The 56,750-nt window shown below is 43.5% G+C and carries 59 protein-coding genes and 1 tRNA gene (2 of these 60 cut by a window edge); 28 read left to right on the forward strand and 32 right to left on the reverse strand.

Features of this window, described 5'->3' with window-relative positions; genetic code table 11:
* The 5 genes from ACKWCC_RS06915 to ACKWCC_RS06935 form a co-directional block, all read left to right on the forward strand.
* Positions 1-570 carry the 3' portion of a hypothetical protein gene (locus tag ACKWCC_RS06915; protein ID WP_413995182.1) on the forward strand. It extends 417 nt beyond the left edge of the window, so 570 of the gene's 987 nt are visible here — the last part of the coding sequence; the start codon falls outside the window, past its left edge; it ends in the stop codon at positions 568-570.
* Positions 563-1,237: a hypothetical protein gene (locus ACKWCC_RS06920; RefSeq protein WP_413995183.1), complete on the forward strand. Its 675-nt coding sequence runs from the start codon at positions 563-565 to the stop codon at positions 1,235-1,237. The genes ACKWCC_RS06915 and ACKWCC_RS06920 overlap by 8 nt, the downstream gene beginning before the upstream one ends.
* Positions 1,238-1,691: 454 nt before the next feature.
* Positions 1,692-2,915: a tyrosine-type recombinase/integrase gene (locus ACKWCC_RS06925; RefSeq protein WP_413995184.1), complete on the forward strand. Its 1,224-nt coding sequence runs from the start codon at positions 1,692-1,694 to the stop codon at positions 2,913-2,915.
* A 136-nt stretch (positions 2,916-3,051) separates the two neighbouring features.
* Complete coding sequence (locus tag ACKWCC_RS06930) at positions 3,052-4,053, forward strand: type IV toxin-antitoxin system AbiEi family antitoxin (RefSeq protein ID WP_413995185.1); 1,002 nt, start codon at positions 3,052-3,054, stop codon at positions 4,051-4,053.
* Positions 4,028-4,885, forward strand: coding sequence for a hypothetical protein (locus ACKWCC_RS06935; RefSeq protein WP_413995186.1), 858 nt, complete (start codon positions 4,028-4,030; stop codon positions 4,883-4,885). Before ACKWCC_RS06930 ends, ACKWCC_RS06935 begins: the two co-directional genes overlap by 26 nt.
* 212 nt (positions 4,886-5,097) lie before the next feature.
* Here ACKWCC_RS06935 and ACKWCC_RS06940 read toward each other — a convergent pair whose 3' ends face one another.
* From ACKWCC_RS06940 to ACKWCC_RS06960, 5 genes are all read right to left on the reverse strand, one after another.
* A complete protein-coding gene (locus ACKWCC_RS06940; RefSeq protein ID WP_413995187.1) occupies positions 5,098-7,383 on the reverse strand; it encodes a relaxase/mobilization nuclease domain-containing protein in 2,286 nt (761 codons plus the stop codon).
* Positions 7,380-7,769: a plasmid mobilization relaxosome protein MobC gene (mobC, locus tag ACKWCC_RS06945; RefSeq protein ID WP_413995188.1), complete on the reverse strand. Its 390-nt coding sequence runs from the start codon at positions 7,767-7,769 to the stop codon at positions 7,380-7,382. Before mobC ends, ACKWCC_RS06940 begins: the two co-directional genes overlap by 4 nt.
* A gap of 452 nt (positions 7,770-8,221) precedes the next feature.
* Entirely contained in the window at positions 8,222-8,809 is a 588-nt protein-coding gene (locus ACKWCC_RS06950) for an HD domain-containing protein (RefSeq protein ID WP_413995189.1), read from the reverse strand.
* Between the two features lie 77 nt (positions 8,810-8,886).
* On the reverse strand, positions 8,887-9,180 hold the full coding sequence (locus tag ACKWCC_RS06955) for a hypothetical protein (protein WP_413995190.1): 294 nt from the start codon (positions 9,178-9,180) through the stop codon (positions 8,887-8,889).
* An 11-nt stretch (positions 9,181-9,191) separates the two neighbouring features.
* Complete coding sequence (locus tag ACKWCC_RS06960; RefSeq protein WP_413995191.1) at positions 9,192-10,067, reverse strand: universal stress protein; 876 nt, start codon at positions 10,065-10,067, stop codon at positions 9,192-9,194.
* A gap of 157 nt (positions 10,068-10,224) precedes the next feature.
* On the opposite strand from ACKWCC_RS06960, the gene ACKWCC_RS06965 reads away from it, so the two are divergent.
* The 13 genes from ACKWCC_RS06965 to ACKWCC_RS07025 all read left to right on the forward strand — a co-directional run bounded on the left by ACKWCC_RS06965 (position 10,225) and on the right by ACKWCC_RS07025 (position 21,355).
* Positions 10,225-10,761, forward strand: coding sequence for a DUF4136 domain-containing protein (locus ACKWCC_RS06965; protein ID WP_413995192.1), 537 nt, complete (start codon positions 10,225-10,227; stop codon positions 10,759-10,761).
* Positions 10,762-11,026: 265 nt separating this feature from the next.
* Positions 11,027-11,380 carry a carboxymuconolactone decarboxylase family protein gene (locus ACKWCC_RS06970; protein WP_413995193.1) on the forward strand — a complete coding sequence of 118 codons (354 nt, stop codon included), beginning with the start codon at positions 11,027-11,029 and terminating at the stop codon, positions 11,378-11,380.
* A gap of 25 nt (positions 11,381-11,405) precedes the next feature.
* Positions 11,406-11,789, forward strand: coding sequence for a hypothetical protein (locus ACKWCC_RS06975; protein ID WP_413995194.1), 384 nt, complete (start codon positions 11,406-11,408; stop codon positions 11,787-11,789).
* A gap of 14 nt (positions 11,790-11,803) precedes the next feature.
* Positions 11,804-13,486 (forward strand): ABC1 kinase family protein, encoded by a 1,683-nt coding sequence (locus tag ACKWCC_RS06980; RefSeq protein WP_413995195.1) that lies wholly within the window; start codon positions 11,804-11,806, stop codon positions 13,484-13,486.
* Positions 13,487-13,506: 20 nt separating this feature from the next.
* A complete protein-coding gene (locus tag ACKWCC_RS06985) occupies positions 13,507-14,781 on the forward strand; it encodes an MgtC/SapB family protein (protein WP_413995196.1) in 1,275 nt (424 codons plus the stop codon).
* Positions 14,782-15,032: 251 nt separating this feature from the next.
* The gene (locus ACKWCC_RS06990; protein ID WP_413995197.1) at positions 15,033-15,305 is read left to right on the forward strand and encodes a DUF5661 family protein; all 273 of its coding nucleotides are present in this window, start codon (positions 15,033-15,035) and stop codon (positions 15,303-15,305) included.
* A gap of 128 nt (positions 15,306-15,433) precedes the next feature.
* The gene (locus ACKWCC_RS06995) at positions 15,434-17,029 is read left to right on the forward strand and encodes an oleate hydratase (protein ID WP_413995198.1); all 1,596 of its coding nucleotides are present in this window, start codon (positions 15,434-15,436) and stop codon (positions 17,027-17,029) included.
* 79 nt (positions 17,030-17,108) lie between these two features.
* Positions 17,109-17,924 carry a DUF1269 domain-containing protein gene (locus tag ACKWCC_RS07000; RefSeq protein WP_413995199.1) on the forward strand — a complete coding sequence of 272 codons (816 nt, stop codon included), beginning with the start codon at positions 17,109-17,111 and terminating at the stop codon, positions 17,922-17,924.
* 74 nt (positions 17,925-17,998) lie between these two features.
* Entirely contained in the window at positions 17,999-18,499 is a 501-nt protein-coding gene (locus tag ACKWCC_RS07005) for a hypothetical protein (protein WP_413995200.1), read from the forward strand.
* A gap of 29 nt (positions 18,500-18,528) precedes the next feature.
* Positions 18,529-19,029, forward strand: coding sequence for a hypothetical protein (locus tag ACKWCC_RS07010; protein ID WP_413995201.1), 501 nt, complete (start codon positions 18,529-18,531; stop codon positions 19,027-19,029).
* Between the two features lie 20 nt (positions 19,030-19,049).
* Entirely contained in the window at positions 19,050-19,619 is a 570-nt protein-coding gene (locus ACKWCC_RS07015; protein ID WP_413995202.1) for an HdeD family acid-resistance protein, read from the forward strand.
* 22 nt (positions 19,620-19,641) lie between these two features.
* Entirely contained in the window at positions 19,642-20,292 is a 651-nt protein-coding gene (locus ACKWCC_RS07020; RefSeq protein WP_413995203.1) for a DUF2238 domain-containing protein, read from the forward strand.
* A 37-nt stretch (positions 20,293-20,329) separates the two neighbouring features.
* Entirely contained in the window at positions 20,330-21,355 is a 1,026-nt protein-coding gene (locus ACKWCC_RS07025; RefSeq protein ID WP_413995204.1) for a S1C family serine protease, read from the forward strand.
* A gap of 67 nt (positions 21,356-21,422) precedes the next feature.
* On the opposite strand, the gene ACKWCC_RS07030 is transcribed toward ACKWCC_RS07025, so the two are convergent.
* From ACKWCC_RS07030 to ACKWCC_RS07040, 3 genes are all read right to left on the reverse strand, one after another.
* Entirely contained in the window at positions 21,423-21,569 is a 147-nt protein-coding gene (locus tag ACKWCC_RS07030) for a hypothetical protein (RefSeq protein ID WP_413995205.1), read from the reverse strand.
* A 39-nt stretch (positions 21,570-21,608) separates the two neighbouring features.
* Positions 21,609-22,379, reverse strand: a complete 771-nt coding sequence (locus ACKWCC_RS07035) for a sigma-70 RNA polymerase sigma factor region 4 domain-containing protein (RefSeq protein ID WP_413995206.1) — start codon at positions 22,377-22,379, stop codon at positions 21,609-21,611.
* Between the two features lie 166 nt (positions 22,380-22,545).
* Positions 22,546-23,034 (reverse strand): hypothetical protein, encoded by a 489-nt coding sequence (locus ACKWCC_RS07040; protein ID WP_413995207.1) that lies wholly within the window; start codon positions 23,032-23,034, stop codon positions 22,546-22,548.
* A 167-nt stretch (positions 23,035-23,201) separates the two neighbouring features.
* On the opposite strand from ACKWCC_RS07040, the gene ACKWCC_RS07045 reads away from it, so the two are divergent.
* From ACKWCC_RS07045 to ACKWCC_RS07055, 3 genes are read left to right on the forward strand one after another with little or no spacing between them, the layout of a single operon-like run.
* Positions 23,202-23,519: a YtxH domain-containing protein gene (locus tag ACKWCC_RS07045; protein WP_413995208.1), complete on the forward strand. Its 318-nt coding sequence runs from the start codon at positions 23,202-23,204 to the stop codon at positions 23,517-23,519.
* Between the two features lie 18 nt (positions 23,520-23,537).
* Entirely contained in the window at positions 23,538-23,888 is a 351-nt protein-coding gene (locus tag ACKWCC_RS07050; protein ID WP_413995209.1) for a hypothetical protein, read from the forward strand.
* A complete protein-coding gene (locus ACKWCC_RS07055; RefSeq protein WP_413995210.1) occupies positions 23,885-24,124 on the forward strand; it encodes a DUF6327 family protein in 240 nt (79 codons plus the stop codon). The genes ACKWCC_RS07050 and ACKWCC_RS07055 overlap by 4 nt, the downstream gene beginning before the upstream one ends.
* Positions 24,125-24,159: 35 nt before the next feature.
* Here the strand turns inward: ACKWCC_RS07055 and ACKWCC_RS07060 are convergent, their stop codons facing one another.
* From ACKWCC_RS07060 to ACKWCC_RS07085, 6 genes are all read right to left on the reverse strand, one after another.
* On the reverse strand, positions 24,160-25,227 hold the full coding sequence (locus ACKWCC_RS07060) for a response regulator (protein WP_413995211.1): 1,068 nt from the start codon (positions 25,225-25,227) through the stop codon (positions 24,160-24,162).
* Positions 25,224-27,764: a PAS domain-containing sensor histidine kinase gene (locus ACKWCC_RS07065; protein ID WP_413995212.1), complete on the reverse strand. Its 2,541-nt coding sequence runs from the start codon at positions 27,762-27,764 to the stop codon at positions 25,224-25,226. Before ACKWCC_RS07065 ends, ACKWCC_RS07060 begins: the two co-directional genes overlap by 4 nt.
* A 23-nt stretch (positions 27,765-27,787) precedes the next feature.
* Positions 27,788-28,858 carry a mechanosensitive ion channel family protein gene (locus ACKWCC_RS07070; protein WP_413995213.1) on the reverse strand — a complete coding sequence of 357 codons (1,071 nt, stop codon included), beginning with the start codon at positions 28,856-28,858 and terminating at the stop codon, positions 27,788-27,790.
* Positions 28,859-28,947: 89 nt separating this feature from the next.
* Entirely contained in the window at positions 28,948-29,724 is a 777-nt protein-coding gene (locus ACKWCC_RS07075; protein ID WP_413995214.1) for a patatin-like phospholipase family protein, read from the reverse strand.
* 71 nt (positions 29,725-29,795) lie between these two features.
* On the reverse strand, positions 29,796-31,232 hold the full coding sequence (gene cls / locus ACKWCC_RS07080; protein WP_413995215.1) for a cardiolipin synthase: 1,437 nt from the start codon (positions 31,230-31,232) through the stop codon (positions 29,796-29,798).
* Between the two features lie 89 nt (positions 31,233-31,321).
* Positions 31,322-31,912 carry a DUF6134 family protein gene (locus tag ACKWCC_RS07085; protein WP_413995216.1) on the reverse strand — a complete coding sequence of 197 codons (591 nt, stop codon included), beginning with the start codon at positions 31,910-31,912 and terminating at the stop codon, positions 31,322-31,324.
* A 158-nt stretch (positions 31,913-32,070) separates the two neighbouring features.
* Here ACKWCC_RS07085 and ACKWCC_RS07090 point away from each other — a divergent pair, with 158 nt between their 5' ends.
* From ACKWCC_RS07090 to ACKWCC_RS07100, 3 genes are all read left to right on the forward strand, one after another.
* Positions 32,071-32,793, forward strand: a complete 723-nt coding sequence (locus ACKWCC_RS07090; protein WP_413995217.1) for a peroxiredoxin — start codon at positions 32,071-32,073, stop codon at positions 32,791-32,793.
* Positions 32,794-32,906: 113 nt separating this feature from the next.
* Complete coding sequence (locus ACKWCC_RS07095) at positions 32,907-33,554, forward strand: YceI family protein (protein ID WP_413995218.1); 648 nt, start codon at positions 32,907-32,909, stop codon at positions 33,552-33,554.
* A gap of 29 nt (positions 33,555-33,583) precedes the next feature.
* Positions 33,584-34,948 carry an aldehyde dehydrogenase family protein gene (locus ACKWCC_RS07100; RefSeq protein ID WP_413995219.1) on the forward strand — a complete coding sequence of 455 codons (1,365 nt, stop codon included), beginning with the start codon at positions 33,584-33,586 and terminating at the stop codon, positions 34,946-34,948.
* A 149-nt stretch (positions 34,949-35,097) separates the two neighbouring features.
* Here ACKWCC_RS07100 and ACKWCC_RS07105 read toward each other — a convergent pair whose 3' ends face one another.
* The 4 genes from ACKWCC_RS07105 to ACKWCC_RS07120 all read right to left on the reverse strand — a co-directional run bounded on the left by ACKWCC_RS07105 (position 35,098) and on the right by ACKWCC_RS07120 (position 36,824).
* Positions 35,098-35,532, reverse strand: a complete 435-nt coding sequence (locus ACKWCC_RS07105; protein WP_413995220.1) for an Hsp20/alpha crystallin family protein — start codon at positions 35,530-35,532, stop codon at positions 35,098-35,100.
* Positions 35,533-35,970: 438 nt separating this feature from the next.
* Positions 35,971-36,249 carry a hypothetical protein gene (locus ACKWCC_RS07110; RefSeq protein WP_413995221.1) on the reverse strand — a complete coding sequence of 93 codons (279 nt, stop codon included), beginning with the start codon at positions 36,247-36,249 and terminating at the stop codon, positions 35,971-35,973.
* A gap of 3 nt (positions 36,250-36,252) precedes the next feature.
* Positions 36,253-36,522 (reverse strand): hypothetical protein, encoded by a 270-nt coding sequence (locus ACKWCC_RS07115; RefSeq protein ID WP_413995222.1) that lies wholly within the window; start codon positions 36,520-36,522, stop codon positions 36,253-36,255.
* Between the two features lie 220 nt (positions 36,523-36,742).
* Positions 36,743-36,824: transfer RNA gene (locus tag ACKWCC_RS07120), tRNA-Leu, on the reverse strand.
* Positions 36,825-36,941: 117 nt separating this feature from the next.
* Here ACKWCC_RS07120 and ACKWCC_RS07125 point away from each other — a divergent pair.
* Positions 36,942-38,333, forward strand: coding sequence for a dipeptidase (locus ACKWCC_RS07125; protein ID WP_413995223.1), 1,392 nt, complete (start codon positions 36,942-36,944; stop codon positions 38,331-38,333).
* 73 nt (positions 38,334-38,406) lie between these two features.
* On the opposite strand, the gene ACKWCC_RS07130 is transcribed toward ACKWCC_RS07125, so the two are convergent.
* A complete protein-coding gene (locus ACKWCC_RS07130; RefSeq protein ID WP_413995224.1) occupies positions 38,407-38,781 on the reverse strand; it encodes a response regulator in 375 nt (124 codons plus the stop codon).
* Positions 38,782-38,997: 216 nt separating this feature from the next.
* Here ACKWCC_RS07130 and ACKWCC_RS07135 point away from each other — a divergent pair, with 216 nt between their 5' ends.
* Positions 38,998-39,363, forward strand: coding sequence for a BlaI/MecI/CopY family transcriptional regulator (locus ACKWCC_RS07135; protein ID WP_413995225.1), 366 nt, complete (start codon positions 38,998-39,000; stop codon positions 39,361-39,363).
* Positions 39,360-41,288 (forward strand): M56 family metallopeptidase, encoded by a 1,929-nt coding sequence (locus ACKWCC_RS07140; RefSeq protein WP_413995226.1) that lies wholly within the window; start codon positions 39,360-39,362, stop codon positions 41,286-41,288. The genes ACKWCC_RS07135 and ACKWCC_RS07140 overlap by 4 nt, the downstream gene beginning before the upstream one ends.
* Positions 41,289-41,339: 51 nt before the next feature.
* Here ACKWCC_RS07140 and galE read toward each other — a convergent pair whose 3' ends face one another.
* From galE to rfbB, 5 genes are all read right to left on the reverse strand, one after another.
* Complete coding sequence (gene galE / locus ACKWCC_RS07145; RefSeq protein ID WP_413995227.1) at positions 41,340-42,374, reverse strand: UDP-glucose 4-epimerase GalE; 1,035 nt, start codon at positions 42,372-42,374, stop codon at positions 41,340-41,342.
* A gap of 173 nt (positions 42,375-42,547) precedes the next feature.
* Positions 42,548-43,426 (reverse strand): dTDP-4-dehydrorhamnose reductase, encoded by an 879-nt coding sequence (gene rfbD / locus ACKWCC_RS07150; RefSeq protein WP_413995228.1) that lies wholly within the window; start codon positions 43,424-43,426, stop codon positions 42,548-42,550.
* Between the two features lie 10 nt (positions 43,427-43,436).
* A complete protein-coding gene (rfbC, locus tag ACKWCC_RS07155; RefSeq protein WP_413995229.1) occupies positions 43,437-43,985 on the reverse strand; it encodes a dTDP-4-dehydrorhamnose 3,5-epimerase in 549 nt (182 codons plus the stop codon).
* A gap of 7 nt (positions 43,986-43,992) precedes the next feature.
* Complete coding sequence (gene rfbA, locus ACKWCC_RS07160) at positions 43,993-44,850, reverse strand: glucose-1-phosphate thymidylyltransferase RfbA (RefSeq protein ID WP_413995230.1); 858 nt, start codon at positions 44,848-44,850, stop codon at positions 43,993-43,995.
* Positions 44,851-44,970: 120 nt separating this feature from the next.
* On the reverse strand, positions 44,971-46,017 hold the full coding sequence (rfbB, locus tag ACKWCC_RS07165) for a dTDP-glucose 4,6-dehydratase (protein ID WP_413995231.1): 1,047 nt from the start codon (positions 46,015-46,017) through the stop codon (positions 44,971-44,973).
* 412 nt (positions 46,018-46,429) lie between these two features.
* Here rfbB and ACKWCC_RS07170 point away from each other — a divergent pair, with 412 nt between their 5' ends.
* On the forward strand, positions 46,430-47,548 hold the full coding sequence (locus tag ACKWCC_RS07170) for a hybrid sensor histidine kinase/response regulator (RefSeq protein WP_413995232.1): 1,119 nt from the start codon (positions 46,430-46,432) through the stop codon (positions 47,546-47,548).
* On the opposite strand, the gene ACKWCC_RS07175 is transcribed toward ACKWCC_RS07170, so the two are convergent.
* The 8 genes from ACKWCC_RS07175 to ACKWCC_RS07210 form a co-directional block, all read right to left on the reverse strand.
* On the reverse strand, positions 47,545-48,756 hold the full coding sequence (locus ACKWCC_RS07175) for a glycosyltransferase family 2 protein (RefSeq protein WP_413995233.1): 1,212 nt from the start codon (positions 48,754-48,756) through the stop codon (positions 47,545-47,547). The genes ACKWCC_RS07170 and ACKWCC_RS07175 overlap by 4 nt on opposite strands.
* Positions 48,757-48,879: 123 nt before the next feature.
* A complete protein-coding gene (locus ACKWCC_RS07180; RefSeq protein ID WP_413995234.1) occupies positions 48,880-50,046 on the reverse strand; it encodes a glycosyltransferase family 4 protein in 1,167 nt (388 codons plus the stop codon).
* A 109-nt stretch (positions 50,047-50,155) separates the two neighbouring features.
* Entirely contained in the window at positions 50,156-51,124 is a 969-nt protein-coding gene (locus tag ACKWCC_RS07185) for a UDP-glucuronic acid decarboxylase family protein (RefSeq protein WP_413995235.1), read from the reverse strand.
* Between the two features lie 31 nt (positions 51,125-51,155).
* Entirely contained in the window at positions 51,156-52,517 is a 1,362-nt protein-coding gene (locus tag ACKWCC_RS07190) for a UDP-glucose dehydrogenase family protein (RefSeq protein ID WP_413995236.1), read from the reverse strand.
* A 715-nt stretch (positions 52,518-53,232) separates the two neighbouring features.
* On the reverse strand, positions 53,233-54,291 hold the full coding sequence (locus ACKWCC_RS07195; RefSeq protein ID WP_413995237.1) for an acyltransferase family protein: 1,059 nt from the start codon (positions 54,289-54,291) through the stop codon (positions 53,233-53,235).
* A 147-nt stretch (positions 54,292-54,438) separates the two neighbouring features.
* A complete protein-coding gene (locus ACKWCC_RS07200; protein ID WP_413995238.1) occupies positions 54,439-55,467 on the reverse strand; it encodes an acyltransferase family protein in 1,029 nt (342 codons plus the stop codon).
* A gap of 2 nt (positions 55,468-55,469) precedes the next feature.
* On the reverse strand, positions 55,470-56,651 hold the full coding sequence (locus ACKWCC_RS07205) for a glycosyltransferase family 2 protein (RefSeq protein WP_413995239.1): 1,182 nt from the start codon (positions 56,649-56,651) through the stop codon (positions 55,470-55,472).
* On the reverse strand, positions 56,648-56,750 hold the final stretch of the coding sequence (locus ACKWCC_RS07210; RefSeq protein ID WP_413995240.1) for a glycosyltransferase family 2 protein. It continues 809 nt past the right edge of the window; the window shows 103 of its 912 coding nt (coding positions 810-912); its start codon lies off the right edge, out of view — the gene reads right to left on this strand; it ends in the stop codon at positions 56,648-56,650. The genes ACKWCC_RS07205 and ACKWCC_RS07210 overlap by 4 nt, the downstream gene beginning before the upstream one ends.

The following is a 56,750-nucleotide window of genomic DNA, read 5'->3' on the forward strand; positions in this document are numbered from 1 at the left end:
CGCATACAAGGTGATGGCCTAATGGTGTATTTTGGCGGAAAGAATATCGAAAAACTTAAAGCAGTTGAAGATGCACTAAAATCCTTTTCGATGATATCTTACTTCGTCAAAAATGACTTAAAGGACTTTTTTGAGGAAAATGGCATACAAGATATTCATACCCGAGCTGGGCTGGATTTAGGTCATTCGAAACAAGTAGATTGGTTCTATTCTGGCATTGGGGAATCAGGTGAAGTTACCACGTGTAGCCTTCACACAAGCCTTGCACCTAAAATGCAGAGCAATGCCAAAAACAGCGGAATAGTTGTCGGACACAACATAACCACTCAGCTGAGAAAAGATAAGTATTTTGAGCAACGAAGTAAGGAAATACACGATTATGAGGATGGACGAAAGCACTATCAATACAATTTTGATTGGGAAAGATATCTAGTTGATAATAACCTAGCCGTTCAAAACGATATGGGTGTTTTAGTGCTTACCATTAACGTTACAGCTGACCCCAGTAGAAATAGCAGGGATTTATACCCAATAGCCTCAAAAAGCAAACCCTACTTTAATTATGGCTAAAAATGCATTAGTGAAAGATATTGATGGCTTTTTAAACAAATATTTTGCATTTGAGAAAGTTGAAAGTCCTAAAACCGGATATTTAGCTCTTGAGGGTAAAATAAGTGTACTTGACAGAAATGATAAACTCTGGGGACAGTTTGAAATACTCATTTTAGTCAATGAGAAAAACTACCCGCACACTATACCAATCGTAATTGAGAAGACAAAAATAATCAAAAGGGATTGGGATTTCCATATTTCAAAAGAAGGTGAATGCTGTCTGGATATACCCCACAAGCTTCTGAAAATGAAAAAGCGGGGAATTGTTCTCGAAGAGTTTTACAGAGAAGTCATATATCCCTTTTTCGCTAATTATCACTACAAAGTAGCAACTGACAATTATGCCAATGGCGAGTACGAACATCACTTTAAAGGCATTGCTCAATTTTATCGGGAAGAATATGGTCTTAAAGATTATGAAGACATTATTGCGCTGCTTGAAACAACCATTTCTGGAATCAAGCATCAACCGAATAATCAATGTCCGCTATGTGGTGGTCAAAAATACAAGAAGTGTTGCCGTAAAAAAGTTTATAGTTTGCGCGCATACGGTCCATACCGGTTAGAAGGTGATTTAGCTTTATTTAGGGAAAATAGCCTTAAAGCTGAAAATATCTCGGCATAAAATCTAGGTACAAATAGGGTTTGGCATCAAGTGACATCAATTTACCAACGGATGGTTACACCAAAATTAAAACCCAAGATTTAAGGGTGGGCTTTCCGGTCTCCCACAATCCGTGCAGTGGTAATTTACCATCGGAGGGAGGCACCCCGGTTTCGCTCATTGCCATGGTCCCATCTCACTTTCGTTTTGCCCTCAGTGGTCAAAATGGCAAAAAAAAAGACCTCTCGTTGCCAAGAGGTCTTCTGTTGTACAGGCGGAGAGACTCGAACTCTCACACCTTTCGGCACTAGATCCTAAGTTTTTTCCGATTTGTACCTATAAATACTAAAATACCTTATTATCAATTACTTACGAAAATGTACAAATCAAATAACATCATAAAAAGCCATATAAAACCATCATTTGTTGTACCTATGTTGTACCCAGATTTTGTATCTTTATTTAAAATAAGGCAATGGCTACGATTCAAGCGACACTAAGAAGAAAGAAAAATAACGCAGGGCTTTATCCTATTTCTATCCGTATTACCAAAAATAGGAAATCCACCTATATGTATACAGGACAATATGTTGATGAAAAGTATTGGGACTCTGTAAAGAACAAAGTCAAAAAAAATCATCCTAATGCTACACGACTGAACAATCTGATTTCGGCCAAGTTGGCGGAAATCAATAAATCACTTTTGGATATCGAGAGCGATTCCAAACCGATCGCCCGAATAGAGGAAATTAAGAATACGATTAAAAACAAGCATAAGAATCATTCCTTTTACACATTTGCCGAAGCTTATTTTGAGGAATTGGAAAAGAACAAGAAGTATTCTCGTATCGATTGTGAACGCCCCTTATTGAATAGGATTAAAGGGTATCCAAGGGCAAAAACGTTGACCTTCGAGGCTATTACTCCTCTTTTCTTAAGAGGTTTTATCTCCTATTTAAGGAGTACAAAAGATTCCGTTGGGGAAAGAAGCATTGTAAACACCTTGATTTTCATACGTACATTGCACAACAGGGCTTCACAACAAGGCATTGTCTCTAGGGACAATTATCCTTTTGGGAATACCGATGGAAAGATTAAAATAAGAATTCCAAAATCTATCAAAATCGGTCTTACTTCAGAGGAAATCAGAATTATCGAAGATATAGACCTTTCTGACAATCCAAAGCAGCACCACACTCGCAATGTATTTCTTTTTAGTTTCTACCTCGCCGGAATGAGGGTTTCCGATGTAGTTCAAATGACGTGGGCAAACGTGCAAGGAGAAAGAATATATTATACCATGAACAAGAATCAAAAAAACCTTTCACTCAAAATACATGGTAAACTTCAAAAAATATTGGATGAGTACCTCCCGACGAAAACCGCACACACCGATTATATCTTCCCTGAATTAAAAGAAGCCGCCAATAATCCGAAAGATATTTTAAGGGTTAGCAAAACGGCAAACAAAAGACTTAATAGATATTTGGCGCAAATTGCCGAAAGAGCGGAAATAACAAAGAAAATCACGATGCACGTTTCCCGTCATTCCTTTGGGAATATATCTGGTGACCGAATTCCGTTACAAGTTTTGCAAAAGCTTTATAATCATTCTGACATTAAGACTACAATTGATTACCAGCAAAACTTCGTAAATAAAGATTTAGACGATGCTCTTGATAGTGTCATCGGTTTCTGATCTATTCGCACATTATGTTTGATTTCACTAAATACGTTATCAGCCTGATAAATAGTTTCATTTGAAAATAATTATGTACTTTTGTTCATAATATTTATTTGTTCACGTTTTCGTGAACGATAAAATAAAGTGAACAATGAACGATCAAGGAATTGTGCAATATGCATTGGCCAACCTTCAGAAAACAGCTAAAATCGAAGCAAAATGGCTTGATAACGCCCCCAATGAAGTCTTAGATGGTACGATAGCCCTTACGCTGAACGACCGGACTATCAAGCTTGGTATAGAAATTAAGAAAGAGCTGAGAAATATCCATCTACCAAAATTAGAGGCATTCGCCAAGGAGTATCATCCTTTTATGATCGTTGCACAAACCATATTTCCCAAAATAAAACAAGAGCTTCGCAATAGGAACATCGCCTATCTAGAGGCTAACGGTAATATTTACCTCAACGAAAAAGGAACCTTCCTTTGGCTGGATGTCAACGAACCCATCGCAATAAAGCAAAAGACCACAAATAGGGCATTTACCAAAACCGGCCTAAAGGTCGTTTACCAGTTCCTATTGGACCATACATGGGTCAACAAAACCTATCGTGAGATAGCCGATAAAACGGATACAGGTATCGGCAATATTACGAACATCTTCAATGGCCTAAAGGATGATGGTTTCCTCATTCCACTTACCAAGGATACCTATATCCTAGAGGGCAATAAAAAGTTACTCGAAAAATGGATTATGGCCTATGAAAAAAAGTTGAAACCAAATCTGGCCATTGGAACATATCGATTTGTTGATAATGATACTTTTTTCAATTGGAAGGACATTAAATTAAAACAGGGGCAAACGTTCTGGGGAGGAGAACCCGCCGGAGACATCTATACCAATTACCTTCGACCGGAGGAGTTGACGCTGTACACCGCCGAACCGAGAAACGAACTGATGAAGAACTATAGACTTGTTCCCGATGAAGGCGGTAATATCAAGATCTACGAAAAATTCTGGAAGGACAATACCGAGGAAAAAAATGCCGTCCATCCGTTGCTAGCTTACGCTGATCTGATAATGAAAGGGGATAGACGGTGTACCGAGACCGCAGAAAAAATATATAATGAGTACTTACAAGATAAATTTTAAACAACTCCGCCAAAGACCCGATTTTTTAGAAATGTTGGCAGCTTTGGAACGAGGTTTTGCAGCATTCCATGTCGATTTTTATTTGGTCGGTGCGGTCGCCCGTGATGTATGGATGACGGCAATTAATGAAATCCCGCCAAGCAGAATTACAAGGGACATTGATTTTGCCGTTTTTATCGAAGACAAGGGAATCTATGAAAAACTAAAACGACACCTTATTAAAATAGAACACTTTCAACCTTCCAAAGAGAATAACTTCGTGTTATTTTGGCAAGGAAGAATGCAAGTTGACCTCCTTCCTTTCGGAAACATTGAAGATGAAAATGCCAAGGTAAGTTTGGAAGGTACTGGCCTTACCAGTTTGAACATGCCTGGCTTCAAAGAAATTTATGAAAGCGGATTGCCCGAAGTAGAATTGGAAGGGGAACATCGATTCAAGTTCTGTACCTTGCCCGGAATCGTTATTCTAAAGCTCATCGCTTGGGAAGACCGTCCTGAAATCCGAAGGGATGACCTAAAGGACATTCTGACAATACTGACTCATTTTTTTGAAATGTACACCGACCAAATTTACGAGCATCATTCAGATTTATTTGGCGACAATGATTTTGGACTTAATCTCATTGCCGCACGGGTTATGGGTCGGGAGATGAAGAAAATAGCGATCAGGAATGAAAAACTCTATGAAAGACTGACCAATCTTTTGGAAAAAAATACCATGGATGTCAATACAAGCGAAATTAGCAAGATTATGGCAAATTGGGCCAATACTACTGTTGAGGAAAGTCTAAAACCATTAGTTGAAATTCAGCTTGGTTTCCGAGGCGATTGAAAAATATTTTTCCGTCCAACCCCAAATCTTACCATAACTAACCTGCGCGTGGATCCTATGGAGTTTCTTTAGCGTTCCGATAGATAAGCGTAAAGAAGAAACTCCATAGGGCGCAAACCGACCTTGGCTCGGCACACCATTCCTCTTCTCTCCCTATCCACAAAAAGCGCCCGGCAGGGCGCAAAGTTCCCCAATCGAGTCCCTTAATCATGTCATAGCCACAAACCTTTATTCCTGTACTTTGAATAATCCGCAAACTCATCCTTGAACCCGTTAAACATTTCTTCTTCTTTAAAACTATTGCCTCCCAACATATTTCCAAGGGCATAAACACCCTTTCGAAGAAGACGCGCCTGTTTTTTATCCACTTGCCTTCGGGAAACAACAACTACGGCTTCCTTCAACCCGTTCTGCATATGGTGTGCCAATTGAGGCAACGGAAGATTTGGCCGTATCCCATCCAACACGAAGAGATAGGCCGCCTTCTTATATTGCCCTGTCTCCACCAAATGACCGGCCCAAAGACTTTTTAAATTATCCCGTCCAGATATTTTGACGTCTTCCAAAATTTCTACCTGCTTGTTCAAAACTATATTTAGGTCTCTTGACGATTCCAGATAGGCTTGTGTTTTTGGAGCAAGCGGAACTTGTACCGGATACTTGGAATATATAGAAGCGATGCATAGCCTTTCTTCCTTTCTCTCAAAATAGAAGCCCTTGGCATTGAAAAATTCCACATAATCCCTCGGCGATTTCTCAAAGGATACCTGCATGCGTTCGGCGAATTTATGATAGCACTTCAGGCTCAAACGTTCAAATCGTTGCCGATATTTTGGGGTCATGGCCGCATAGAGGTTCGGGAACATCAATGGCAGGAATATCGCCGTCGGGCGTAGGTCGATTTCTTTTTCGGTCTTGTCGTTCAGAAGTCCGTCCAATACCTTTTCGTTCTCTCTGATAAAACTGGGGGAAGCATAAAATTCGATTTGTTCTGGATACGGCACCTTACCTATATCCAATTTTACTCGATGTTGATAGGAATTTGCATAGATAAGGTTGTTCCTATCATATCTTGTACCAAGACTGTGCATAAGCTCAAAAAGAACCCCCTTTTGTTTTGGTGCTTCGAATAGTTGCTTGCCGATGGCCTGTTCTATGAGTTCGGCCTTTTTATTCAGTTCTTTTTCTTCCCAGACCAATTCCGTGATGTGGAACTTGTCCTTTACAATATTAAAATGTTCTTTAATCATATTGCTTAAACTCCGGTTGTCGGTATGCAGGTATTTTCTGAGAAATAGAAAACGTTCCGATTTGGCCATTTCGGCGACTATCGGTTTTATGCGTATCCTATCGATGTGTTCCGAGAAAAGTAGTTGCCTTCCCGAATTTTGATAGGTCTCTTTATAGGCTTCCTTGATGCACTTTTGAAGTTCCAGTTTCAGCTGATTACTTTCTGCATACATCTGGGTAAACTCGCTTTTGAACAATTGGGGGTTTTGGCGGATTCCGATATTGGATGTTATTTCTTCGGCTTTGAGGACATATCCCGATTTGTCATAGATGGTAAAATCGACGTTTTTTTCTTCCTCATCATAATCGATTTTGCAATCCAGTTTTTGATACGATTCAAGGATGTCGGGCAGATGTTCGGGATTTATGGTTTTGAAAAGTCCGTAGGTTGTATTCAGTTGTTTTTCCAACCGCCTTTTGACCATGGGCAAGAGTTTTGAACTTTTGTTATGTTCAAATACCTTTTGCAGTTTTGGGCCGCTCAATTGTGGATGGACGGTATAGCCATTGATAAACCTTGATTTGTAGCCATCTTTTACCGCCACACCATACGATACGCCTACCCTGCCATTTCGCTCGACCGTCCTTAATTCAATATGATGTTTCTTGAGGTGTTCCGAAAGTTCGTTGAAACTGCGCACCTTGTACTTTTGCAAAGCAATGTTCACGATATCCTGTATATATAACCTGACACCGTTGATGTCCCGGTTCCGGAATTCGGGCATTTCGTATTTGGGGAGTTCCTTGGTCCGTTTTGTATCGGGCGATGGGGAAAGTCCGAACTCTTTTTCGAGGTATTTCTGGGTCGCTACGCTCCTTCTAATATCATTGGACAGGTTGATCTGCAAACAATCTTCTTTGATAGTGGACGAAACGATATGCACATGCTCATGTTTGGTGTCGTGATGACGGATTACGACAAAGGGCTGTTCGCCATAGCCCATGTGTTCCATATAATTTTTGGAGAGTTCGAAAAATTCCCTGTCGTTCAAATGTTCGCCACGGGGAAGGTTCAAAGAGATATGTGCATACCGTTTTTCAGAATCGTGGCGATTGCCAAGATGGTACAATACCCTGCCGAAAAACTTCATGTCCGTATCGGTATCGGAATAGGTATTCTGGAAACCGAGTACGGTGCTTTTAGGTTTGCCCGATACATAGTTCAGTACGCCATGTACATTGTTCCGATAAAGCACCCTTGCTATCATTCTTGGCTTTTGGTATTCATAGTTTCTATCAGTTCCAGCATCAGTTCGCTCGCCTTTTCAATTTCCAGTTCAAGGTTAGCGTTCGGGCTTCGCATGTTCTTATAGTTGGCAACCTTGACCAGTTGGTTGATGTTGGTGCCTATCTTGTTTATCTGGTAACTGAGGTTCGAAATATCATCGGGAATCTGTTTCTCCTTCGTGGTTTTTCCGTTCAAAATAAGCTTTCTCAAGAACGGGCCGACCGTTCCTCTTTTCCCGAAATCAAGATTGTAGGACTGCAGGATAGTCTTTACTTTTTCCAGTTCCGTGCCATTGAACCTGAGCGTTATGGCATGCTCCCTTTTCCTATCTCCGAGACGTTTTCTTCCACCTTTGTTGATTGTCATTTCTTGACTCGATTTTATCGGTTTTCACTTCGTCAGAAGTAGGCGTTTTGCGATGCGCAAAACATCACTTGCTATCCACCTTCGTGGATAAATATATAAAATGAAATTGAATTATAACAATCTAATAATCAATATTTTAAGACGTAAAATTATATAGAACCATATAAGGTTATTTGGAACCAATCGAGGAAATTATCTGGTCTAATATGGTGTTGAAAAAAACAAGGAAATATGGAAATATCCAAGTTTTTTGTGGGTAGGGAGAAAAAAGGGCAAGCGGTTTTTTGCGGCTTGGGCTTTTGCGCGGTTCCGAGGGTGTTGAAAAACCGGAGACGCAAAGACGACCGAATGCGGGCCAGCGAAGCGTGCCCACTCGGTCAGGATTGTAGGCGGAGGATTTTTAACTTCCGCAGGAACATGGGTGTTACACCTTTGAATAATCTACTCAAATGCTACTCACAAAAACCAAGAATATATTTCACTTTCTCTTCGTTTTCCAGTTTACCTCGTTCCAAAATCTCCTTGCCGTAAGCTGTACGAAAATGATGGTCGTGCAAAAATTTCAGATTCAGTTTGTGCCATTCTATATCGGATACTTTCATGATATCCTTTAAGTCCCACTCTCTTCTCAATAACAATTTTTTAAAGAAAAAATCCGGAGTTCCGATATGGAAAATGTCTGCGTCGCATAGTACCGCAGCATATTTACTTGTACAGTTTTGAGGCATTTTAGTTGCTTCAATACAAGCTAAAACGGTTTCTAGCTTTGCTTGTGGATACCCTTGCTTTTCCAAAAATTCCTTAGCAAGCCTTTTACTTACTTCTTCATGCCCCTGATATAACTCTAAATGTCCTGTATCATGAAACCAAGCCGCGATCACTATGGGTTCTATTTCTTCTTTGGATAGCCGCTGGTAGTTGCAAATGACTTTGACGTTGGAGACGACCTCTTTGGTGTGTTCGATATTGTGAAAGGGAAGCTGGGCACATTTGCCTGCCGATAAAAGCTGGGTGCAATATTTTTCTAATTCTGATATCATTTCTAAATCTATTGGAAAAAACTAGTAGGACATTATTCGTTTTTAGTTTCTAAGATTGAAATTCCCAACTGCCTATTTTATGCGTTCAACAAGAAATTCGGACAGAAAAGCGGAAGTATAAAAAACACGAAAATCAAAAAAAGCACGGCCCAAAGCACGCCCATCAACAAGGGGTACAACAAGATGCCGCCTTTCGCTTTCGGATTCAAAGAATGTGCAATCAACCCATGAATACCAACGCTAAACAAGGTAAAAATGAGTCCTGAAATGACAATCATGAATGTATTGGAATGTGTTTCCTTAATTGAAAACAAATAAAAGCCCAATATCAGGGCTACTGCAATCACGATACTATAAATTCTTCTGGCCATAATGAATGAAATTAAAGTGCTTCCTTAAAATAAAAGAGTTGATGATTTGCTCCCCTAAAGCTCAAAAGGGGCATTCTACCGTATGTTTCCATTTTTTTAACAAGATCTCGATGGAACCATTTTTTTATTATGCTTTTATGTTCCCTTTCCAACATAACTACCAAATCGGCATTGGTATCTCCAAGATAAATTCTGAGAGCGTCAAAAACATCATCGGTGAATAACAGCTCAAAATCCATTCGCTCATAGGTCACTTTTTCATGGAGCATTGTTTTGAACCATTCCATTTGCATCTCTCCCTTATATTCCTCCTTCGTGGAAATATGAACAACTTTTATTTCAGCATCCAATTGCTTGGCCATTTCCGCCAATTTTCGAATGGCGTACACATCTTCTTCTTCAAAATCGGTAGCATAAACGATGGTTTTAATCGATACATGACTAGCATCCGAAGGAATGGACAAAATAGGACATGGTGCTTTTTCTATAAGGTGCTTTGTCGTGCTCCCCATAATCATTTCCCGCAATGCACTCCCACCTTTCATACCTATGACGATCAAATAGGCGTGCCATTCCTCAGCCACCGAAATGATGCCTTTTATTACTGACTTATTTTCGACCGCCTGCAACTGCACGTTAGGGTCTTTCCAATCGCTTCCTAAATATTCTTCGTAGAATGCTTCCAATTTAGAACGGTGCGACTTAAAAGCACTCTCCTCCAAATGTGGAAAAGGCTCATCGAGTCCCTCCGTGCCTAAAACAGTTGGGTAATCGAATACATGGGTAACTACCAGACGGGTGCCCATCTGTTTCGCCATTTTATAAGCATATTTTAATGCGGCCACGGAGTTTTCCGAATAGTCAGTCGCGTATAGTATTGTTTTCACTTGATTGTTTTTATTTGATTTTAACAACAAAGCTATAACCCATAATCTGGAGGTTTCATGACCTAGGTCATGATAATCGCTTTCAACAGGGGATATCTTTGCGAATTATAAACACCAGTCTAACCGAAAAGTCTGGCATCCAAATAAAGATCCATACATGAAACACGTAATCAAAGTACTCGGAATTGTTATGTTACTAGCTGCTTGTTCAACTACCAAGGTTCTTAGTGATATCGACAAAGGAGCTGATTTTGATGGTTACAAAACTTACGCTTGGTCCGATGTGGAAGAACCTCTCAATGACGATTATCCCCAATATGATAATTCACTAAATAGGAAAAGATGGAAAAACGCTATCGACGCCGCTATGCAGAATGAAGGATATACTCTAGTGGAGGAAAACGCCGATCTACAAGTTGATTACCATATACAATTTGAACATAATGCGGTCGTAGACCATGAATACCACAACAATCCAAGAGATTACTATGAAAGCATGAAACCAACTTCGGTCTATCAATATGATGAAGGAATCATGACCATACATCTAATTGATCTTGAGCGTAATCAAGTCGTTTGGCAAGCTGTTTTAACGAAGGTATTGGATATTAGTCAACTCGATAAGGCCGATTCGAACATAAGAAAAGTAGTAAACAAAGCATTTGAAAAATTTCATTCGCAAATTGCTGAATAATAAACGAATTAGAAAAAGGGTAAGAAGGGCTTTGACATCTTACAAAAAACTGTTTTAGGATGCCACAATTATCTCCCTTATTGGCAATGGGAGTGCAAGCGATTGGCCCAAGTATCCGTTAATACTAATTCTTTTTAAATTCTTAAATTTTTCGTACTCCTGATATATATCATGATACACCTTCATGATTTCCGATAGTTTTGAATTCGCTTTTGAGACAACGAAAATCCATATCTCAATACGCTCAACTTTTAAGTATGCAATCATGATAAAAGACTATTCAAAACACTACAACGATCTCTCAAGACTAATGGGAGAATTGGGTGCAGAAATACCTGCCACTATGAGTGGTTTCAATAGCCTGCATAAGGCAAGTACAGCTGAAGGTGCGCTCTCTTCAAAAACCAAAGAACTTATCGCACTTGGCATAGCCATTACGGTACGGTGCGATGGATGTATAGCATTTCACGTACACGACGCGCTAAAATCAGGGGCCAGTTCGGAGGAGATTGTGGAGACCATAGGGGTTTCCGTGCTTATGGGTGGAGGCCCTGCGCTCATGTATGGCTGCGAGGCATTGGAGGCATTGAATCAATTCGTAGTATTGGAGAATAATTAAGGATATAACAAAAAAACATAGCATCATGAAAGAAGTAGTTTATAATTCAGACCTGCATTTTGAACATAAACAATGGAATTCTGAACTTGCCTTTTGGGAAGACGAGTTAAAAACGTTTAAAAACAGATTGAGCGAACTGGTAACCCGCTGGACGGATAAAGAAGTACTTGCGCAACTAGAACATTATCAGAATCAGTTTATACTTCACGGTGGAGTAATCGAGAATTTACAAGAGACCATTGAGAAACATGAAACAAACATCGCAGGCCATAGCCAAAAGGGCGATGAGTCGATGGATGTAGCCCTGGTCAAAAAACATTCGGAGTTTAGGTATCAAATGGAGGCCCAGCGGCAGATCTATGCTGACCTTAAAAAGGAATTCTTCCGGTTTCTTTCTAAGTATATGTAAGCACTCTGTCGAATATGGCCACCTTAAAACTTCCGAAGAAAAAAGACCTTAAAAGATACAATACCCTTTTCAGCGTACTTACCAAGTATGGCTTTGAGGATGTAATGGGTTCGACTACGGCCAAAAAACTCATCCCAAAAAACTACCTCAAAAAACATCCAGATACCGAAAAGGTGCTGTCACTCTCTACTTTTGAACGTATTCGTATGGTTTTGGAAGAGTTGGGACCTTCCTATGTAAAAATGGGACAGGTCATCAGCAATCGAGAGGATATGCTCCCTCCTGACCTCATCAAAGAACTGGAAAAATTACAGGATCACGTTCCTTCCTTGAAAAATTTTGACGTAGAAAATACGATTGAAACGGAACTTGAAATCACTTGTTCGGATTATTTCCGATCCATTGAGCAAGAGCCGCTGGCCGCAGCATCTTTGGCCCAGGTACATAAGGGGCAATTGCTCAATGGCGATATAGTGGCTTTGAAGATACAGCGTCCCGATGTTGGGGAGGTCATCGCATCGGATATTTCCATCATGAAAGAGGTTGCTAAAGCTTTGGAAAAATACAGTGTTCAAGCAAAGGCATTTCAGCCCATACAGCTTGTGGCATCCTTCGAAAAAAGCATCAATGAGGAGCTTAGTTTTTTACAGGAAGTGGACAATATGGAGCATTTTGCCAAAAATTTTGAAGGCAACGTTGCTATTTACGTCCCTAAAGTATATCGTGAACTATCGAACGACCATATCATCTGTATGGAATTCGTTGATGGTATCAAGGTGTCCGAAATTGAAAAGCTGAAGGCCCTGAATATCGACACCAAAGCGGTAGCACAGGTAGGGGTGGATCTGTACCTGGAACAAATTCTGGAATATGGTTTCTTTCATGCCGACCCACATCCTGGAAATATGTTCGTACTGCCAGAGGCGGAAAAAATCTGTTTTATCGATTTTGGTATGATGGGCAGCATTATGCCCAATGATAAGGAAGCCTTGGAAGATCTTCTTCAATATTTTTTGAGAAAGGATGTACACAAAATTGTCCAAGTTCTGAAAAAGATTGCCACAAAAACTGAAATTCCAGATGAAAAGAAACTGGAATACGATTTGTATGAACTGATAGAAGGGGTCAGTAATACCTCGCTGCAAAACATAAAGTTGGGCACCACTTTGGGGCAGTTTAAAAACGTACTCTACGAAAATAAGGTTAGCATACCCCATTACCTGTATATGTTGATCCGTGCCTTGGTAATTATCGAGGGTGTGGGACTAAAATTGGATCCCGAATTTAATATTACGGACAATCTAAAACCTTATATGTCAAAGATCGCCCGCAAGCGGTTTAGCCTAAAACGACTATTTAAAAAGAACGTACATTGGTTTCAAGATTACAATGCCCTTTTAGAAACCCTGCCAGACGACATCAATGACATCCTCAATAAGATTAAGAGTGGAAAATTGGTTATTGTACATGAGCATAAGGGCTTGAACGAGTTTAGAAATACATTGAAGACCGGGATTAATCGTTTGGTATATGCCGTTATAATAGCTGCCCTGTCAGTTGGATCTGCGCTTTTGGTCATGGCCGATATGCCACCGAAAATCAAAGGTATTCCCGTTTTGGGTGCTTTGGGTTTTTTACTATCGGCCGTTTTGGGGTTTATTATAGTGATTTCCATTTTTAAGAACAGGAATCAATAGTAGCATTATACATTTTCAGAATGCAAACAAGTCAATTATTAAATGAACTAATGGGGACATATATATTGGGCGTGCTCATTAGTATGGGCATCGGCTTGATATTAGGCTTGGAAAGGGAATACGACAAACTGAAAGAGGAACAAGGCTTCGCAGGCATACGCACATTTCCGATTGTTACCATCTTAGGCTTCTCCTTGGGCAGCCTTTCCGAAGCCTTTACACCGTGGCTGTTGATCATTAGCTTAGGTTCGTTTATTTTGTTTTTGGGGTTTAACCAATTTTCCAAAGCAGAAGAAGCCTATTCAAAAGGGTTGACCACCAATTTGGCCTTGATCGCCACTTTTGTTTTAGGAATACTGGTTTCTGCTGAATTCTATAGGGATGCCGTGGCAACAGCGGTCATCATCGTAACCTTACTTTCGTTAAAGACTCGGTTTCGTACGGTCATCAGTAATATAACCTCCGAGGAACTCTCTGCTTTTATAAAATTTTCCATAATCGCACTTTTAATACTGCCCTTTTTACCAAACGAAACCTATGGGCCCGATGATCTGTTGAATCCATTTGAGATTGGTTCCATAATTGTAATTGTATCCTTTTTGAACTTTATCGGCTATTTTTTAGTGAAATTCGTTGGTTCCGAAAAGGGTATTTTACTGACCGCAATTTTAGGAGGACTTATTTCCAGTACCGCGGTTACTTGGAGCTATGCATCAAAGAGTGTGGAATCTCCCGAACTCTCAAAAAAATATAGTGCGGGAATCATTATTGCTTCGGCCATTATGTTTCCCAGACTCGCCTTACTGGTATATATTTTCAATAGCACTCTTTTTACCTATTTGGCGCTGCCATTCGGTATATTGACCTTAATATGCTTGGTTACTTCTCTTATACTCATAAAAAGGGATACCAAAGAACCGGATACTAATATTAAATTGGGCAACCCATTGAATATATTAAACGCTATAGGTTTTGGAGTAATTTATGTGATTATTGGTTTTGCCGTTTTTTATGGGAATCGTTTTTTTGGGGAAAACGGCCTGTACTATACCGCTTTAATTGCGGGCTTGGCGGATACCGATGCCATTACCATAAGCATGGCAAAATTCTCCTTGTCAAATACAGATTTGAAACTCGCCTCCTCAGTCATTATTGCGGCTACCTTGAGCAATATGTTAGTAAAGTTGGGCATTACGTTATTCAAGGGCTCCAAAACTACCGGAAGATTGGTGGGGTATACTTTTGGAAGTATCATCTTTATCGGAATCATCTATATCCTTATCAGTAGGGGTTAGTTTATTTGAATCCAATATCCATAGTTTATCTTGCGCAACCACATTTAACATTTTTAATTTCTATGTAAATGCTACGGATAATGCCCAATGTATCGAACATTATCCAAACTTCTTTCCTAACCAATCAAAGAATCTTTCATTTTTTTCACAACCCTGACCTAGGTCAGGATTCCTTCCATAGGCCGACCCTAATTTTGTTCCATAATAGTTGAAAAGGCAACTGAAGACTATCATATTAAAACAATAAAGGAATGAAAAAAATGAACACACAGGATGCCAAGGAAATCGGCGAAAATCTTGGTATCGATTGGAAAAATGTTAGTCTAGATGAATTCGCGCAGGGTATAAATGTTGAATTTGAACATGGCACACGATTTCCAGAAACCAATGTTACGAACGACGACAAAATTTTGACCGGTAAAATTGCATGGGCTCATCTAAAAGAGTTTCCGGATTATTATACAAGATTGGAAAAAATGGAAAACGAAGCCGAAGAATATTGGAAAGAAAAGGAACAGAACTGATCAAGATTTTTTCCTGCCAACCTAAGTCAGGGAACTTGACGAAGAAATGAACGAGTTGGCAGATTAGCCTGCTACAAAAAGAATTTTAATAAGTATAAATCAGTAGTCTCAAATAAAAACAATTAGTTATGGACATTAAAAACAAAGACCGACACGCATATTTCATAGGAGGCGGACTTGCCTCTTTGGCCGGTGCGGTATACTTGCTGACAGATGGCAATTTTAAAGGAGAAAATATTCACATTATTGAGGCTTTACCCATTCTAGGTGGTAGCAATGACGGTTCAGGTACAAAATCCGAGGGCTTTGTGTGTCGTGGCGGGCGTATGCTTAATGAAGAAACATATGAGAACTTTTGGGATCTAACCAGTAAAATCCCCTCGCTGGAAATTTCCAATATCTCTGTAAAGGACGAAATATTGGCCTTTGATCACGCAAACCCTACCCATGCCAAAGCACGACTCGTTGATAAAGATGCGAAAATTTTGCCCGTGACCGATATGCAATTTAACACAGACGATCGTTTGAAAATGTTAAACCTGTTCTTTACCGATGAAGATAAGCTTGATAATATTACGATTCGCGATTGGTTTGGAGATCATTTCTTTACAACGAATTTCTGGTATCTGTGGCAAACGACTTTTGCCTTTCAAGAATGGTCAAGTCTCTTTGAACTCAAGAGATATATGAACCGAATGATTGTGGAGTTTTCTCGCATAGACACCCTTGAAGGCGTAACAAGAACCACCTATAACCAATACGAATCGGTTATTCTTCCAATAAAATCGTATTTGGATAAACATCAGGTTGACTTCTCATTGAGTAAAACAGTTACCGATTTAGATTTTAAACCTGGGGATGGAATTACAGTTACCGCTATTAGATGTACCAATGCGGACGGCGAGGCCGAAACCATTCAATTGAACAAAGAAGATATTTGTTTTTTTACCAATGGATGTATTACAGATAATTCAAATAATGGAGATTACGACACACCGGCAAAATATTTGCCAGACAACCCGCCTAGCTTCCTTCTATGGCAAAGAATTGCAAATAAGAAACCGAATTTATTAGGAAATCCGGATCCATTCTTTACCAAACCAGATCAAACGAAATGGTATTCTTTTACCTGCTCCCTAAAAGGAAACGAGATGTTAAAACGCATCGAAGAATTTTCGGGCAACAAACCTGGTAACGGGGCATTAATGACATTTAAAGATTCCTCATGGAGAATGTCAATAGTAGTTGCTGCACAACCGCACTTTAAGGAACAAGGTAATGACACCACTATTTTTTGGGGTTATGGGCTACATCCGGATAATGTAGGAGACCATGTTAAAAAAGCTATGATCGATTGTACCGGAGAGGAAATCTTGACAGAGTTAATTCATCATTTGCATTTTGAAAAGTACGAGCAGAAAATCAAAGAAAGCGTAATCAATGTCATCCCAACAATGATGCCTTATATCGATGCCTTGTTTCAACCAAGAGCAAAGACCGACCGTCCCGATGTGGTTCCTAAAGGATCTACCAATTTAGCGCTTATCAGTCAGTTTGTTGAAATTCCTGAAGATATGGTTTTTACGGAAGAATATTCAGTCCGCGCAGCACGATTGGCTGTTTATACCCTTTTGAAACTGGATAAGGAAGTAGCTCCGGTTACCTCACACAACAAGAAACCAGAGGTACTGGCCAAAGCCGTACATACAGCATACAGGTCATAAATAACAGGGTTGGGATATAAAAAAGCGAATTTAAATCACCATAAATATAAATCAGTAATAACACTTAAAAACAAGAAAAATGGCAAACATTATCGTCGTTTCTTTTACGGAAGAAACAAAAGCTATCGAAGCTTTGCACAAAATGAAAGAATTGGATTCTTACGGAGACATCACATTATATGAACATATGATGATCCGTAAAAAAGAGAACGACCATTATGAGGTCTTAAACGACGAGACCACCGATGCGGGTTGGAGAACACTTACAGGAATGGCCTTAGGAGGCCTTGTAGGTGCCTTTGCAGGACCTATCGGATTGGTCGTCGGTTTGTATTCAGGTACCGCAGTAGGCGCTATCTTAGATATTGGTCGTTACGATTTCGAAGACGATTTCATACACAAGGTCAACAATAAAATGAAGGCAGGCGAAATAACCATTGTCGCCGAGGTTGGCGAAGACAGTTCAGTCTTTATCGACAATTACCTTAAACCTCTAGATGCTAAAATTATGCGAACCGATGCAGGTGTAGAATTTGACACCTATATGGATGAACAAATTGAGGAACTGGAAGAAGAAATCGAAGACGAACGCGAAAAACTTAAAAAAGCCACCGCAGATGAAAAGGTAAAAATCAGTGCCAAGATTGCTGAACTGAAGGCAAAACGTAAAGCAAAGATTGCCGAGTTGGAAGCAAAAAGAAAGTCTGCCCTTAAGGATGTCAAGGACAAAACGAAAGCTAGAATCGAAAAATTGGAATCGAATCTTAATAAATATGAGGACAATCTCACCGATTCAATTACACAAGCAAGGGCAAATAGGCTCAAAAAAAGGATCAACAGACAAAAGTCGAAGTTGAATAAGTTGAACCATCAGTTGGAAGAAGTTCTTGACTAAGCTAATAACAACTCCCCGAGGTACGCCTCGGGGTTTCATTTTATTTAAACAGGATAAACAGTAATAAATAAATCATGAGAACCCGAATTTTATCCTTGGCTGTAATAGCTCTTATGGGAGGAACAATAATGACAGGTTGCGGAGCAGCATCAAAAAGGGATGTGACTTCTGCAAAACAGAATATCAAGAAAGCGGACAAAGATTTGAAACATGCAAGAACGGCTGCCCATGAAGAAATCAAAACCGATGTAGAAGCAGATTGGGCAAAATTCAAAGACAAAAGCGATACCGCTTTTGAAGAAAGGGCGATTCTTATCGATGAATTCGAGGGGGCACTTTCACAAGTTGGTCAACAAAGAATACAAGAAATGAATCTTCAACTGGCCAAGTTGAAAAGAAAAAATGATGCACTCAAAAACAGATTGGCTCAAAGAAATGATTCGTTCAAGGAAAAAAGAATCAGGTTCAATGCATCTGCCAAAGAAAAAGAGCAAAAGTTCGAAGCCGAGTTCAACCATGATATGCATGAGCTGGGCACGGCATTAAAAGACCTTTTTAAAAACAACGTACAATAGACATTTAATAATCTTTAAAACAAGAAATCATGAGAACAAGAATTTTATCCTTGGCCGTAATAGCACTTATGGCTGGAACAATAGTAACAAGTTGCGGCGAGGCTTCAAAAAAAGATATGAAAGCCGCAAAAGAAGATATGACTGAAGTGGGTAAAGACTTAAGTCAGGCAAGTAAAGATGCTCAAGAAGAAATACAGACAGCCGTAAAAGCAGATTGGGGAAGATTTAAGGCCAATTCCGAGGCTAGCATTGCGGATATGGAAAGTGATGTCAAAACATTGCGTGAAAAGATTTCCAAGGCCAGTAAAAAGGAACAAGAAAAATTGACGGCAGATCTCGATCGTTTGGAAGAGAAAAACAAAGAGCTTCAAGCGAAATTAGAACAACGGGGTCGCGACTTCAAAGAAAACGTAATCGAGTTTAACGAGTCTGCCAAAGCAAAAGAGCAGCAATTCGAGCGAGAGTTTACCTATGATATGGATGAGTTGGGTACAGCGCTGAAAGATCTTTTTAAAGATAACGTAGAATAATAATCATAAAGAACAATATCATGGCAACAACAGTATTAAATTCGGTACGATCCGCAGCAAAAAACTGGTGGATATCCCCAATCATCGGGGCACTATATATTTTCGCGGGGTTTTGGGTATTCAGAACCCCTCTGGCAAGCTACATTTCGCTAAGCATCATTTTTAGTGTTTTAATCTTTGTCTCAGGCATCATGGAGATTGCCTTCGCAATTTCCAACAGAAAGGAAATCCCGGGTTGGGGTTGGTATCTTACTGGCGGAATTTTAGACCTGATTATCGGGATACTATTAATTTCCAATCCCGTGATGACCATGGCTATTTTACCCTATTTCGTTGGTTTTTGGCTATTGTTTAGGGGTATTATGGCTATCGGCGTCTCTATTCAATCAAGCACCTTGGGCATGCCCAATTGGGGTTGGTTGCTGGCATCGGGCATAGCTACTTTGATCTTTGCATTTTTGGTATTGGCGAATCCGCTTTTTGGTGGCTTAAGCATCGTTTATATGACGGCCTTTGCTTTTATTTTTATGGGCGTGTTCAGAATATTTCTGGGCTTTGACCTAAAAAAAATTCATAAGGCCATTAAATAAAAATAATCGTGAATATGGTTATATGAGAATTAAAAGCAGCGATAAAACAAGAAAAATTGGTTGGTTGGTTATTTTCAGTTTCTTGTTTAGCGTGGTGTGGGCAAATTCCTTGATCGGTACTACCGACCTGGCGAATTGGCTAATTGAAAACACCCTTACGGTCATCTCGCTGCTTTTTTTGATTCTTACCTATAAGAGATACAGATTCAGCAACTTTAGTTATTTGTTGATCTGTACTTTTTTGTGTCTGCACGTCTATGGCTCAAAATATACCTATGCGGATAATACCTTCGGATTTTGGTTGCAGGATATTTTTCATTCTTCAAGAAACCAATACGACAGACTAGTACATTTTAGCTTTGGTTTTCTGTTGTATTACCCAATGCAGGAATGTTTTTCAAAATGGTTGCACTACCCCGGACGTATAGCTTTCTTTTTACCTGTAACGGTTGTGCTTTCGGTTGGTGCTCTTTATGAAATTATCGAATGGTTGGTCGCTGCTATATTTTTTGTCGAACAGGGCATTTCCTATCTGGGGACCCAAGGCGATGTATGGGATGCGCAGAAAGATATGGCCATGGCATTTTTAGGAACTGCGATTGCTTCCTCGTTGTATTGGACGGCTACTAAAGTAGTGTCATCCAAGGTAGAATCGAATACATCAATTTCATAAAGTAATGCATTACCTCTTAATCCATAAATCTAAAAAAATGAAAAAAACACTTTTTATTGTTACGCTATTACTTGGCTTTATTGGAAACTCCCAAAGCTTATCAGAGCTCTACAAAGAGGTTAATTCCGCCGTTGTAATAATTGATATTTTAAGTGTGAAACCCATAATGAAGAATAACGATCAAAAATTAATCGCTCAATCTGCACAAGGCTCTGGTATTTTGATTTCGGACGATGGGTGTATCTGGACAGCGGCCCATGTTGTACAATCGGCAGAAGTGGTCAGGGTTGAGTTTTTGGATGGAGATGTCTATGAAGCAGAAGTCCTTTCGTCCAATCCTCAAGCAGATGTCGCGATGATTAAGATTATGGATAATTTTAAACTAAAGAACAAAAAACCAGTTAAAATAGGTAATTCGAATGAGTTGCAAATAGGAGAGGATGTCTTTGTGGTAGGTGCTCCGCTTAGGCTGAAACAATCCTTGTCTAAAGGCATTTTAAGTGGACGACATATTCCACAGAGTCTGGGAAATGGCTTTGTGAAAATCGAATTTCTTCAAACAGATGCCGCAATAAACTCAGGAAATTCAGGAGGCCCCATGTTCAATATGAAGGGAGAAGTGATTGGGATTACAAGTAGCATTTATAGCAGTTCAGGAGGGTTTAACGGTATTGGCTTTGCAGCATCTTCAAATGTCGCCAAGAAATTGCTGATGGACGAGTCTAATATCTGGACGGGCATGGAATCCATTGCAATTGCTGGAAACATAGCAAGGGCACTAAATGTTCCGCAGGAATCCGCACTACTAGTTCTCAGTTTATCATCTAAGGGGGCGGCCAACAAGCTTGGCCTTCAAGGAGGCTCAATTCCCGCAATAATCGATGGTACTGAATTATTGATTGGAGGCGATATTATCTTGGATTTCGCAGGTGTTAAATTTCAAGGTAATGATTTTCAGGAATTGATTAGGGAAAAATATGATGCTTATAATAAAGGGGATAAAATTCCTATAACAGTTTTAAGAAATGGAAAAATCGGCACTATCGTATTTAAGAAAGAATAAAAAAAACTCTGGCACTAACTATCATAGTTTTGTACCTCGTACCGACCCTCCAGAGCTTGGGTATTTTCTAAAAAAGCGGCAAGAAAGGTTTCTCAAAAAGAGCCCCATCCAACTTCATTTTGTTTTCCCCACCAAACTCGGATGGAATAGGACTCTTGCAATTTCTATAGGCTTTTTTGATATCCTTTTGTGAAGCATCTTTATCAACGCTCAAGATTTTATGATAATCATACTAATTCATTGCTTCAAGGTATTAATTTTCTAAAGCATACCTATTGAAAAAACTGGCCTCAAGGCTCTTACGGGCATTTTCCAACAATTGCCGCACCTCTTCAAAACTTTGGTTGCGGATGATGGCGATTTCCTCTAGGGTAAATTGGTACTCCGTGGCCAGTTCAAAGACCGTTCGCATGGGTAATGGTAAATTGTGCAATACCATAGCGGTATGTTTTCTGATATTCTCCTCGCCCAGATCCTTATCAAGCTGCTCCATGATTTCTTTTTTGTCGTCTTCCACGAAAACATGGTTCAGCATGTAGTTATTCTTGGGGTACGAAATATCGTCCAAGTCCTCGATCATGACCAAATCTCCATCACCATCGGTGCTGAATTTTTCTTCCATTTCGTCCCATTCAGGTTTGGAATAATCATCAATATTTTTAAAAAAATACTCATCAAATTCTTCGTCGATGATGGTATCTTCCAAAAGTTCATCCGCTTTCTTGAATAACCAAGAATGCAGCTCCTCTTTATTCTTGACCTCGTCAAAATGGTCATAGGTCTCGATAAAAAGCTGATCGATAAAATCATCTGGTTTGTATTTGCCCTTCGGTAGATTTCCTTTGATTAAGGCAGTGCCTAGTCTTGCGGTTATGTAACGTTTGACCTGATGCAAGGCTTTCAATAGCAAACTGTTGAACTCTGCTTGCTCGTTTTCTTTTTTGAACTGTACCAAATCGGAATACGTACTCGCTACGAATACATTAAACTCTTTTTTGCTTTCATAATATTTGAGGGTGTCCATGTTGTAATTTTTTTTATTTATTGCACACTTCAAAAATGCGGACTTGTCAGGTATAATAGCATGACTTAGGTCAGCTTAAAAAACAAAGTCATCTTATGTTTTGGTTCGGAACGGAAATTTATCGTCAACGCCCCTAGGAATGCATTTCAATGCTTCGCTAGCTCAATTATTTGGAATCTTCTAAACGATCTTTCAACTTCTCAATGTCAAAACGCTTTCCCCTGACCAAAAGCAAGTACTTACCATCCTTCAGCCTTTTGGCGTTTAAGTTCGCTTTGGCCTCACTAACGCCCAGCCCCCTAAAAACTCCGTATATCCCACCAGATAATTCGCCAAGTGTTTTTTTGCCTACCGGATTAAGAAACATGGATACCAAAAAACCGGCTACGAATAGGCAGCCAATTTCAGAATTGCAAAAAGTATCAAAATCGGTATCTGTACCCAACAGTTCTTTAAAATAGCTTTGCAGTTGTCTTTTTTTATGAGCCAAATCCTTTCGGTCATTTGCATGGACATCTTCCAGATTACCAATAATCGTTATCATTATCTTGTTAGTACCACCTTGATTTACCGTTTTTAAAGCGGCTTCAAGTTCAGATAATTGATTATAAGACTTTAAGAGAGCTTGTTTTTGTTCCGTTTTTGGGACTTGCATATATAATTCAATTTAGAGATAGCATAATCATAGGTTGGGGCGTTCTCTATCGCTAAATTACTTCGGCATGTTTTTAGTTTACCTGACCCAAGTCATGATGCTAAAAATTTTACTGGTTTAATTTTGTCCAAGATAATAATGAGTTATTCATCTTAAAAAGTAAGATTATGTCAAACGATAGTGGAAATGTAGTATTGGCCCTCTTAACAGGAGCGGCCATAGGCGCAGGAATCGGTATTCTGTACGCACCTGACAAAGGTTCGCAAACAAGAGGTAAGATAAAGCACAAAGCGCAAGACGCGGGCCATGACCTTACGGATCATATCTCCCAAGCGAAAGAAGATTTGACCAAAACGGTCAATGAAAAGACAGCTATTTTCGACCGAAAATTGGATGATGCCATCTCTACCATGAGCTATAAGGCCGATGACATTATCGCCACCCTGGAACGCAAGCTAGAAGACCTGAAAAAGAAAAACACCTAACTACAAAAATAAAGGGATATGGCTTTTGAAGCATTGAAAAAAGACATTGTTGACGTAGATACCGATATGAGGTCTTATTTGAAAAATAGCGAAGAGTACCTAAAACTGAAGACCTTCAAGGTACTTATGAAATCGGTTACTGCCGGAGCTCAAACTGCGGTTGTTGGGGCTATTTTATTAATAGCCCTGTTTATGCTGTCATTGGGTGCCTCCCTTGCCATAAATGAGGCATTCGACAGTTTTTATTATGGATTTATGATTACGGGACTTTTCTTTATAGTCATCGCAATTCTTTGTTACTTTTTTAGGGGTGCGCTGAACAGACCGTTACTGCGGAAATTTTCAAAACATTATTTTGATAGACCATGACAAAAAAATACAGTTCGTTTTCTGAAATAGATAAAGACCTAAATATTTTACGCCTTCAGCGAGAAATCGCCATGGAAAGTTTAAAATTCAATTTGAACAATACCAAGGCCGACCTATTGCCCAATCAACTGCTTGGTGGAGCGAGTGGTCTTTTGCAGCAACAGCTATTGACCTTCGCTATTAAAAAATTATCAGGTATTTTCCGGAAACGCCATAGCGTTACGGTTTTGGATTGATTGCTTTTTTGTCGTTCTGAGACAAAAGAAATCTTCTAGCCAAATTCTGCAATATGCTGTAATTGTTTTTTATCGGACAGTTTAATTCTACGAGATTCGCCCAATTGGATCAAGCCTTCTTCCTTAAAGCTCGAAAGGGCACGTATCGCCGTTTCGGTCGCAGTACCTATGAGGCCTGCAAAATCTTCCCTGGAAACACTTATGCCCATGTCGTCATCTTTGATAAGTCCTTTATCGTAAAGTCCCAAGAGCGTCATTGCAGCCCTTTTTCGAACGGTATCGAAAGCCATGCCCATTAACTGATCTTGCATATGCAATATATCATTTGAAATCATACTGATGAACTTGTTCGATACATCCCTATTGTTGAACAATAGTTGGGTAAAATCTTTCTTGGGAATACTACAAATTTCAGCTGTGGTAAGTGCAACGGCAGTTTCGGTATATAGTCCCGAACTTCCCAAAATCGAAAGTTGGCCGATAAAGTCGCCGGCATTGAACATTCCCGTGACATATTCTTTTCCGTTTTCGTTGTGCTTGTATGTTTTGACCTGTCCGCTTTGAATGAAATACAGATTATGCGCGATGAATCCCTCTGAAAATATCTCTTCTTTGGATTTAAATTCGGTTAGATCACGATCGTTCGAAAGGTCTTTTAGGTTTTGATATTTTGAGGCTTCCTTTATAAACTCATTGATGCCTTGTACACTTCTGGCAAATTCCTTACGCAAGAACGCGTTCTTTTTAAGGCGCCCTTCGACCGCCTCCAGTAATTCATTGGCTTCAAAAGGTTTTGTCAAATAATCATCGGCCCCCATCGTCATTCCTTTGCGCAGATCTGACCTTTCCGATTTTGCCGTCAAGAAAATAAACGGAACCGCCGCCGTTATATGGTTTTTGCTCAAGTGCTGAAATACGCCATAACCATCAACTTCTGGCATCATAATATCGCACAATATAAGGTCCGGCGTGAAACGTTGCGCTTTTTCAATACCTATCTTTCCGTTTTCGGCGGTGGTTACCTCGTAGTTCTCAAGTTCAAGAATTTCAGAGGTCATTTCACGAACCTCTTGATTATCTTCGATTAATAGTATTTTTTTCATTTTGTGATTAGATTTAAGGGTAATTCAACTGTAAAAGTGGTGCCTTCGTTCAGTTTACTTTGAAAGCTGATGGCCCCACCCATTAATTCTGTGTATTGCTTTACGATATTCAATCCTAGGCCTGTTCCTTGAATATTGGTAACATTACTGGCGCGATAAAACCGTTGAAATAAATGGTCTTGATTTTCGGCCGGTATGCCAATACCTTGATCGGTAACTGCTATCAAAAGTCGTGTATCGTTAGCATTAATTTTATACGTAATCGTTTTGTTTTCTTCTGAATATTTAATGGCGTTCGACAATAGGTTATGCGTAATATGCCGCATTAATTTAGGGTCAAGAGCTACTTCAATACTTGACCGATTATTGACAACTTCGATTACTTGCCCGTTCTTTTTGATGCCCTCAATTTCTTCGACCAAAGAGTTTGAGAAATCTACGAAATCAAATAAACTTGGTTGCGCCTTCACTTTTCCTTCTTCTAGCTTGCTCAAAGAGAGGAAGTCATTGAGTATGACCACCAAATTTTTTACGCTCGATTTTATAGAGCCTACATATCTTATTCTTTTATCTTCTTTGCCCGGTGCATTCTGTCGTTCAATGAGGTTGGTCGCGGAAAGAATAGTGCTCAAAGGCGTTCGAAACTCGTGCGAGGCCATTGAAATAAAACTTGATTTTAACTCATTAAGTTCTTGTTCTTTTTCCAAAGCATTCAAGATTTCAAGCTCTATTTGTTTTTGCTTGGAAATATTATTATAAACGAATAGGGCGTGTTTTATTTGTTTATCGTTATCATACAAAGGAGTAGTATTTACGCCATAAGTATTTTTTCTATACCTTGTTTCGAAAGTCAGGTGCTTTCCGTCAAGGGTCTTATCGATATCTTTTTTGATCTGTAGTTTTTGATCTTCGGATAACAATGCAATTTCATCAATGGAAATCCCTTTGAAATCGGTTCCCTTCAATCGAAAATTAGTCAACTCTTCGCCATCTAAGTAAGTAATTCGATGCTGCCTGTCCACTACTGCGATTGCACCATGGGGAAAGTTTTTAGAAATGGCAGAAAACATCTCTTGACTGGCTACAGCACTATTTTCGGCCGTCTTGGTAATCTGTACTTGGTCTTCCAAGCTTAAATTCGATTCAACCAATTTCTCGACCATTGCCTTTAGTTCGTCGGTGCGCTCTTCAACTTTTGCCTCAAGTTCCTGCGTATAGGCCGCAAGTTTTTCTTTACTACGCGTCAATGCCTTGGTCGTTCTGTGATGTTCGATCGCAATGCCTGCCAATGAAATCGTATTTAGGATCAGTTCTCTTTCGGCGGAAGATGGCTCTCTGGGTATGTCGGAATAAATGGCAAATGTACCCAACACTTTTTGGTCGGATGAAAATATTGGGAAAGACCAGCAGGACCTTAAATTATCGGCCAGGGCCAATTCCCTATAAGCTGCCCAAAGAGGGTCCTTGGCAATATCGGAAACGATAATCTCCTTTTTAAAGTGGGCCGCCGTACCGCACGATCCCACATTAGGGCCGATGGCGACCCCCTCAATTGCTTTACCAAATGTTTTGGGTAAATGAGGTGCTGACATTTTGTGCAAGGTGCCACTTTCGGCGTTCAACTGTAATAAAGTTGCTATGCAATTAGTAATCTGTTTTTCTATTATTCCCACAATCTGATCGCCAATGCGCTCCAAAGGTTCAAGTTGGATAACGCCCTCAAGCACTTTCGCCCCTTTGATCCTCATCAGTTCCATTTTTTTTCTTTGGGTAATATCGCGCGTGATGGCCAAAAAATCGCCGTTTTCTTTTTGAACTATCCGCGCCTCAAAATGTTTGGGCGCCTCACTAATTGTAAGTGTATATTCAAAAATTTGGGTTTCTTTGGAATTTTCACAAGCCACAAAAGCCGCCAGTACTTTATCAGATATCCTTTGTGGCAATACGTCGGCAATGTTTTGACCAATAAGTTCGTCTTTTGGAGCGAGGAGTTGGGAGGCATCTGAGACATGGACATCAAGATAGTTTCCCTTCCTGTCAAAGACAAAGACCAAATCAGGTAAAGCCTGTAAAATAGCCTTGTTCCGTTGTTCGCTCGTTTTTAGTTCTTGGTGGGTCTTTATCCCTTCGGTAACATCCTGCATATAGCCTTCGAGCCTCACAAGTTTACCGGTATCGTCAAATACACCCATCCCATGTTCCAAAATCCATTTGGTTTCGTTGTTGGCCGTTCTAATGCGAAATGAAACTTGAAAAGATTCGTTTTTTGATAGGGCTTTTTGAACGGTGTCCCACACAGTTTGACGGTCTTCGGGGGCTATCAAACTACCCCAATCGACACTGCCCTCATAAAATTGTTGGGGGGTATATCCACATACAGCATAGCAACCTTCGCTCATGAATTCCATACTCCATTGTTCATCATTTTTGCAACTATAAACGATACCCGAGAGATTACCAATTAGGGTACGTAGTTTTCTATCGTTTTCGTCGGTAGTAATCAAAGTGTTTTGTGTTGTGGATATCGGATGTGCCATACTGCAATCTATAAATCAAGTATTCATAAAACCACCTCTTTTTGTGTCGGTTCCACTTCCATTCTTCTGAGTTTTGGAAGGGTATCTGCATGGAATTCCTTTATGTAGGCTATCAATTCTTCCCTGACCGTACATCTCAAATTCCATACATCCGATGCATTCTTTGCACTAAAGGTCGCCCTCAATTCCATGGTGCGCTCATTAGTATGTGTTACCAATAACTTGGCTACATTTTTATCCCATAACGAATCGTGCTTCAAAACATCGAACAACTTTGTTCTCAGTTCGCCGACCGGGAATATATAATCTACGTAAAAATAGACGCTTCCGATTATTTCCTGGGAATTAAATGTCCAGTTTACAAAGGGCTTGTCGTTAAAATAGCTCAGGGGAAGTACCAATCTGCGCCAATCCCAAATTTTTATGACCACGTAGGTCAGGGTTATATCCTCAACGGTTCCGAATTCTCCCTCGATAACCACCTCATCATCGATCTTAATGGGTTGTGTAAAGGCGATTTGAAAACCCGTAATCAAATTGGCAAAGGATTTCTGTGCGGCGACCCCGGCAATAATCCCGATAACCCCGGCAGATGTGAGTATTGTAGTACCTAATTTTTTGGCCGCAGGTATATTCCATAAAATAGCCGCAACCGCAATTGTAATGACAATGACATAGACAATACTTTTGATAAACCGAAGCTGGGTAAGTACTTTTCTATCTTTTGTCTTGTGGTCGCTTGCTATCTCGAATTTATGTTTTACCACCTCTTCGAGGGCCTGCAATAATGCAATAAGGATCCAAGTAATATTAATGATGATAAAGGCCTCAATAAGCTTGTGCCAAAAGGTGTTCAGTTCTAAAAAAGTAAGGGAGCCGTAAATAAACAGTATGGGCAAGAAAAACTTGGCCGGTGTTTTAAGATGCAGCAATAATTGTTCTTTTAAGATGGTAGGTCTTCTTTTGTTCCCAAGTTTTAAGAATGTGTAAAAGACCCATTGCAAGGCTAGACCCAAAAGAACGCACAACGCCAATATGGCCAGATAGCTGAGCCAAGATTCTTCGCCAAAGAGTTTTGTGATACTAGTGTCCATGTGCTGTTTTGGCAAATGTATTGTTGCACATAGTACCAATACATGACCTATGTCATGATTTCTGTTTTATAGAAATTTTTTGACTTAATTTATTCTGGATTAGATGGTTGTGTTCCCTTTTGTTCTTCCAGAATGTTTTTGGCAGCAACATAACCCAACTCAAAAATAGCATCGATACTGTTCATATTAAACGTACCATACCCTGCCAAACCCTCAGGCGATATTACCACATCGCAGTCTGGGAATTTAAATATGGATTCAGAGGCGGATTTTAGTTTGTAAGCTCGTTCAGCTACGGTATAGGAATGTTTTAGATCTTCGATTTTAACTTTCTTCAACGGGTTGACGTATACCCCGATTATTTTGTCACAATCCTTCTTTAAAGGTTCGGTCGGAAAATTGTTCAATACGCCACCATCTACGTAGTATGTGGATCCTATTTTCATGGGCGTAAACATTCCTGGAAAGGAGGCCGACGCCAAAATCGGTCTGATCAGTTCTCCCTCATGAAATATTTTGAGTGTCCCTTCAATAATATTGGTAGCCGTTATAAAAAGAGGTTTCTTCAAAGTGCTGAAATCATCCTCTGGAAAATATTCCTTGAAATTGTCGTAAAATTTTTCGGTATCAAGAAAACCAGGTTTGCTACGCGCATATCGATTCGTATGGAATATGGGAATGGTCTTAAATAAATTCAATATTTCGGCCCAGCCAACACCTCCGGCATACAGCGAACCTACAATGGCACCTGCACTCGTACCCGCAATATGAGTTGGGAATATCCCATGTTCTTCCAACGCTTTTATGGCGCCTATATGCGCCACACCTCTTATTCCGCCTCCAGAAAGTACCAGACCTGTATTCATTTTGTTCTGCTTGTTTTGCGAATTTACCAAGTACGCCCTTACTTTTAGATGACCTATGTCATAAAAATCAGCTATAAAACAGGGCTGAAAATTTTGGCTAGGCCTTCCTTCAAACGATCAGGCTTTGGCCTTTTGAGATACGCTTGGTAGTCAAGTTGTTCGCTTTTTTCACAATCCTTTAAAAAATCATTTTTTAGTTGTTGGGTAAACTCCCGTTCGTATACCAAAACGTTTACTTCATAGTTCTGTTCAAAGCTTCTTACATCTAAATTTGCCGTTCCTATCGTTGTCAATTCATCATCGGACAACATCAGTTTACTATGCAAAAATCCATCGGGATATAAATAAATCTTTACCCCGGCCTCCAGAAAATCCTCAAAATACGCACGAACGCTCCATTTGACCAAAAAGCTGTCGGAATTGGCAGAAAGCATGAGCCTAACATCAACACCACTCAATGCGGCTACTTGCAAGGCTTCCATTAAAGCCTCTCCGGGTATTATATACGGGTTGGCAATATAGATGTACTTCTTGGCCCTGTTAATAATAGAAAAATAAAGTTGGTGTATGGATGAAAAATCGGAGTCCGGTCCGCTGCTAATAACCTGGGCAATGGATTGCCCCGGAATTGATTTACCCAAGAAATAACCCGCTGCCAAAATATCATCTTTGCCACTAGCGAAATTCCAGTCCATAGCAAAAACAGCCTGCAAGCTATTTACTATAGGCCCTCTAAGCCGAAGGTGCAAATCATGCCATGTTCCTAGAATCGGGTCTCCTTTAAGATACTTATCCGATACATTGATTCCTCCTGTAAATGCGGTCGAACCATCTACAACCACAATTTTTCGATGGTTGCGATAGTTAATGGATGAAAGCAACCTACCGAAACGTATGGGCAGAAACCCGTAAATCTGAACGCCCGCCTCTTTAAGAAGGCCAATGTAGGTCTTGCTCAGGGTGTTACTGCCCAAGCCGTCATACATGAAGCGGACTTCAACGCCCTCTTTGGTCTTCCGTTGCAATATGGACAAAAACCTATCGGCCAACTCGCCTTCCTCAAAAATGTAATATTGAATGTGGATGAATTTTTTGGCACTTTCCATGGCCTCGAAAATGGCCGTAAAGGTTGCAGGTCCGTTTTTGAGCGGTGTCAGTTCATTGCCCGGGCTGGGCAAAAATTTGGAAGTTTTTGCGATAAGTTTTGCCAATTTAATATGGTCTTTGATCGGGGCGGGAATGTTGGCGTCACCATCCTTACCGAGATTATCGTAATATGCTTCGACGGTTTTGAAATATGCCGAAACCTCCTTGGTTTTCTTTAGTTTATAGAACTTGTTCTTGCGTCTATTTCGTCCGAGCGCGAAATAAAACAACATTCCACCTACGGGGATGGTAAAAATGGCCAACATCCATCCCAAGGTCTTGGTGGGGCGAATACCGTAAAGTAGCAATCGGCCAACTAGTGCAATGGCAAAAAGAAAATACACAATAAGTGCGATGGTCATAATTCAAGAAGCATTTTTAAGTTGGGATCACTTGGCTGAATTAAGTAAGGTAGGAATAAGTTTCAATCTTCGATACCCTTTGAATACTCTTATTCACGAGCATTCATTTCAAAGTTTACGATTCCACCATCTATTATCGCTTTTTGTAAGACCCCGTTTTTATAATAATAGCTATTCTCTTTGCCCTTTGCATTGATTTTTTTATAGCTGTTATTTCCCATGGAAACAATCGTGTTCATAGTGCCATCCTGTTCAGAATAGCAACTACTGATTTTCGCAGGTTCTTTGAAATACAGTAAAATAGTGGCGTATTCGATGGATTCATCCAGGCTACTTTCTTTTTGGTTTTTTACAATTTTATAACCAGCATTGTTCCGTAAAGTGCTTGTCTCTGCATGTGGTTTGTCATTTACCGTAATATGGACGTCAGCTTTTTGAAGCAAGAAGTTATCAAAGGTTACATCATATTCATAGTTGACTTTGATGTCCTTTATTATATGTGTTTTTATGCTGGTAAAGCTCTGATAAGTTGTTTTGGAGCCTTTAGTTATTTGACTTGCTTTTAAACTCCCTACCACTTTGTTCTTTACAACGATGTCGAAATAAAGGGATGAATCTTTAGGGTCTGAATTACCATCCAGAAGAATCAAAAAAATAACGAGAATTAGATGGCGTATCATAAGAGGGTATTGAAAATTTCTTGGTGCTATTATTACGGTGCAAATTACCGTATTTAAACATGACCTAAACCTGACCTAGGTCATGAGCCGAAATGTTCCTCTTGTATAATTTTGCTCTATAAAGTGATTGGAATAACAATTATAAAAAATAACATAAAATGGAAACAATAGAAGCACAAGAAGCAATTATCCCAATGCCTAGAATCGGGGATAAAGCACCATCATTTCAAGCAGTAACCACACAGGGAAACATTAATTTTCCAGATGATTATATGGGAAAATGGGTCATCTTATTCAGCCATCCGGCAGATTTTACGCCTGTTTGTACCTCCGAATTTATGACTTTTGCCCATCTCGAAGATAAGTTCGGTAAAGCCAATTGTAAACTCGTAGGCCTATCCATAGATGGGCTATATAGCCATATTGCATGGTTGCGGACCATCAAGGACAAAATAGAATTCAATGGCATGAAAAACGTAGAGGTGAAATTTCCTCTAATCGAGGATATTTCTATGGAAGTTGCCAAAAAATACGGCATGATCCAACCGGGAGAAAGCAAGACACAAGCCGTTAGAGCGGTATTCTTCATAGACCCCAACTCAATGATCAGAGCCATAATTTATTATCCATTAAGTCTCGGTCGGAATTTTGATGAAATCTACAGAGCGTTGATTGCTATGCAGACTGCCGACGAGTTTGCAGTTGCCACTCCCGCCGATTGGTATCCAGGGGATGACGTAATTGTTCCACCAGCAGGCTCTTGTGGCACGGCCGAAGAACGAATGGCTGAGCAAAATGGAGAAGTCGAATGTAAAGACTGGTTTTTCTGCACCAAGAAGTTAGCTGAAAAAGAAGTTTTGGAGACTGTTCTCAAAAATTAGCAACGCGCCTTTTCTATATTTAGCCCGAATCCGTCACTACCTTTCTATTGTCAGGTTAGTGGCGGTTTTCTGGTAAAAAAATAATTTAAATACACCCCTTAAAACTTAATAACATGCAACAGTTGGTAAAATATGCCCCATTCCTGATTTTGGCTTTCTTGGTTTTCTCCTGTAACAGTTCGAATAAAAAGAAGAAAGCCGATCAAACTGAGGAGAAAGTTGTTCAAAAAGAACAAATCTATTCTGTTGATACTTCAGGAGTTTCGATAAAATGGACTGCCTACAAGTTTACCGATAAACTGGGTGTAAGTGGTGGTTTTGACCAATTTTCCCTAAACTTGAAAAACCCAACAGGGACTGTTGAAACCTTACTAAAAGATGCCGCGATTGTGATACATACATCGTCTGTTAATTCCGGTAATGAAATACGGGATCCTAAATTGCGGACTTCCTTCTTCAAGGTTTTCCATACGGATACTATCAAGGGCCAAATTCTAGATGCCCAGCGGAACAAGGGAGCCTTGGAACTGAAAATGAACAACATTTCAAATGATGTGGAATACAACTATTCCCTTAAAAACGACACACTTTTCTTGTCGACACATTTAGATGTAATGCAATGGAACGGGAAGGAAGCCTTAAACTCCCTGAATAAGGAATGCTACGAACTCCATACCGGAACGGATGGCATATCAAAACTTTGGCCCGATGTGGATGTTACCATTAAACTTCCACTACAAAAGGCTCCGTCCTCGGAATAACCATTATTCAATTGTTGATACAGTCAAAAATGAAGCAAATAGTTCATAAACAGAGGGAGTTTTTTCTAACCAATACCACAAAAGATATTGACTTCAGGATAGAGCAACTCAAAAAACTGGAACGCATTCTAAAAGAAAATGATGCCTTATTGAATGAAGCTATCTATGCCGATTTTAAAAAATCTTCTTTTGATACCTATACGAATGAGCTTTCGATACTGTATCATGATATTCGAGAGGCATGCAAAAATGTCAAGAAGTGGTCCGTTGTTAAGAAGGTAAAAACCAATCTCATCAATTTTCCGGCAAAAAGTTATGTCATGCCCGAGCCATTGGGGGTAGCATTGATTATTGGTGCTTGGAACTATCCCTATCAATTATCCCTTGCTCCTGCCATCGCTGCAATTGCCGCTGGCAATACCGTTGTGCTTAAACCTAGTGAGTTGCCGCTAAATACGAGTCACGCCATGGCCAAACTTATCAATGAGAATTTTGAACCCCATTTTTTTAAGGTTCTGGAAGGTGGAATTGCTGAAACTACGGAATTGCTGAACCAGAAATTCGACAAAATATTCTTTACCGGTAGTGTTCCCGTGGGAAAGATAGTGTACCAGGCCGCTGCCAAAAATTTAACCCCAGTTACTCTTGAACTTGGTGGAAAAAGTCCGGCATTCTTTACTGAGAACTGCAACTTGAAAATAGCGGTAAAAAGAATGATTTGGGCAAAATATTTAAACGCCGGGCAGACCTGCATTGCGCCTGATTATGTTTTTGTGCACAAAACCATAAAAGATGATTTCCTCAAAATAGCAAAAGAGGAAATAGAAAAATCAAACTTTTCCTTTGTTAATGACAACTACGTGCAGATTATCAATGAGAAAAATATGCTACGGCTTATCGGTTTGATCGATGAGGAAAAGGTCTATTTGGGCGGCTCGTATACTCTTGAAGAACGATTTATCGCCCCTACCCTTATGACCAATATAAGCTTTGAGGATAAGGTTATGCAAGAGGAAATATTCGGCCCGATATTGCCCGTGCTTGAATACGAAGATCTCGATAAGGCAATTGCACAGGTCAAGGCCAGACCCAAACCGTTATCATGCTATGTTTTTACCAAAGAAAAACAGGTCAAGGAGAAAATCCTGCATGAAATATCATTTGGAAGTGGCGCAATCAATGATGCCATGATGCAGATTACCAATAGCAATATGCCCTTCGGCGGAGTCGGCGAAAGTGGTACTGGGGCATATCATGGGGAGGACGGATTCAAAGCTTTTACACACTACAAAAGCATTTTGGAAAAGCCTACTTGGTTAGAACCCGGATTGAAATATTACCCGCATACCAAGAGAAAATTGGGCTGGATAAAATTTATGTTTGGGGGTAAATAGGTTTTGAAAAAAATTATCTGAGCTTGGTAATGATTTGAAATGAACAAAAAGGGAGCAAAATATAAAATTGTGAATGCCCCCAAACCAAACCTTTCTACATGGACGCATTCAGGTTTTGATAAGAGGGCATTTCTAAATTTTGTAGTATACTAAGAAATCTCAACGGTTTTTGGGGAATGCTTTTTGGCTTCCTCTTTTTTGTCAAGTTTGAATTTCAAGACACCGTTTTTATATGTTGCTTTTACTTCTTCGTCTTTTATGCTTTCTGGCAGACGAAGCGATTTTTGGAAAGAGGTGTAACTAAACTCTTTTCGGCTGTAGTTGTCTTCCTCCTCTTCTTTTGAACTGGAATTCTCTGCCGCAATGTTCAAACAACCATTGTCGATGTTGACCTCAAAATCTTTCTTGTCGTAGCCAGGTGCTGCAAGTTCGATTTCAAAATTGTTATCGTTTTCCTTGACGTTCATGGCGGGCTCCTCCATTTTATTCATCCAAGAACCACCATTAAAAAAATCATCGGTGTTGAAAAAATCAGGGGTAACGAGATTTCCCCAAGGTCTTCTTCTAAATTTTACTAGTGACATAATTTTATATTTTTAGTTAAACATAATTATACCACGAAATTATGACCGAAAGGTGGATCTAATTATGACACAGGTCAGGGCGATAAATTTTATGTTCAATTCTCGGAATGTTTCTTTGTCTTAAAAAATGACCATTAGTAGTTATCTTCGGCCAAATGTGGATTGTGTTCAAAAATTTTGACAAACCATTTAAAAATATAAATATCGCGGGATTGGACTTGTAAATTCTATGATATTCTCGTCTTAAGAGCTATAGAGTTTGAAAGGTTCAAAACCACTTTATCCGGGCTTTGGTCTCAAAATGGCTTTTTGTGTTTTGATTCATGAGCCCTTCGCAACAAAGGTTTTTCGGAACTATAATTTAATTCATCAAAATCCAATTGAATCAGTAAACTTAATCACACCTCAAAATAGCCTTTTGATAAATAATAATTTAAATTAAGGTGTCAAGCCCTTACCCCTATTTCTGTTTTTTCCGAAAGTCTTTTTTATTGTGTTGGTTTTTAAGGCCTTCTTAGATTTACCTATTCTTTTATCCAAAACAGCTTGCCTATCCTGAACAAATTGAAACATTCCAGCCTGCATCGGACTTTTTAAGGTAATATTGGAACTTTCGTTTTGGAACATAGGGGTTTTTAAATCCAATTCTTTGGCCACTTCATAACCTAGATTGAATGCTTCTATATAACTCTTATCAACTCTTAGATTTTTTTCCATAATTTAAAAAGTTTCCCGAGCGTGTTTCTCAATATACTCATTGATAGAGTCCCGATCATATAAAATAATTTTCTTTTGGGGTTGCGAAAACCTGACCTTTCCATCGTCTCTTAATTTCTGTAAGGTAGTAGTGGATTTTATCTTTAAATGGAACATCGCCTCTTCGCTATCAATCCATTTTGCAGGTACATTATTACGTTTTGATTCTACGTGTTCGACCACCTTATCAAATAGGGCATAGAATGCTTCCTCCTGTAAACAGACAACTTCCATTGTTTAACTCATATTAAAGTTCAGAATAAAATATGCTATTCTGCTGGAAAGAGTATTTAATTTCGACTATCGCCGTATTAATTCGTTGTGAAGTCAGCTAGTTAAGGGGTTACTCTTTATTGATCTCTTCCATTATTTTGAGAAACCAACAACATAAATGTTGTACCTATGTTGTACCCAAAACAAAAAAGCCGACTCCTAAAAGTCAGCTTTCCCTTTGTACAGGCGGAGAGACTCGAACTCTCACACCTTGCGGCACTAGATCCTAAGTCTAGCGTGTCTACCAATTCCACCACGCCTGCATTTCCGTTTCAATAACGGGATGCAAATATAAAGCAAAAAATCAAATCTCTAAATTTCCACTTCTAAATTTCCCCTTTTTTGTAAATTTAAACTTCCTAAAAACAGAGAACGCCTTTATGCAGCACATTCCGGAATACATTGCCCAACACAAACAACGTTTTATAGATGAACTCATTGCCCTATTGAGGCTCCCCTCCGTCAGCGCCGACCCCGCTTTTGCGAAAGAGGTGCTGGGCGCGGCCCAAGCCGTGGGTGCCGCCCTGGAGGATGCCGGTTGCGACACGGTTGAAATTCACAAAACCGATGGCCATCCCATCGTGTACGGGGAGAAACTGATGGGCAAAGACCTGCCCACCGTGCTGGTCTATGGCCATTATGACGTGCAGCCCCCCGACCCCTTGGACCTCTGGAACTCGCCCCCTTTTGAGCCCATTGTACAAAAAACGGAACTGCACCCGGAAGGGGCCATTTTTGCCAGGGGCGCCTGTGATGACAAAGGGCAAATGTACATGCATGTCAAGGCCCTGGAACTTATGGTAAGGACCGGCCAGCTGCCCTGCAACGTGAAGTTCATGATCGAGGGCGAAGAAGAAGTGGGCAGCAGCAACCTGGCCACCTTTGTGGCCCAAAACCGCGAAAAACTGACCAATGACATTATCCTCATTTCGGACACCGGAATGATCGCCAATGACATTCCCTCCATTACCACGGGGCTGCGGGGCCTAAGCTATGTGGAGGTGGCCGTGACCGGCCCAAACCGGGACCTACACTCCGGACTGTACGGCGGGGCGGTGGCCAACCCCATTAATGTGCTGGCCAAGATGATCGCTTCCCTGCACGATGAAAACAACCACATTACCATCCCCGGATTTTATGACAAGGTGGCCGAGCTATCCGAGCGGGAGCGGGCAGAAATGGCCAAGGCCCCCTTTGACCTGGAGGCCTACAAAAAGGCATTGGACATCGATGCGGTTTATGGCGAAAAGGGCTTTACCACCAACGAACGCAACTCCATACGCCCCACCTTGGACGTCAATGGCATCTGGGGCGGCTACACGGGAGAAGGGGCCAAGACCGTGATTGCCAGCAAGGCCTACGCCAAAATCTCCATGCGCCTGGTGCCCCACCAAGATTGGGAGGAGATCACCCAGCTTTTTAAAAATCATTTTGAATCCATTGCCCCGGCCGGGGTAAAGGTTTCCGTAAAGCCGCACCACGGGGGGCAGGGATACGTTACCCCCATGGACACCATTGGGTACAGGGCCGCATCCAAGGCATACGAGACCTCCTTTGGCAAAAAACCGGTGCCCCAGCGCAGTGGGGGCAGTATTCCCATTGTTTCGCTTTTTGAAGAAGAATTGGGCAGCAAGACCATCTTAATGGGCTTTGGGCTGGACAGTGATGCCATACACTCCCCCAACGAGCATTTTGGGGTGTGGAACTACCTAAAGGGCATTGAGACCATTCCGTATTTCTACCAGTATTTTACGGAAATGAACCAGGCTTAATGTCCCCGTTCATGATAAGAAAAATGGTATTTGAAGTATTTCGTGGGCCAACCCTCCGGGGACAACGTATCTGTTAAATGGCGATTTTGGCACGCTCAAACAAGGCAGACACCCGGCCCACCAATTGATGCAGGTCCACGGGCTTGGCAAGATAATCTGCAATGCCCAGCTCAAAACCTTTCTCCTTAATGGCCTCGTCCGTACTGCCGCTCAGGATCAAAATGGGGATGTTGGACATTTTCTTGGTGCGGATGTACTCGATCACCTCCACCCCGTTCATTTTTGGCATCTGATAATCCACTATGACCAAGTCGGGCCCAAATTGCTCAAACAGCTTTACCCCCTCCAGGCCGTCGGATGCCGTGGCAACCGTATAGCCCCTGTTGCTCAAAATACGCTGTACGGAAAAGGTCACTAAAAGCTGATCGTCCATGGCTAGAATCTTCATAAGCAAAGGTGTAGGGCATCCTTATGCAGCTTTTGGTGCCACATATTTATTTTGTAGGATTTTTCTGCAATAATAACTATTTCCCCCGTGGTTTTATTGCATCCGTTCATCGAAAAACAACAACGAATTTTATGTTCCCCCATAAAACAAACCTCTACATTTGTAGAATACAAAATCTTGTTCTACATTTGTAGAAAATAAATACCGGTAAAGCAAATGAAACTATCAACATCGGAAGAAGAACTCATGAACATCCTTTGGGAACTGAAAACGGCTTTTATGAAAGACCTGCGGCAGGCGTATCCGGAACCCAGGCCGGCGAGCACCACCGTGGCCACCCTATTAAAACGAATGGCGGACAAGGGATTTGTGGCTTACAAAAACGAGGGAAGAAACAGGGAATACTTCCCCTTGGTCAAGAAAAAAGATTATTTCGCCCAGCATGTGAACGGACTAATCAAAAATTTTTTTGACAACAGCCCGGGACAGTTTGCCTCATTTTTTGCCCAAGAGGCCAATTTGAGCAAAACGGAACTGGAAGCGCTAAAAAAGCTCATTGACAACGAAATTCAGAAAAAATGATGCCACTCGCCTACCTTCTTAAGTTCATGGCCATCTCTGCCATTCTGTTCCTTTTTTACAAATTGGTTTTAGAGGGTGAACACGTGCACCATTTTAAACGGGCCTACCTCATCGGGGCACTGCTGGCGGCCCTGTTCATACCCGCCATTGTCTTTACGGAGTACACAGCCATTGACCCAATCAGTAAACCTTTGCCCTTGTTTGCCTCTTTGCCCACAAATGCCATCCCGGGCACACCCTTGGATAAAATGGCAGAACCTGATCTACGCCTGCACCCATTCCTTTGGGGTGTCTATTTTTTGGGGGCATTTATCTTTGGCCTGCGCTTTTTTAGAAACCTATTCCAGCTGGTGGCCCGCATAAAAAGAAGCCCCGCCCAAAGATGGAAACAGTTTGTGCACGTGCTGATCAAGGAACCATTGCCACCGCACACCTTTCTAAAGTACATCTTCCTTAACCAACAAAAGTACGAGGCCAATGAAATTCATGAGGCGGTAGTGCTCCATGAACAGGCACACGCTGAACAAAGGCACAGCTATGATATTTTGTTTGTGGAGGTCCTGCAAGTGGTTTTTTGGATGAATCCGTTCATCTATTTTATCAAAAAGGCCATAAGGCTCAACCATGAGTTTTTGGCAGATGCCGCGGTATTGCAAAACCCAATTCCAACAAAAACCTATCAAAATATTTTGTTGTCCCATCTGGCCAAGGACCACAACCTCCCACAGACACCCCATTTTTCCAACGCCATTCATCTTTCATCTTATTCATCAATCAAAAAACGATTTACCCTCATGAAAAGAAAACCATCCAAAAAAACGGCCCTGTTGCGAAGTATCTTAGTGCTTCCACTTATGGGCCTGTTATTGCTGGGCTTCAGCAAAACAGAAGTTGTTGCCTTGAACAGTACGGTGGTTCCCAAAGGAGCACCAACACAAACTGCCTCGATGGTGCCCCAAAGATCAGTATCTCAACAAACAAAGGGCACACAGACCAAGAGGGAACATACCATCTTGTTTGCCGCCCAAGAAATCGTGAAGGAAATTGTGGTGCGCATTGACCCCAACGGACAGCTTTATTTGCAAAATGCCATTGTTCCCATAAATGCCCTAGAGGAATCCCTGGCCAACATAAACCCCCATCTTTCGGTCCAGGAAAGGGCAAAGCTGGTGCGCTCGGTGATCTTTGCCCCAACCGGGACCTCCCAAAAACTGATCGATAAGATTGATGCCGCCCTAACGGCCTACGGCGTGGCCACCGTAAACGTGGTGGGGCCCAAAAACGAAGTAAAAATAACCGGCCGTGGGGCAACTCCCAAAGAACTTAGGGAATACGACCGATTGGCCCGACATTACAACACCATGCCGCGCAACAAAATGAAAATTGTCCGAGAGGACGTAAAACGGCTGGGGCATATCTACGCGAAGATGACCCTGGAGCAAAAAGCAAGGGCCCAGCCCTTTCCCAATTTTCCAGAACCACCCAAGGCCCCGGCCCCACCAAAGCCCTCCGAAGTCCCACGGCCACCCAAGGCCCCAACACCTGCTCAAACTGAACTTCAGATCATAAAAGAGACGGGGCGTATGCCGGGCAATGTCCAACAAGCGATTGAAAAGGAGGCCCAGGCATTCCGTCAAGAGGCACTTGCCCTTAAGGCAGAGGCAGAAAAATTCAAAGTGGAGACGGAGCTCTTTAAGCAAGAAATGAAGGCCCTGGAAAAAGAGGCGGAAAAGTTCGAAGCAGAATCCCAAGCCTTTAAACAAGAAATGAGGATCATGGAAAAAGAGGCAGAGCAGTTCAAGGCCGCCTCCGGGACCCTTGAACAAGAAATGGAAGCCCTAAAAAAGGAGGCGGCGAAGCTTAGAACAGAGGCCAAGGCCCTTAAAAAACTACTCAAAGACAAAGATTCAATAGACCAACGCTAGGCGGGGTCGCCAAAAGCCTTTTTGGGACAAAAACACCGTTTTCAGCTTTTTTTACCCCACCACCATTTGCTTTTTCCTAATTTTCTGCTCCCAGGCCCAAGCAGATCGCATGGCCTCGTCCAGGGTAGATTGGGCCCTCCATCCCAGGACCTCATTGGCCTTGGTGGTATCTGCGTAGGCGGTGATCACATCTCCAGGTCGTTTGTCAACCATTTTATAGTTGAGATCTTGTCCCGAGACCCGCTCAAAACTGTGGATCACCTCCAGCACGGAACTGCCGGTGCCCGTACCTAGATTGTACACCTCAAAATTGTCCGGGTTCTTTTTTTGCAGCAAGCGTTTTAAGGCCACTACGTGGGCCTTGGCCACGTCCACCACGTGAATGTAGTCCCGCACACAGGTACCGTCCACTGTGGGGTAATCACTGCCAAAAACGGACAGCTCCTTGCGCAGCCCCGCCCCGGTCTGGGTAATGAAGGGCACCAGGTTCTGCGGCACGCCAATGGGCAGTTCCCCTATATGTGCCGTGGGGTGGGCCCCCATGGGGTTAAAATACCGCAGGGCAATGGCCTGTAATTTGGGGTCTATTTTACAGGTGTCCCCTATGATCTCCTCCCCGATCTGTTTGGTGTTCCCGTAGGGCGACTCCGCCGGCTTTACCGGGGCAGATTCCGTTATGGGCATTTCATCTGCCTGGCCGTAAACGGTACAGGACGAACTGAAAATAAGATGGGCCGTGGGCAATTGCCGCAACTCCTGCAAGAGATACACCAAAGTGTTCAGATTATTCTCGTAATAGTCCAAAGGCTTGGCCACACTCTCGCCCACCGCCTTGAAAGCGGCAAAGTGGATCACGCCCTGGATATCTGTATGTTTCTCAAAAAAAGCGGAAACGCCCGTTTTATCGCGCAGGTCCAATTTTTCAAAAGAGGGGCGTTTTCCGGTAATGGCCACAATACCGTTCAGCACCTCCTCGGAGGCGTTGCTCAGGTTGTCCACAATGAGCACTTCAAAGCCTTCTTGCTGTAATTCCACCACGGTGTGGGAGCCTATAAAGCCCAAGCCACCGGTCACTACAATTTTCATCTGTTAACGTTTAAGGTTCATCATAAATGGTCCCCTTTCGGGGAAGATGCAAGCCACCCAAAGGGCGCCGACCGCATCCCCGCCCTGGTTGGGCCGCTTCATTTTCACCAATGTCCTGTTATTTTTTTTTGAAAAGAGGGTTCTGGCTCTTATTCACCTGGGCGCAATGACCATCAATCGGTTTCTTCCCTGGCCATCTTTGAGGCCCGCTCCAAGCTCTCCCGCCAATGGGGAATCTGTAGGTTGAGCAATCTTTTAATTTTGCCCTTGTCCATAACGCTATAGGCCGGTCTGGTCGCGGGCAGCGGATAGGCGGCCGTACGAATGGGCTGCAGGGCCACTTCCACCCCATTGATGTCAAAAATGGCCTGGGCAAAATCATACCAGCTGGCCACGCCCTCATTGCTAAAGTGATAGATGCCATAGGCGGTGCTCTCCGTTTCCACGAGCTGCAACAAGACCTCTGCCAAGTCATTGGCAAAGGTGGGTGTCCCCACCTGATCGTACACCACACCAAGGGCTTCCCGCTCCCGGCCGTACTTGAGCATGGATTTAAAAAAATTATGTCCGGTGGCCGCATATAGCCAAGAGGTGCGCACAATAAAATGCCGTTCCGTGTTCCTGGCCACCTGCTGTTCCCCCATATACTTGGATTTACCGTAAACGCTGAGGGGGGCTGGCCTATCTCCCTCGGTGTAGGGGAGGCCCTGCTTTCCGTTGAACACAAAATCGGTGCTGATGTGCACTAGAACGGTGCCCGTTTTTTTGCAGGCCCTGGCCAGGTTACGGGCCCCGGTCTCATTGATGTTGTGCGCCTTGGCCATTTCGGTCTCCGCGAGGTCCACCTGGGTATAGGCCGCACAGTTGATGCAGTGGTCAAAACGTCCCTGCTCCATAAAACGGTTCACCGCCGCCTCATCGGTAATGTCCAGATCGGCCGAAGTGGCAAAGACAATGTCCAGATGATCGTGGCCCTTGGCCACCGTCTTACGGACCACCTGGCCCAACTGCCCCCCTGCCCCGGTGACCAATAGGTTCTTTTTTTTCTCCATCAATGCCCCACTAATGATTTACCAAATCCGTGAACTTGGGCAGTACCCGATCCTTCTCCGAAATGATCAAGGACTCCTCCGGTAACATCCAGTCTATGCCAAAACGCTCATCGTTGTAAAGAATTCCGGTTTCGGCCTTGGGATCATAGTAGTTGTCGCACTTGTAAAAAAAGGAGGCGCGATCGCTCAGGGTCACAAACCCGTGGGCGCACCCCCTGGGCACAAAGAGCTGCTTGTTGTTCTTGGCGGACAAAAGGATGGAAAACACCGCTCCATAGGTGTCCGATCCCGGTCTTATGTCCACCACCACATCCAACACCTCGCCCTCCAGGACCCGAACCAATTTGGCTTGGGCACTGCTTCCCTTTTGATAGTGAAGACCACGGAGCACCCCTTTTTGGGAGAAAGACTGGTTGTCCTGTACAAAGTTGATGTCCAAACCGGTCTCCTGGTTAAACGTCCTTTGGTTAAAGCTCTCAAAAAAGTGTCCGCGCTCGTCGTGGAACACCTTGGGCACCATGGCAAAACAGCCGTCTATTTTTGTTCTTGATATCTCCATGTCATTCTTATAAGGCGGCGAGCAAAGAAGCACTGTAGCCACTTTTTAACAAGGGTTCGGTCAGGGCCCTGAACTGGTTTTTGGTTATATAGCCCATCTTGTACGCCGCCGATTCTATGGAACCCACCTTAAGGCCCTGACGTTCTTCAATGACCTGCACAAACTGTGCCGCCTGCATCAGGGAATTGAAGGTGCCGGTGTCCAACCAGGCGGTTCCGGTATCCAAGATAGTGACTTTTAGCTTGCCACGTTGCAAATATACCTGGTTCACATCGGTAATCTCCAATTCTCCCCGTTGGCTGGGTGCAATGTCCTTGGCGATGCCCACCACATCATTGTCGTAAAAGTAAATTCCGGGCACGGCGTAATTGCTCTTGGGCCTTTGGGGTTTCTCCTCAATGGAGAGCACCTTGTTGTCCGCATCAAACTCCACCACTCCGTATCGCTCCGGATCACTGACGTGGTAGGCATAGATGACGCCCCCATCCGGATCGTTGTTGGCCTGCAACAAGGTTTCCAGACCGGTGCCATAGAAAATGTTGTCGCCCAGAATCAGGGCCACCTTGTCCTTGCCAATGAAGTCCTCGCCAATGATAAAGGCTTCGGCCAGGCCCTTGGGTTCTTCCTGTACGGCATACTCAAATTTACAGCCGTATTTCCGGCCATCGCCCAAAAGGTCCCTGAACAGGGGCAGGTCATGCGGGGTGCTTATAATGAGTATTTCCCAGATACCGGCCTCCATCAAGGTGGCCAAGGGATAATAGATCATGGGCTTGTCATACACGGGCATCAACTGCTTGCTCACGGCCAAGGTGCAGGGGTGCAGTCTGGTGCCGGAGCCACCCGCTAAGATTATTCCTTTCATCTGTTGTTATTTATTTGTTTTGTGGCGGCCCCTAAATTTGGTGGCCTTTTGTATTTTGTTATGGCGTGTTCCTTAAACTTATATGGCGCTCAACATCAGAAACAATCCATCTTTACCGCTTCAGTTCCCATTGGCGACTACACCTTGTTTGGCCCGCTCAAATTGGTGCAGGTACCAGTCCAAGGTCTTTTCAATGCCGGTTTCAAAATTTTCATCGGCCTTCCAACCCAACTCGTCCTCGATCTTGGAGGCATCTATGGCATACCGGAAATCATGGCCGGCCCTATCTTTTACATAGGTAATGAACGCACCGTACTTCTCTCCCGAGGACCGGGGCACTTTCTTGTCCAACAGCCTGCAAATGGTTTGGGCAATGTAGAGGTTGTTACGCTCGTTCCTGCCCCCAATGTTGTAGGTTTCACCGGACCTGCCCTTTTCGTAGGCCAGGGCAATTCCCTTGCAATGGTCCAGCACGTAGAGCCAGTCCCGTATGTTCTTCCCATCGCCATAAATGGGAATGGCCTCCCCGTTCAGGGCCTTTGCTATAATGGTGGGTATCAATTTTTCCCCATGTTGTTTGGGGCCGTAGTTGTTAGAGCAATTGGTGGTCACCACATCCATGCCAAAGGTATGGTGATAGCTGCGCACAATAAAGTCCGAAGATGCCTTGGAGGCACTGTAGGGACTGTTGGGGGCATAGGGCGTGGTTTCAGAGAACAGACCCTTGGCACCCAGGGAACCATAGACCTCATCCGTAGAAACGTGGTGAAAACGACAATCGCTGTAGGCTTCTTTGTAAATGCCGGGGGCCACCATCCAGTGTTTCTTGGCCACGTCCAACAGGTTAAAGGTGCCCAGGATATTGGTCTGCATGAAGGCGTCCGGGTGGGCTATGGAATTGTCCACGTGGGATTCTGCCGCAAAATGGATCACCCCCTTTATGTCGTACTCCAAGAACAGGGATTCCACCAACTCCCTATCGCAGATGCTGCCCTGAACAAAGGTATAGCGCCCGTGATCGGCCACCTCCCTTAGGTTGGCGGTATTGCCGGCGTAGGTGAGCGCATCCAAATTTACCAGATGTACGTTGCTGTTGTGGGCCAAATAATACGGGATGAAATTGGAGCCTATGAAGCCTGCACCGCCGGTGACCAATACTGTTTGCATAATGGGTTGTTTTTAAGGTTGATTCCGATTATTTGTAAATATAATCCTACAATAAGTTTGCCGTTGCATCTTTGTTGTGAAAGTACCCAAGTTTGTGGTGGCCGCCCTTGCCCGCGTAGAAAACACTTTTTACATCAGAAACCTGGAGTGCCCTTCTTGTTCCGATCCAAGCACCGGCGCTCCAAGATTGATATATTTTCCTACTTTTACCCCAGATGCCCCAAGATGTGCCGTTTGATCCTGTTGCCGTACCCACGGGCAAACCATAAAAGTAGGGCCGCCCCCATTGCCAAACCGTGGTTCTTCCGCGAAGGGTGGTTCTGTTTGGGTGGATGGCTTGTTTCAAGGGGCCAATGGAAAATAATCTATTTTTGATAAAGACCGGGGCAGCAAACACCTGCCCCCTAAATAAATGAACACAAATATGGATGAGGGCCCCGTAAACATTGCCATCATAGACGACGAACGGATGAACCTGGAAATGCTGGGATTCATTATTTCCCAAATGGGCTATGAACACATCCGGATACAGCAGAGCACAAAAGCCATCGCGGTCTTGCTCAAGACCTTGCCAGACCTCATCCTCTTGGACGTGCAAATGCCCCAAATGGACGGGTTTGAGCTTTGTGCCCTGATCAAGGCCAGGCAGTCCCTGGCCCACATCCCCATTATATTCATTACGGGAATGAACCAATCCAAAAACAAGATCAAGGGACTGGAACTGGGCGGAGTGGACTATGTGACCAAGCCCTTTAACCCGCCCGAATTGAAGGCGCGCATCAGGACCCATGTGGAACTTGCCCTGGCCAAAAAGTCATTGGAGGCCCAATCGGCGCTCAAGGACCGTATCTTTTCCATTATTGGCCACGACCTGCGCTCTCCCTTGAGCGCCGCAAAGTTGAAAATGGACTTTATCCTCAGGGGCATCATAGACCCCAAGCAAGATGATTTTTTGGACGGCACCGTAAAGGAGCTGAGCAGGACCATGGACGAGTCCCTGAACCTGCTCCAAAACCTTTTGGGGTGGGCCAAATCTGAAAGCGGCCAGATCCAGATCATTGCCGAGAAACTGCAGCTGTACGATCTGGCGGACCAAACCTGTAGGCTGCTGCAAATGGCCAGCGGGCACAAGGACATTGCACTGAGCAATGAAGTGGATGCCCTGCACTACGCCAACGCGGACATGAACACCATAAAAACGGTGCTGCGCAATCTTGTGTCCAACGCCATTAAGTTTACCCCAAAAGGCGGCCGCATAACCCTTTCATCCCAAGCAACGGACGCCAAGGTCACGGTGTCCGTTACGGACAACGGCCTTGGTATCTCCAAAAAAAATCAGGAGCGCATTTTGGACCGGCACACCCATTTTAGCAAGTTGGGCACGGACCAAGAACCGGGAACGGGGCTGGGGTTGGTGCTCTGCCAGTCCTTTATTGAAAAAAATGGGGGCCGCTTGGGCATTGAGAGCGAGGAGGGCAAGGGCAGTACCTTTTACTTTGAGCTTCCCTTGGCCCCGGCCAATGGCGCCTAAACAGCCGCCTCAGTAGTGGTGCCTCCACGCTTGGCGCGTTCCCAGTTCACGGACTGGGCGCCCTTGACATAGCGCGCAAAACCCAAGAAGACAGAAAGGTTCATGATAAAGAAATAGTAGGGAACAAAGAGGGCCTTTAGACGCATTTTTCTATGTTCCAGAAACCAGCCCAACAAAGCCGCAGCATAAAAAAGCACTTGGGCCCAGAACAATAGACCATAGATGCCCAAGGACAATAGGCCTTCATGTTGCGCCAAGATGGCATTGATGGGGAGAATGAGCAAAAGCAACAGGGGGACCAAGGTCCACCGCAATACCCGATGGGAGATGTACTGAAAGCTCAGTGTTCCGTAGCGAAAAACATTGAGCAGGGGCGCCAGGCGCACCACGGACTGTATCCCTCCGGCCGATATGCGCACCTTGCGCTTCAGTTCTTCCCCTACATTCGCCGATGCACTTTCTATGGCATAGGCCTTGGGGCTGTACTGTATGGTCTTTCCTTGCATGGCCACGCGCAGGGAGATCATAAAATCGTCCAAGAGGGTATCTGGTTCAACTTCCTGCCAAAGTTCGGTGCGTATGGCAAAGAGTTCCCCGGCAGCACCCACCACGGAGTAGAGCTCCGCGTCCCATTGCTTCAGTTGGGACTCATACCGCCAATAAAGGCCTTCACCGGCCCCAGCGGCGGCATCGGCTCCATGGGAGTAAATCCTTTTCTCGCCGGACACGCAGCCCACCTTGGGGTCCCTGAACAACCTCACTATCTCTTTTATCGAGTCTTTTCCCAGGTCCGTGTTTCCATCTGAAAAAATGACAATGGGTGTTTTTACATGCTGCATGCCCCGGTTCATGGCCGCAATCTTTCCCTTACGGGCGGCTTGGTGCAGCACGGTGACCCCGGTGTACTTCCGGAGCAATTCTGGGGTACCGTCATCAGAACCATCGGTGACCCATAATTGGGCAACCTTTTCCGGAGGGTAGTTCAAGCTATTGGAATTGGCCACCTTGGCATCCAGGTAGTCTTTTTCATTATAGGCCGCCACAAAGAGGGTCACTTCGGGTTCATAGTTCTCGTTTCCGCGGAAAGGCTTGTCCCAACCCAAGGCCCTTCTGACCTTTATCAGGGCAAAAAGCAAGATGCCGTAGCCCAAATAGGCGTAAAAAATGGTAAACAAGGCTACCCAAAAAACAACTTTCAACGACTCCATCCGTACTGTTTATGCCCACCCTTGACCTTTGTTTTTGCAAGGGCTCCAAAGGGCCGTTATGGCGATATCGCCCATTCATTTCTCTTACCCAACATGGCGCACCCCGAGCTTTTTCCTGAAATTTTAGGTTGCCACACCCGTGCCCAGTTCCCGGTACACCTCTTGGTAAAGCTCCAGCACATTCTGGGACATGGCCACCCATGAAAACTCCTTGGCCCTTAAAATGCCCCGTTCAGAAAGCAGTCTGGCCAAGTCCCGATCGTTCACCAAAGTGTGCATGGCGGCGGTTATCTGGGCAGGATCAAAGGGATCAATGATCAGGGCGGCATCTTCACCGGCCACCTCTGGCATGGAAGAGGTGTTGGAGGTGATTACCGGCACCCCACAGGCCATTCCCTCGAGAATGGGAATCCCAAAACTTTCCCGTAGGGACGGATACAGGAAAATGGTGCACTGACTTATGATGGAAGGCAGTTCTGCGTTGGGCACATAGCCCAGAAGCTGTATGTGCCCGCGCAGTTCGGGATGGCCCAGGGCCGTTAACATTCGCATTAATTCGGCCTCATTGAAATCCAGCATCACCAAGGTGTACGCTGTGGTGCTCTGCGCGTTAAAGTCCGCAAAGGCCCGTAGCACTCCCAAGGTGTTCTTCTTGGGGTCCGTGTTTCCCAAAAAGAAAAAGAAGCGATCGGGGAGGTTAAATTTCGTGGCCACTTGGGCCAAGGTCTCCCGGTGGGTCACTTTTTTAAAATGTGCCCCCACCCCGTTGTAGATCGCCCTTAGGCGGGCGTCCGAAAACCCAAAATGGGAACTTATGCGGTTCTTTTCATAATGGGAGACGGTGATCACCTTTTTGCTTTTTTTGATCACAGTGGGCACAAACCACCTGCGGTACATGTTCCCCAACTTTTGGTACCACGTGCCCTCTTTCTTAAAAAGACTGATGCTTTCCAGGTAAATGATGTCATGCAAGGTGGTGATCAGCGGCACCTTGGAGAACAAGGGCCCCGTATTGCTGGTGCAGTGCAAAACATCACAGCCTTCCTTTCTCGCTGCCCTGGGCAAGGCCAACTGCTCCCAGCCCGGGTAACCCAGCCAAGAGCGCAGCTCCACTATCTTGAAATTGGCCGCGGGCGGAATACAGGTATTGTCCTCATCCGGTCTCACAAAGACCACATACTCGTTCACGGTGTCTATCTGCTGCAGGTTCTTGATCAACTCCAAGGCCACCATGTCCATGCCGTGCTTTTTTTTGCGGTACAACCGCTGTCCTTCAATTCCTATTCTCATCTGTTTGGATATCTAGCTGGGGTTATGGGCAAGACACGGCCGCCTTGGTGCGCGAGCCGCCGATCGCGGGCCACAACAACGACCCAAGGCGGTTCTGCGGCAGACAGGCTCAAACCTTCATTAAGTTGTTAATGGACTCGGTCTTCATCAGCTCATCAAAATAGGCGATGGTGTGCACCAATCCTTCCCCAAGGGGTATTTTGGGGGCCCAGCCGTTCAGTTTTTCCTTGGCCAAACGAATGTCCGGTTGCCGTTGGGTAGGGTCATCGGAGGGTAAGGGCATGTGTATGATCTTAGAGGAACTCCCCGTGAGCTCGATCACATTCTGTGCCAATTCCAACATGGTAAACTCTACCGGATTGCCAATGTTCACCGGGCCAATGAAATCGTCTTCCGTGGCCATCATCCTGATCATGCCCTCCACCAAATCGCTCACATACTGGAAACTTCTGGTCTGGGTCCCGTCCCCGAAAATGGTAATGTCCTGTCCCTGTAGGGCCTGGTTGATGAAGTTCGAGACCACACGGCCATCATCCGGCTCCATTTTGGGGCCGTAGGTATTAAAGATCCTGATGATCTTGGCCCGCACCTTGTTGGATTCATGGTAGTTTACGAACAGGGATTCCGCACAGCGCTTCCCTTCATCATAACAGGAACGGATACCAATGGGGTTTACATGCCCCCAATAGTGTTCCGGTTGCGGATGCATTTCCGGATCGCCATAAACTTCACTCGTGGATGCCTGTAAAATCTTGGCATCTATCCGTTTCGCCAGGCCCAACATGTTGATCGCCCCCATTACGGACGTTTTAATGGTCTTTATTGGGTTGTGCTGGTAGTGCACCGGGGAAGCGGGGCAGGCCAGATTATAGATCTCATCGACCTCAATAAAATAAGGCATGGTAACGTCATGGCGCACCAGTTCAAAATAAGGATTACCCATTAAGTGGGCCACCTTGCTTTTTCTGCCGGTAAAATAGTTGTCCAGGCAAATCACTTCATTGCCCTCATTCAATAACCGTTCGCAGAGGTGCGATCCCACAAATCCGGCGCCGCCGGTGACCAATATTCGTTTCATCTATGTATCTTTTAATTGTTGAGCAGGGTGTTTAGGCCACGATGCTTTGTTTTTTTACTGATTTTGCACCGTTCACGGTTTCCCGCCCAATGCTGTAATAGGTATATTCCAAATCCTTCATTTCCTCGGGATCGTACACGTTACGGCCATCAAAAATGAGCTTGTTGTTCATGAGCTTCTCCAAAATCCTGAAGTTTGGCATCCGGAACTCAGACCATTCCGTGACCACCAGCAGGGCATCTACCTCTATACAGGCATCGTACTCATCCTTGGCATAGACCACGGTATCCTTTAAAGTATGTTTGGCCTCTTCCATGGCTACCGGATCATAGACACGGACCTGCGCACCCATGGCCAATAGTTGTTCTATGATCACCAAGGACGGCGCCTCGCGCATGTCGTCCGTTTTGGGCTTAAAGGCCAACCCCCAAACACCAAATTGTTTTCCTTTTAGGTTTTCTCCAAAATGCCCTTTTATCTTATGGACCAATATTGATTTCTGGCGATAGTTCACACTTTCCACGGCTTTGAGCACCTCCAAGGAATGGCCATGTTCATCTGCCGTGCGCACCAATGCCTGCACATCTTTTGGGAAACAACTACCGCCATAACCCGTTCCCGGGTAAATGAATTTGTTCCCAATGCGCGCATCGGATCCAATTCCCTTGCGCACCAGGTCCACATTGGCCCCCACCAATTCGCAAAGGTTGGCAATGTCGTTCATGAAACTGATCTTGGTGGCCAGCATGGAATTGGCGGCGTACTTGGTCATCTCCGAAGAGAAAATATCCATGAACAATAAGGGGTGCCCGTTCATTAGAAAGGGCTTGTACAACCGCTTTAAGGTTTTTTCGGCCCTTTGGGATTCAACGCCCACAACAATGCGATCCGGTTTCAAGAAATCGTCTATGGCACTTCCCTCCTTGAGAAACTCTGGGTTGGAGGCCACATCAAAAGGAAGTTCCGCTCCGCGTTTGGCAAGCGCTTCCGCTACGGCCGCTTTTACCTTAAAAGAAGTTCCAACGGGAACGGTACTTTTTGTGATGATCACTTTGTAATCTTCCATGTGCCGGCCAATTTCGCGGGCAACGCCAAGAACATACTTTAGATCGGCACTGCCATCCTCGTCGGGTGGGGTGCCCACAGCAATGAAAACAGCCTCACTGCCCTTTATGCCCTTGGCCAGGCTGGTAGTGAAGGCAATTCTCCCCTTTTCCAAGTTCCGCTCCAAAAGGGCATCCAGACCGGGCTCGTAAATGGGCACCTCACCTTTGAGGAGCATATCCACTTTCTTCTTGTCAATGTCCACACAGGTGACCTCAATTCCGGTTTCGGCAAAGCAAACTCCGGAGACCAGGCCCACATAACCCGTTCCTACCACGGTTATCTTCATAGTTGATGGTTTTATTGATTAAATCTTATTCTTACTTTTTTGTAAATATATTCTTACTTTATGGCCCATTTAAATTTATGTTGTGAAACAAAGTTTTTACGTGGTGAAGAGGCCATTGCGCCCAACAAAGGCGGTTTGGCACGTCCCTGGATGCCAAGGCCCTCCAAGGTTCCCGATCCGTGCTTTACCCGAATGCCGATTTTTTTAACGAACCCTTCCTTGGAAGTGCATCCATGCCAGGAACAGCCCGTATGCAACGAAGGCCCCGTGCCCTTCCTTTCCATTGTTAGATACTAAACCCAGATTAAGCAATAGAAATTCCCCGCCTGAAAGGAACGGGCAGGTATTACGGCTGCAAATCCCTGCAAAATCTATCGTTGCACTGACTTTTGCTCACTCACCGTAGCAATGGCTACCCGCCCGTACCGAACGATACGTTCGGGCGGGCACCTCAATCGCAAAAGTCTTGATTTTATTGGGCTTTACACCCTCATCCACGAAAGTCTAGTGCATAATCTGGGTTAAATGGGCAACGGCATGGTACCCCCGCCAAAAAGGGGGCAAGTTACAAAGGCAATCCCCAATCCCCGATCAAAGGCGGCGGGCAGCCCCCTACTGGCGACGAACGGCAGCCATAAAAGGTTAAGTGGCATTCTTTCCGGGCAAGGCCCCAATAAGTGCAAGAGCACCCCGATCCCGGTAAAGGACATGCCTTTCATGAAAATTGCTTGTCCAATTTTAGGTTTACCTCTTGCCTGCGCAGGGGCCTTCCCAAAAACAACAGCCTAGTGATGTTGAACCGGTTGAACACCTTTTCTACCACAACGGGCAGAAGCAGTCCCAGCATCAAGGAAAAGAAGAAAATAACCGGGGCATGGTTTACCCCCAATTTTTGCAGTATGATCCTACCGCCAGAGGTGCCAAAGGAATGAAACAAAAATATGGTGTAGGCATAATTGCCGATCCAGACCATGGACGGAACCTTGAACTTGGACCTGAAGAGCACCACAGTGCCCAAGAGACCAATGACCAGCCCCAAACCTGTGGTTTCCGAAAACCGATAAGGCACCAGACCAAACCAGGCCAATTGTTGCACTACCAGGGACCCCAATAAAACAAGGGCCATGAGGCCACCCAAGGTCTTGTTCTTAAAAACGGATTTAAATCTTTGAATGCCCACACCAATAACAAAGAACGGCAACAAATAGATGGCGCCCTTGAACCCAAAGTAATTTGGAAAGGCTTCCATGATCAAGGTGTCCCTGTACACCAAAAACAGGATGGAAACCAAGGCAACCAAGAGCAGGCCCCGGAAGGAATCCATTATTTTGCAACTATCCATCAGTGCCACCACCAAAAAGACAAGAAACAGGGAGTGCAGGTACCAATAAAAGGTATAGGGAAAGATCGTGATGCGCCAAATATCTTCCAAACTGTTGGAATAATTGGTGCCGGGAACCAAGCTCTGGACAATGTAGTACAACCCGCCCACAAAAATCATCGGGACCAAGATCCTCCGGGCCTTCTTTACCATAAATTGCACCAGGTTGTCCACGGCCGCGGGCCTAAGGGCATACACCCAGCCGGAGATCACCGTGAACAAGGGCATCCTCAAATACTCAAAAGTGTAGTATAGGTATCTAAGAAAAGAATCGTCCGCTACTTTCATTCCGCCATCGGAGGCAGAACCAATGACGTGCCCCATCACCACCAGGACAATGGCCACCCCCCGCAGGGTTTCAACGTATGGATTTTTGTTCGATTTAACCTTCATGCTATTCGTGCTTAATTTTTATGGGCCCTGTGCCAACGCTGCACCTTTACGGGACCCCTTACTGTTATTGTTGCGCCCTATGTTTGGCATACCCCTTTATCTGGTACGGCCCTTACATGACCAGAACCTGCCGTTCGGGAAAATCCGCTATGCGTGTTCCGGTTGTTTCCGCACTGCAATTTTTCCGTTCAGCACATTGAAAATGGAGGGAAACCATTTTTCCAGAACAATGGAGAACGACAGGGTCAAAGCGAGTCCAATGACAGGCGCAAACCGGTTGATCTCCCCAAAATGATCCGGGAAGGCAGTGCCCACGGTAACCCGCATCACCTCATAGACAATGGGATGGTACAGGTAAATGAACAGGGAATGCTTTTGCCCCCAGGTGGAGAATACATTTTCGCCGAGGTCCATTTTGGCACTCCACACGAACAAGGGAATGGCGGCCAACAAGGTACCGATCAAGAATTGGTGGGTGTACGGATCGTACCCAAACCGTGTTTCAAAAAACCTTGCCTCCACAAACTGAAGCCCGAAGCCCAGCAGAATAGACCCGATCAACACCGGTGTTCCAAAACCATTGAGGTCCTTTTTGGAGACAAGGATGCCGATGTACATAAAGGGAATGGCCAACAGCATACTGAACAGCGAAAAATCCAAGGCAAGACCCCACAATTGATCGTAAGAATCGGTCAACAGGGCAAAAATCACGATGGCTGCGGAGAGGTAGGGCAAGATGCCTGCCTTACCGACATAAAAGAGGTACCAAACAACCATATACCCGGTTAACAAAGCACCAATGAACCAGAGGTGAAAATAGCTTCCGGTAAGAATGGTGGCAATGCTGTTCACATTGTTTCCGTGCAGAACATCTATGGGAAGGTAAACGGTACTGGATACGATGAGGATGGTGATCAAGGTGCTCATGTTCTTTTGGATGCGACCAAAATGGAGCGTATTGCCAACGATCTTAGCCCCCAGAAAAAAACCTGTGGCCATAAAATAAAAGGGCACGGCCCAGCGCGCCAGCAACCGTATGTTGGCCACGTATTCCCCGTTCATGTTCCCAAAATCCGTATGGATGCACATGATAAAAAATGCCCCAATGAGCCTAAACAGGTCCAAACCGTTTCTCCTGCCCGTGTTACCGTCCTTGTTTTGCACAACCGTCTTCATGATCAATTGATGTTTTCGGACACATCCGTGGTGTGCGGTGTATGTATGAACCTTTTGGTGGCGCCCCTCATTTTAAACAGGGCAAAAAATATTCCTACAAAGGCTTTTGGCAACTGTAAGAAGGACGTGAGCATCTGCTTGGTATAAAACTTCCGCGGTATGGAGATGGCAAAGGAGAGGATATTGGCCACAAAGAGGCCTGCCCACACATAAAAATAGAAATGGGGGCTCAAAAAATAAGCAATGACCGCCGCCCCGAACAGAAAGCCCGGCAAGAGCAACCTTGGGGGCAAGATCATCTGGAAGGCCTTGTCAAAATAATTGACGTTGCCCTTGGTGAGCAAATGCCATAAGGCCGTGAAGAAATCCTTCTTGAAATAGTGGAACTGTGCGGATATCCACCTGCTCCGTTGGTTGTTGAACACCTGTGCCCGGCTCACCTTTTCATCGTAACAGATGGCATCGTGCCTATACTCAAACGTATGGCCCCTTTTAAGCAAGCGCAGCTCCACCTCCTTGTCCTCGGCCACGGAATCTATCTTCTTCATCGTATCCTTGTACAGGGGGTAGGAGAAGGCCATCCCGGAACCGGCCAGCCGGGAAGACATGCCAATGGCGCGGTGCCCCTTACTGTAGATGTTGTTGTTTATCTCCTCGCTCACGGCATCCAAAAACGCAAAGCCCTGGCTGTTCTTGGCGGCCCTATGGCCCTGGACCACCTGGTAGCCCGCATTGATGGAGTCGTTCATTTTGGAGATGAAATCGGGCGCCAGCACATTGTCCGCATCCATGATCAAGGCCACATCATAAAGATCATCGGGGAGCTCGGCCATGGTACGGTTCAGTGCCTTGGCCTTGGTGCTCTTTTCAAAGGAGACCTCATTTACCGTTATGGGAAGTGTGCGCAGCTTGTCCAAGGTTTTTTGCTCAAAGGAATCTGCAATGACAATGACGTTGTACAGTTCCTTGAGGTAGTCTTGTTTCAATACCTCCTTGGCCACGCCATAGATCACGGCATCTTCCTTGTAGCCGGGAATGAACACCACAAACCGGTTCTGTTTATGGGTTAAAGGTTTTTTTGGGGTGAAGGGCACATGGCCCATAAGGGCAAAGAAGATGAGAAAGAAAACGGATGCCCCCAAATAAGCAATGAGGAGAAAATGTACGATATCCAGAACGATCATAATTGTGGATTGATGTTAATGTTACGGTTGCTGATATTCCAAACCACCCCTCTGTACAATGCGGAAAGATGTGCTTTGCTGAAGAGATACTTGAGGGTG

The sequence above is a fragment of the Maribacter aquimarinus genome, assembly GCF_047345505.1.
Lineage (GTDB): Bacteria > Bacteroidota > Bacteroidia > Flavobacteriales > Flavobacteriaceae > Maribacter.

Excerpts from the sequence above, each read along its gene's own strand:
- ACKWCC_RS06920 (WP_413995183.1), top strand. The coding sequence starts at position 563 with ATGGCTAAAAATGCATTAGTGAAAGATATTGATGGCTTTTTAAACAAA.
- ACKWCC_RS07125 (WP_413995223.1), top strand. The coding sequence starts at position 36,942 with ATGCAGCACATTCCGGAATACATTGCCCAACACAAACAACGTTTTATA.
- ACKWCC_RS07115 (WP_413995222.1), bottom strand. The coding sequence starts at position 36,522 with ATGGAAGTTGTCTGTTTACAGGAGGAAGCATTCTATGCCCTATTTGAT.
- ACKWCC_RS06975 (WP_413995194.1), top strand. The coding sequence starts at position 11,406 with ATGAAAGAAGTAGTTTATAATTCAGACCTGCATTTTGAACATAAACAA.
- rfbA (WP_413995230.1), bottom strand. The coding sequence starts at position 44,850 with ATGAAAGGAATAATCTTAGCGGGTGGCTCCGGCACCAGACTGCACCCC.
- ACKWCC_RS07055 (WP_413995210.1), top strand. The coding sequence starts at position 23,885 with ATGACAAAAAAATACAGTTCGTTTTCTGAAATAGATAAAGACCTAAAT.
- rfbC (WP_413995229.1), bottom strand. The coding sequence starts at position 43,985 with ATGGAGATATCAAGAACAAAAATAGACGGCTGTTTTGCCATGGTGCCC.
- ACKWCC_RS07170 (WP_413995232.1), top strand. The coding sequence starts at position 46,430 with ATGAACACAAATATGGATGAGGGCCCCGTAAACATTGCCATCATAGAC.
- ACKWCC_RS07100 (WP_413995219.1), top strand. The coding sequence starts at position 33,584 with ATGAAGCAAATAGTTCATAAACAGAGGGAGTTTTTTCTAACCAATACC.
- ACKWCC_RS06980 (WP_413995195.1), top strand. The coding sequence starts at position 11,804 with ATGGCCACCTTAAAACTTCCGAAGAAAAAAGACCTTAAAAGATACAAT.
- ACKWCC_RS06985 (WP_413995196.1), top strand. The coding sequence starts at position 13,507 with ATGCAAACAAGTCAATTATTAAATGAACTAATGGGGACATATATATTG.
- cls (WP_413995215.1), bottom strand. The coding sequence starts at position 31,232 with ATGACCATCGCACTTATTGTGTATTTTCTTTTTGCCATTGCACTAGTT.
- ACKWCC_RS07045 (WP_413995208.1), top strand. The coding sequence starts at position 23,202 with ATGTCAAACGATAGTGGAAATGTAGTATTGGCCCTCTTAACAGGAGCG.
- ACKWCC_RS06930 (WP_413995185.1), top strand. The coding sequence starts at position 3,052 with ATGAACGATCAAGGAATTGTGCAATATGCATTGGCCAACCTTCAGAAA.
- ACKWCC_RS07190 (WP_413995236.1), bottom strand. The coding sequence starts at position 52,517 with ATGAAGATAACCGTGGTAGGAACGGGTTATGTGGGCCTGGTCTCCGGA.
- ACKWCC_RS07005 (WP_413995200.1), top strand. The coding sequence starts at position 17,999 with ATGAGAACCCGAATTTTATCCTTGGCTGTAATAGCTCTTATGGGAGGA.
- ACKWCC_RS07010 (WP_413995201.1), top strand. The coding sequence starts at position 18,529 with ATGAGAACAAGAATTTTATCCTTGGCCGTAATAGCACTTATGGCTGGA.
- ACKWCC_RS07065 (WP_413995212.1), bottom strand. The coding sequence starts at position 27,764 with ATGGCACATCCGATATCCACAACACAAAACACTTTGATTACTACCGAC.
- ACKWCC_RS06940 (WP_413995187.1), bottom strand. The coding sequence starts at position 7,383 with ATGATAGCAAGGGTGCTTTATCGGAACAATGTACATGGCGTACTGAAC.
- ACKWCC_RS07175 (WP_413995233.1), bottom strand. The coding sequence starts at position 48,756 with ATGGAGTCGTTGAAAGTTGTTTTTTGGGTAGCCTTGTTTACCATTTTT.
- ACKWCC_RS06950 (WP_413995189.1), bottom strand. The coding sequence starts at position 8,809 with ATGATATCAGAATTAGAAAAATATTGCACCCAGCTTTTATCGGCAGGC.
- ACKWCC_RS07130 (WP_413995224.1), bottom strand. The coding sequence starts at position 38,781 with ATGAAGATTCTAGCCATGGACGATCAGCTTTTAGTGACCTTTTCCGTA.
- ACKWCC_RS06935 (WP_413995186.1), top strand. The coding sequence starts at position 4,028 with ATGAGTACTTACAAGATAAATTTTAAACAACTCCGCCAAAGACCCGAT.
- ACKWCC_RS06995 (WP_413995198.1), top strand. The coding sequence starts at position 15,434 with ATGGACATTAAAAACAAAGACCGACACGCATATTTCATAGGAGGCGGA.
- ACKWCC_RS07105 (WP_413995220.1), bottom strand. The coding sequence starts at position 35,532 with ATGTCACTAGTAAAATTTAGAAGAAGACCTTGGGGAAATCTCGTTACC.
- ACKWCC_RS07075 (WP_413995214.1), bottom strand. The coding sequence starts at position 29,724 with ATGAATACAGGTCTGGTACTTTCTGGAGGCGGAATAAGAGGTGTGGCG.
- galE (WP_413995227.1), bottom strand. The coding sequence starts at position 42,374 with ATGAAAATTGTAGTGACCGGTGGCTTGGGCTTTATAGGCTCCCACACC.
- ACKWCC_RS07020 (WP_413995203.1), top strand. The coding sequence starts at position 19,642 with ATGAGAATTAAAAGCAGCGATAAAACAAGAAAAATTGGTTGGTTGGTT.
- ACKWCC_RS07000 (WP_413995199.1), top strand. The coding sequence starts at position 17,109 with ATGGCAAACATTATCGTCGTTTCTTTTACGGAAGAAACAAAAGCTATC.
- rfbD (WP_413995228.1), bottom strand. The coding sequence starts at position 43,426 with ATGGAGAAAAAAAAGAACCTATTGGTCACCGGGGCAGGGGGGCAGTTG.
- ACKWCC_RS06955 (WP_413995190.1), bottom strand. The coding sequence starts at position 9,180 with ATGGCCAGAAGAATTTATAGTATCGTGATTGCAGTAGCCCTGATATTG.
- ACKWCC_RS07035 (WP_413995206.1), bottom strand. The coding sequence starts at position 22,379 with ATGGACACCCTCAAATATTATGAAAGCAAAAAAGAGTTTAATGTATTC.
- ACKWCC_RS07050 (WP_413995209.1), top strand. The coding sequence starts at position 23,538 with ATGGCTTTTGAAGCATTGAAAAAAGACATTGTTGACGTAGATACCGAT.
- ACKWCC_RS06965 (WP_413995192.1), top strand. The coding sequence starts at position 10,225 with ATGAAACACGTAATCAAAGTACTCGGAATTGTTATGTTACTAGCTGCT.
- ACKWCC_RS07180 (WP_413995234.1), bottom strand. The coding sequence starts at position 50,046 with ATGAGAATAGGAATTGAAGGACAGCGGTTGTACCGCAAAAAAAAGCAC.
- ACKWCC_RS07200 (WP_413995238.1), bottom strand. The coding sequence starts at position 55,467 with ATGAAGACGGTTGTGCAAAACAAGGACGGTAACACGGGCAGGAGAAAC.
- ACKWCC_RS07095 (WP_413995218.1), top strand. The coding sequence starts at position 32,907 with ATGCAACAGTTGGTAAAATATGCCCCATTCCTGATTTTGGCTTTCTTG.
- ACKWCC_RS07025 (WP_413995204.1), top strand. The coding sequence starts at position 20,330 with ATGAAAAAAACACTTTTTATTGTTACGCTATTACTTGGCTTTATTGGA.
- ACKWCC_RS07195 (WP_413995237.1), bottom strand. The coding sequence starts at position 54,291 with ATGAAGGTTAAATCGAACAAAAATCCATACGTTGAAACCCTGCGGGGG.
- ACKWCC_RS07110 (WP_413995221.1), bottom strand. The coding sequence starts at position 36,249 with ATGGAAAAAAATCTAAGAGTTGATAAGAGTTATATAGAAGCATTCAAT.
- ACKWCC_RS07015 (WP_413995202.1), top strand. The coding sequence starts at position 19,050 with ATGGCAACAACAGTATTAAATTCGGTACGATCCGCAGCAAAAAACTGG.
- ACKWCC_RS06925 (WP_413995184.1), top strand. The coding sequence starts at position 1,692 with ATGGCTACGATTCAAGCGACACTAAGAAGAAAGAAAAATAACGCAGGG.
- rfbB (WP_413995231.1), bottom strand. The coding sequence starts at position 46,017 with ATGCAAACAGTATTGGTCACCGGCGGTGCAGGCTTCATAGGCTCCAAT.
- ACKWCC_RS06970 (WP_413995193.1), top strand. The coding sequence starts at position 11,027 with ATGATAAAAGACTATTCAAAACACTACAACGATCTCTCAAGACTAATG.
- ACKWCC_RS06990 (WP_413995197.1), top strand. The coding sequence starts at position 15,033 with ATGAAAAAAATGAACACACAGGATGCCAAGGAAATCGGCGAAAATCTT.
- ACKWCC_RS07135 (WP_413995225.1), top strand. The coding sequence starts at position 38,998 with ATGAAACTATCAACATCGGAAGAAGAACTCATGAACATCCTTTGGGAA.
- mobC (WP_413995188.1), bottom strand. The coding sequence starts at position 7,769 with ATGACAATCAACAAAGGTGGAAGAAAACGTCTCGGAGATAGGAAAAGG.
- ACKWCC_RS07085 (WP_413995216.1), bottom strand. The coding sequence starts at position 31,912 with ATGATACGCCATCTAATTCTCGTTATTTTTTTGATTCTTCTGGATGGT.
- ACKWCC_RS07140 (WP_413995226.1), top strand. The coding sequence starts at position 39,360 with ATGATGCCACTCGCCTACCTTCTTAAGTTCATGGCCATCTCTGCCATT.
- ACKWCC_RS07040 (WP_413995207.1), bottom strand. The coding sequence starts at position 23,034 with ATGCAAGTCCCAAAAACGGAACAAAAACAAGCTCTCTTAAAGTCTTAT.
- ACKWCC_RS07205 (WP_413995239.1), bottom strand. The coding sequence starts at position 56,651 with ATGATCGTTCTGGATATCGTACATTTTCTCCTCATTGCTTATTTGGGG.
- ACKWCC_RS07070 (WP_413995213.1), bottom strand. The coding sequence starts at position 28,858 with ATGGACACTAGTATCACAAAACTCTTTGGCGAAGAATCTTGGCTCAGC.
- ACKWCC_RS07090 (WP_413995217.1), top strand. The coding sequence starts at position 32,071 with ATGGAAACAATAGAAGCACAAGAAGCAATTATCCCAATGCCTAGAATC.
- ACKWCC_RS07060 (WP_413995211.1), bottom strand. The coding sequence starts at position 25,227 with ATGAAAAAAATACTATTAATCGAAGATAATCAAGAGGTTCGTGAAATG.
- ACKWCC_RS07185 (WP_413995235.1), bottom strand. The coding sequence starts at position 51,124 with ATGAAACGAATATTGGTCACCGGCGGCGCCGGATTTGTGGGATCGCAC.